The 57,671-nt window shown below is 35.4% G+C and carries 60 protein-coding genes, 3 pseudogenes and 1 riboswitch (1 of these 64 running past the window's edge); of the genes and pseudogenes, 18 read left to right on the plus strand and 45 right to left on the minus strand.

All coding sequences use genetic code 11. The features are described from left to right. Both ACLBWW_RS19520 and ACLBWW_RS19525 read right to left on the minus strand, forming a co-directional pair. A partial coding sequence (locus tag ACLBWW_RS19520) for a SpaA isopeptide-forming pilin-related protein (RefSeq protein ID WP_447614180.1) occupies window positions 1–4,134 on the minus strand: 4,134 nt, incomplete at its 3' end. 59 nt (window positions 4,135–4,193) lie between these two features. Beyond that, a riboswitch (cyclic di-GMP riboswitch) is annotated at window positions 4,194–4,286 on the minus strand. A 171-nt stretch (window positions 4,287–4,457) separates the two neighbouring features. After that, window positions 4,458–4,994, minus strand: coding sequence for a TetR/AcrR family transcriptional regulator (locus tag ACLBWW_RS19525; protein ID WP_048545361.1), 537 nt, complete (start codon window positions 4,992–4,994; stop codon window positions 4,458–4,460). A 332-nt stretch (window positions 4,995–5,326) separates the two neighbouring features. Here ACLBWW_RS19525 and ACLBWW_RS19530 point away from each other — a divergent pair, with 332 nt between their 5' ends. Continuing rightward, window positions 5,327–5,710, plus strand: coding sequence for a hypothetical protein (locus ACLBWW_RS19530; RefSeq protein WP_048545364.1), 384 nt, complete (start codon window positions 5,327–5,329; stop codon window positions 5,708–5,710). 65 nt (window positions 5,711–5,775) lie between these two features. Here ACLBWW_RS19530 and ACLBWW_RS19535 read toward each other — a convergent pair whose 3' ends face one another. From ACLBWW_RS19535 to ACLBWW_RS19560, 6 genes are all read right to left on the minus strand, one after another. Beyond that, window positions 5,776–6,045, minus strand: coding sequence for a CPCC family cysteine-rich protein (locus ACLBWW_RS19535; RefSeq protein WP_088110160.1), 270 nt, complete (start codon window positions 6,043–6,045; stop codon window positions 5,776–5,778). A 183-nt stretch (window positions 6,046–6,228) separates the two neighbouring features. Next, window positions 6,229–6,882, minus strand: coding sequence for a DUF975 family protein (locus ACLBWW_RS19540; protein ID WP_048545365.1), 654 nt, complete (start codon window positions 6,880–6,882; stop codon window positions 6,229–6,231). Between the two features lie 191 nt (window positions 6,883–7,073). Further along, on the minus strand, window positions 7,074–8,513 hold the full coding sequence (locus tag ACLBWW_RS19545; protein ID WP_048545367.1) for a PH domain-containing protein: 1,440 nt from the start codon (window positions 8,511–8,513) through the stop codon (window positions 7,074–7,076). Then, a complete protein-coding gene (locus tag ACLBWW_RS19550; RefSeq protein WP_098048946.1) occupies window positions 8,506–8,982 on the minus strand; it encodes a PH domain-containing protein in 477 nt (158 codons plus the stop codon). The genes ACLBWW_RS19545 and ACLBWW_RS19550 overlap by 8 nt, the downstream gene beginning before the upstream one ends. A gap of 79 nt (window positions 8,983–9,061) precedes the next feature. Next, window positions 9,062–9,229 (minus strand): hypothetical protein, encoded by a 168-nt coding sequence (locus ACLBWW_RS19555; RefSeq protein WP_000783808.1) that lies wholly within the window; start codon window positions 9,227–9,229, stop codon window positions 9,062–9,064. Between the two features lie 2 nt (window positions 9,230–9,231). Next, the gene (locus ACLBWW_RS19560; RefSeq protein ID WP_000164863.1) at window positions 9,232–9,813 is read right to left on the minus strand and encodes a TetR/AcrR family transcriptional regulator; all 582 of its coding nucleotides are present in this window, start codon (window positions 9,811–9,813) and stop codon (window positions 9,232–9,234) included. 156 nt (window positions 9,814–9,969) lie between these two features. On the opposite strand from ACLBWW_RS19560, the pseudogene ACLBWW_RS19565 reads away from it, so the two are divergent. Continuing rightward, window positions 9,970–10,126 (plus strand): annotated as a pseudogene (locus ACLBWW_RS19565) (sporulation protein YjcZ). A gap of 39 nt (window positions 10,127–10,165) precedes the next feature. Here ACLBWW_RS19565 and ecsC read toward each other — a convergent pair. The 3 genes from ecsC to ecsA are packed head-to-tail and all read right to left on the minus strand — an operon-like array spanning window position 10,166 to window position 12,834. Continuing rightward, on the minus strand, window positions 10,166–10,873 hold the full coding sequence (ecsC, locus tag ACLBWW_RS19570) for an ecs operon protein EcsC (RefSeq protein WP_048545373.1): 708 nt from the start codon (window positions 10,871–10,873) through the stop codon (window positions 10,166–10,168). Between the two features lie 13 nt (window positions 10,874–10,886). Further along, window positions 10,887–12,098: an ABC transporter permease EcsB gene (gene ecsB, locus ACLBWW_RS19575; RefSeq protein ID WP_048545374.1), complete on the minus strand. Its 1,212-nt coding sequence runs from the start codon at window positions 12,096–12,098 to the stop codon at window positions 10,887–10,889. After that, window positions 12,091–12,834 (minus strand): ABC transporter ATP-binding protein EcsA, encoded by a 744-nt coding sequence (gene ecsA / locus ACLBWW_RS19580; RefSeq protein ID WP_001292606.1) that lies wholly within the window; start codon window positions 12,832–12,834, stop codon window positions 12,091–12,093. The genes ecsB and ecsA overlap by 8 nt, the downstream gene beginning before the upstream one ends. A gap of 560 nt (window positions 12,835–13,394) precedes the next feature. On the opposite strand from ecsA, the gene ACLBWW_RS19585 reads away from it, so the two are divergent. The 3 genes from ACLBWW_RS19585 to ACLBWW_RS19595 all read left to right on the plus strand — a co-directional run bounded on the left by ACLBWW_RS19585 (window position 13,395) and on the right by ACLBWW_RS19595 (window position 15,233). Continuing rightward, a complete protein-coding gene (locus tag ACLBWW_RS19585) occupies window positions 13,395–13,829 on the plus strand; it encodes an HIT family protein (protein ID WP_001016839.1) in 435 nt (144 codons plus the stop codon). A gap of 185 nt (window positions 13,830–14,014) precedes the next feature. Continuing rightward, window positions 14,015–14,377: a YtxH domain-containing protein gene (locus tag ACLBWW_RS19590; protein ID WP_000030297.1), complete on the plus strand. Its 363-nt coding sequence runs from the start codon at window positions 14,015–14,017 to the stop codon at window positions 14,375–14,377. A gap of 298 nt (window positions 14,378–14,675) precedes the next feature. Continuing rightward, window positions 14,676–15,233, plus strand: coding sequence for an HTH-type transcriptional regulator Hpr (locus ACLBWW_RS19595; RefSeq protein ID WP_000834920.1), 558 nt, complete (start codon window positions 14,676–14,678; stop codon window positions 15,231–15,233). Window positions 15,234–15,238: 5 nt separating this feature from the next. Here ACLBWW_RS19595 and ACLBWW_RS19600 read toward each other — a convergent pair whose 3' ends face one another. Next, window positions 15,239–15,574, minus strand: coding sequence for a DUF1878 family protein (locus ACLBWW_RS19600; protein WP_000383652.1), 336 nt, complete (start codon window positions 15,572–15,574; stop codon window positions 15,239–15,241). Window positions 15,575–15,691: 117 nt separating this feature from the next. On the opposite strand from ACLBWW_RS19600, the gene ACLBWW_RS19605 reads away from it, so the two are divergent. Continuing rightward, window positions 15,692–15,886, plus strand: coding sequence for a hypothetical protein (locus ACLBWW_RS19605; protein ID WP_000172690.1), 195 nt, complete (start codon window positions 15,692–15,694; stop codon window positions 15,884–15,886). 30 nt (window positions 15,887–15,916) lie between these two features. Here the strand turns inward: ACLBWW_RS19605 and ACLBWW_RS19610 are convergent, their stop codons facing one another. Next, on the minus strand, window positions 15,917–16,030 hold the full coding sequence (locus ACLBWW_RS19610) for a hypothetical protein (protein WP_002007073.1): 114 nt from the start codon (window positions 16,028–16,030) through the stop codon (window positions 15,917–15,919). A gap of 280 nt (window positions 16,031–16,310) precedes the next feature. Between ACLBWW_RS19610 and prsA the strand changes: the two genes are divergently transcribed. After that, window positions 16,311–17,177 (plus strand): peptidylprolyl isomerase PrsA, encoded by an 867-nt coding sequence (gene prsA, locus ACLBWW_RS19615; RefSeq protein ID WP_048545376.1) that lies wholly within the window; start codon window positions 16,311–16,313, stop codon window positions 17,175–17,177. Window positions 17,178–17,604: 427 nt separating this feature from the next. Continuing rightward, window positions 17,605–19,941, plus strand: coding sequence for an RNA polymerase recycling motor HelD (gene helD / locus ACLBWW_RS19620; RefSeq protein ID WP_447614182.1), 2,337 nt, complete (start codon window positions 17,605–17,607; stop codon window positions 19,939–19,941). A 97-nt stretch (window positions 19,942–20,038) separates the two neighbouring features. Here the strand turns inward: helD and ACLBWW_RS19625 are convergent. The 5 genes and pseudogenes from ACLBWW_RS19625 to ACLBWW_RS19645 all read right to left on the minus strand — a co-directional run. Further along, window positions 20,039–20,872: pseudogene (locus ACLBWW_RS19625) on the minus strand (Rpn family recombination-promoting nuclease/putative transposase); the annotation flags it as partial. Window positions 20,873–20,901: 29 nt separating this feature from the next. Then, window positions 20,902–22,173 carry an FtsW/RodA/SpoVE family cell cycle protein gene (locus tag ACLBWW_RS19630; protein ID WP_447614183.1) on the minus strand — a complete coding sequence of 424 codons (1,272 nt, stop codon included), beginning with the start codon at window positions 22,171–22,173 and terminating at the stop codon, window positions 20,902–20,904. 7 nt (window positions 22,174–22,180) lie between these two features. Beyond that, window positions 22,181–22,588 carry a PadR family transcriptional regulator gene (locus ACLBWW_RS19635; protein WP_048545380.1) on the minus strand — a complete coding sequence of 136 codons (408 nt, stop codon included), beginning with the start codon at window positions 22,586–22,588 and terminating at the stop codon, window positions 22,181–22,183. A gap of 4 nt (window positions 22,589–22,592) precedes the next feature. Beyond that, window positions 22,593–23,126 (minus strand): sigma-70 family RNA polymerase sigma factor, encoded by a 534-nt coding sequence (locus tag ACLBWW_RS19640; RefSeq protein WP_447614184.1) that lies wholly within the window; start codon window positions 23,124–23,126, stop codon window positions 22,593–22,595. Window positions 23,127–23,406: 280 nt separating this feature from the next. After that, window positions 23,407–23,817: a DUF2283 domain-containing protein gene (locus ACLBWW_RS19645; RefSeq protein ID WP_048545384.1), complete on the minus strand. Its 411-nt coding sequence runs from the start codon at window positions 23,815–23,817 to the stop codon at window positions 23,407–23,409. 137 nt (window positions 23,818–23,954) lie between these two features. Here ACLBWW_RS19645 and ACLBWW_RS19650 point away from each other — a divergent pair, with 137 nt between their 5' ends. Next, window positions 23,955–24,119 (plus strand): hypothetical protein, encoded by a 165-nt coding sequence (locus tag ACLBWW_RS19650; RefSeq protein WP_000561154.1) that lies wholly within the window; start codon window positions 23,955–23,957, stop codon window positions 24,117–24,119. A 199-nt stretch (window positions 24,120–24,318) separates the two neighbouring features. On the opposite strand, the gene glpD is transcribed toward ACLBWW_RS19650, so the two are convergent. The 14 genes from glpD to ACLBWW_RS19720 form a co-directional block, all read right to left on the minus strand. Continuing rightward, window positions 24,319–26,001 (minus strand): aerobic glycerol-3-phosphate dehydrogenase, encoded by a 1,683-nt coding sequence (glpD, locus tag ACLBWW_RS19655; protein WP_048545385.1) that lies wholly within the window; start codon window positions 25,999–26,001, stop codon window positions 24,319–24,321. 133 nt (window positions 26,002–26,134) lie between these two features. Then, the gene (gene glpK / locus ACLBWW_RS19660) at window positions 26,135–27,625 is read right to left on the minus strand and encodes a glycerol kinase GlpK (protein WP_000760000.1); all 1,491 of its coding nucleotides are present in this window, start codon (window positions 27,623–27,625) and stop codon (window positions 26,135–26,137) included. 12 nt (window positions 27,626–27,637) lie between these two features. Then, entirely contained in the window at window positions 27,638–28,459 is an 822-nt protein-coding gene (gene glpF / locus ACLBWW_RS19665; RefSeq protein WP_048545386.1) for a glycerol uptake facilitator protein GlpF, read from the minus strand. 226 nt (window positions 28,460–28,685) lie between these two features. After that, complete coding sequence (gene glpP, locus ACLBWW_RS19670; RefSeq protein ID WP_000394296.1) at window positions 28,686–29,246, minus strand: glycerol uptake operon antiterminator GlpP; 561 nt, start codon at window positions 29,244–29,246, stop codon at window positions 28,686–28,688. A 78-nt stretch (window positions 29,247–29,324) separates the two neighbouring features. After that, window positions 29,325–29,774, minus strand: coding sequence for a helix-turn-helix domain-containing protein (locus ACLBWW_RS19675; RefSeq protein WP_048545388.1), 450 nt, complete (start codon window positions 29,772–29,774; stop codon window positions 29,325–29,327). Window positions 29,775–30,251: 477 nt separating this feature from the next. Continuing rightward, on the minus strand, window positions 30,252–31,325 hold the full coding sequence (locus tag ACLBWW_RS19680) for a DUF3994 domain-containing protein (protein ID WP_098633538.1): 1,074 nt from the start codon (window positions 31,323–31,325) through the stop codon (window positions 30,252–30,254). Window positions 31,326–31,353: 28 nt separating this feature from the next. Next, entirely contained in the window at window positions 31,354–32,001 is a 648-nt protein-coding gene (locus tag ACLBWW_RS19685) for a DUF7018 domain-containing (lipo)protein (RefSeq protein ID WP_098633537.1), read from the minus strand. A 289-nt stretch (window positions 32,002–32,290) separates the two neighbouring features. Then, window positions 32,291–33,142 carry a DUF2935 domain-containing protein gene (locus ACLBWW_RS19690; protein ID WP_098633536.1) on the minus strand — a complete coding sequence of 284 codons (852 nt, stop codon included), beginning with the start codon at window positions 33,140–33,142 and terminating at the stop codon, window positions 32,291–32,293. Window positions 33,143–33,313: 171 nt separating this feature from the next. Then, on the minus strand, window positions 33,314–33,514 hold the full coding sequence (locus ACLBWW_RS19695; protein WP_000449229.1) for a sporulation YhaL family protein: 201 nt from the start codon (window positions 33,512–33,514) through the stop codon (window positions 33,314–33,316). 227 nt (window positions 33,515–33,741) lie between these two features. Then, window positions 33,742–34,614, minus strand: a complete 873-nt coding sequence (locus tag ACLBWW_RS19700) for an alpha/beta fold hydrolase (protein WP_447614185.1) — start codon at window positions 34,612–34,614, stop codon at window positions 33,742–33,744. Between the two features lie 230 nt (window positions 34,615–34,844). Beyond that, window positions 34,845–34,976, minus strand: a complete 132-nt coding sequence (locus tag ACLBWW_RS19705; RefSeq protein ID WP_080492516.1) for a hypothetical protein — start codon at window positions 34,974–34,976, stop codon at window positions 34,845–34,847. Next, a complete protein-coding gene (locus ACLBWW_RS19710) occupies window positions 34,973–36,085 on the minus strand; it encodes a response regulator aspartate phosphatase (protein WP_098633534.1) in 1,113 nt (370 codons plus the stop codon). The genes ACLBWW_RS19705 and ACLBWW_RS19710 overlap by 4 nt, the downstream gene beginning before the upstream one ends. 223 nt (window positions 36,086–36,308) lie before the next feature. Further along, the gene (locus ACLBWW_RS19715; RefSeq protein ID WP_098048976.1) at window positions 36,309–37,286 is read right to left on the minus strand and encodes a ring-cleaving dioxygenase; all 978 of its coding nucleotides are present in this window, start codon (window positions 37,284–37,286) and stop codon (window positions 36,309–36,311) included. 44 nt (window positions 37,287–37,330) lie between these two features. Then, the gene (locus tag ACLBWW_RS19720) at window positions 37,331–38,275 is read right to left on the minus strand and encodes a ring-cleaving dioxygenase (protein WP_098048978.1); all 945 of its coding nucleotides are present in this window, start codon (window positions 38,273–38,275) and stop codon (window positions 37,331–37,333) included. A 428-nt stretch (window positions 38,276–38,703) separates the two neighbouring features. Here ACLBWW_RS19720 and ACLBWW_RS19725 point away from each other — a divergent pair, with 428 nt between their 5' ends. Further along, a complete protein-coding gene (locus ACLBWW_RS19725; protein WP_098641732.1) occupies window positions 38,704–39,216 on the plus strand; it encodes a hypothetical protein in 513 nt (170 codons plus the stop codon). 363 nt (window positions 39,217–39,579) lie between these two features. Here the strand turns inward: ACLBWW_RS19725 and ACLBWW_RS19730 are convergent, their stop codons facing one another. From ACLBWW_RS19730 to ACLBWW_RS19745, 4 genes are all read right to left on the minus strand, one after another. Then, on the minus strand, window positions 39,580–41,007 hold the full coding sequence (locus tag ACLBWW_RS19730; protein ID WP_098641644.1) for a serine hydrolase domain-containing protein: 1,428 nt from the start codon (window positions 41,005–41,007) through the stop codon (window positions 39,580–39,582). 413 nt (window positions 41,008–41,420) lie between these two features. After that, complete coding sequence (yhaM, locus tag ACLBWW_RS19735; RefSeq protein ID WP_000726645.1) at window positions 41,421–42,365, minus strand: 3'-5' exoribonuclease YhaM; 945 nt, start codon at window positions 42,363–42,365, stop codon at window positions 41,421–41,423. Window positions 42,366–42,406: 41 nt separating this feature from the next. Then, the gene (locus ACLBWW_RS19740; RefSeq protein ID WP_098641645.1) at window positions 42,407–45,331 is read right to left on the minus strand and encodes an ATP-binding protein; all 2,925 of its coding nucleotides are present in this window, start codon (window positions 45,329–45,331) and stop codon (window positions 42,407–42,409) included. Further along, window positions 45,328–46,569, minus strand: coding sequence for a metallophosphoesterase family protein (locus ACLBWW_RS19745; RefSeq protein WP_098124373.1), 1,242 nt, complete (start codon window positions 46,567–46,569; stop codon window positions 45,328–45,330). The genes ACLBWW_RS19740 and ACLBWW_RS19745 overlap by 4 nt, the downstream gene beginning before the upstream one ends. 208 nt (window positions 46,570–46,777) lie before the next feature. On the opposite strand from ACLBWW_RS19745, the gene ACLBWW_RS19750 reads away from it, so the two are divergent. Then, window positions 46,778–46,963 (plus strand): YhzD family protein, encoded by a 186-nt coding sequence (locus ACLBWW_RS19750; protein ID WP_447614186.1) that lies wholly within the window; start codon window positions 46,778–46,780, stop codon window positions 46,961–46,963. A 26-nt stretch (window positions 46,964–46,989) separates the two neighbouring features. Here the strand turns inward: ACLBWW_RS19750 and ACLBWW_RS19755 are convergent, their stop codons facing one another. Beyond that, window positions 46,990–47,352 carry a hypothetical protein gene (locus ACLBWW_RS19755; protein WP_016136590.1) on the minus strand — a complete coding sequence of 121 codons (363 nt, stop codon included), beginning with the start codon at window positions 47,350–47,352 and terminating at the stop codon, window positions 46,990–46,992. Window positions 47,353–47,506: 154 nt separating this feature from the next. On the opposite strand from ACLBWW_RS19755, the gene ACLBWW_RS19760 reads away from it, so the two are divergent. Beyond that, window positions 47,507–47,647, plus strand: coding sequence for a YflJ family protein (locus ACLBWW_RS19760; RefSeq protein WP_000273537.1), 141 nt, complete (start codon window positions 47,507–47,509; stop codon window positions 47,645–47,647). Window positions 47,648–47,713: 66 nt separating this feature from the next. Here ACLBWW_RS19760 and ACLBWW_RS19765 read toward each other — a convergent pair whose 3' ends face one another. From ACLBWW_RS19765 to ACLBWW_RS19780, 4 genes are all read right to left on the minus strand, one after another. Then, window positions 47,714–48,112 (minus strand): hypothetical protein, encoded by a 399-nt coding sequence (locus ACLBWW_RS19765; RefSeq protein ID WP_048545410.1) that lies wholly within the window; start codon window positions 48,110–48,112, stop codon window positions 47,714–47,716. 104 nt (window positions 48,113–48,216) lie between these two features. Then, complete coding sequence (locus ACLBWW_RS19770) at window positions 48,217–48,651, minus strand: hypothetical protein (RefSeq protein WP_098068748.1); 435 nt, start codon at window positions 48,649–48,651, stop codon at window positions 48,217–48,219. Window positions 48,652–48,810: 159 nt separating this feature from the next. Continuing rightward, on the minus strand, window positions 48,811–49,455 hold the full coding sequence (locus ACLBWW_RS19775; RefSeq protein ID WP_048545414.1) for a response regulator: 645 nt from the start codon (window positions 49,453–49,455) through the stop codon (window positions 48,811–48,813). Further along, window positions 49,445–50,662, minus strand: a complete 1,218-nt coding sequence (locus tag ACLBWW_RS19780) for a sensor histidine kinase (protein WP_098124370.1) — start codon at window positions 50,660–50,662, stop codon at window positions 49,445–49,447. The genes ACLBWW_RS19775 and ACLBWW_RS19780 overlap by 11 nt, the downstream gene beginning before the upstream one ends. A 103-nt stretch (window positions 50,663–50,765) precedes the next feature. Here ACLBWW_RS19780 and ACLBWW_RS19785 point away from each other — a divergent pair. The 4 genes and pseudogenes from ACLBWW_RS19785 to ACLBWW_RS19800 all read left to right on the plus strand — a co-directional run bounded on the left by ACLBWW_RS19785 (window position 50,766) and on the right by ACLBWW_RS19800 (window position 53,580). Beyond that, window positions 50,766–50,950: pseudogene (locus ACLBWW_RS19785) on the plus strand (hypothetical protein). A gap of 327 nt (window positions 50,951–51,277) precedes the next feature. Then, window positions 51,278–51,958 (plus strand): FadR/GntR family transcriptional regulator, encoded by a 681-nt coding sequence (locus tag ACLBWW_RS19790; RefSeq protein WP_048545418.1) that lies wholly within the window; start codon window positions 51,278–51,280, stop codon window positions 51,956–51,958. Between the two features lie 76 nt (window positions 51,959–52,034). Continuing rightward, window positions 52,035–53,219, plus strand: coding sequence for an MFS transporter (locus ACLBWW_RS19795; protein WP_447614187.1), 1,185 nt, complete (start codon window positions 52,035–52,037; stop codon window positions 53,217–53,219). A gap of 55 nt (window positions 53,220–53,274) precedes the next feature. Continuing rightward, window positions 53,275–53,580, plus strand: a complete 306-nt coding sequence (locus ACLBWW_RS19800; RefSeq protein WP_098631232.1) for a hypothetical protein — start codon at window positions 53,275–53,277, stop codon at window positions 53,578–53,580. 221 nt (window positions 53,581–53,801) lie between these two features. Here ACLBWW_RS19800 and ACLBWW_RS19805 read toward each other — a convergent pair whose 3' ends face one another. The 4 genes from ACLBWW_RS19805 to ACLBWW_RS19820 form a co-directional block, all read right to left on the minus strand. Then, the gene (locus ACLBWW_RS19805) at window positions 53,802–54,113 is read right to left on the minus strand and encodes a YbjQ family protein (RefSeq protein WP_000637510.1); all 312 of its coding nucleotides are present in this window, start codon (window positions 54,111–54,113) and stop codon (window positions 53,802–53,804) included. A 136-nt stretch (window positions 54,114–54,249) separates the two neighbouring features. Continuing rightward, complete coding sequence (locus ACLBWW_RS19810; RefSeq protein WP_048545425.1) at window positions 54,250–54,453, minus strand: DUF4028 family protein; 204 nt, start codon at window positions 54,451–54,453, stop codon at window positions 54,250–54,252. 137 nt (window positions 54,454–54,590) lie between these two features. Then, the gene (locus ACLBWW_RS19815; protein WP_001100088.1) at window positions 54,591–55,121 is read right to left on the minus strand and encodes a general stress protein; all 531 of its coding nucleotides are present in this window, start codon (window positions 55,119–55,121) and stop codon (window positions 54,591–54,593) included. 36 nt (window positions 55,122–55,157) lie between these two features. Next, window positions 55,158–55,298: a hypothetical protein gene (locus tag ACLBWW_RS19820; RefSeq protein ID WP_001004564.1), complete on the minus strand. Its 141-nt coding sequence runs from the start codon at window positions 55,296–55,298 to the stop codon at window positions 55,158–55,160. Between the two features lie 222 nt (window positions 55,299–55,520). On the opposite strand from ACLBWW_RS19820, the gene ACLBWW_RS19825 reads away from it, so the two are divergent. After that, window positions 55,521–55,772 carry a hypothetical protein gene (locus ACLBWW_RS19825; protein WP_048545427.1) on the plus strand — a complete coding sequence of 84 codons (252 nt, stop codon included), beginning with the start codon at window positions 55,521–55,523 and terminating at the stop codon, window positions 55,770–55,772. A gap of 201 nt (window positions 55,773–55,973) precedes the next feature. Continuing rightward, window positions 55,974–57,671, plus strand: the 5' portion of a protein-coding gene (locus ACLBWW_RS19830; RefSeq protein ID WP_098222841.1) for an ATP-binding protein. 993 nt of this gene lie beyond the right edge of the window; the window shows 1,698 of its 2,691 coding nt (coding positions 1–1,698); it begins with the start codon at window positions 55,974–55,976; its stop codon lies off the right edge, out of view.

A 57,671-nucleotide genomic window follows, 5' to 3' on the forward strand; every position in this document is an offset into this window, starting at 1 on the left:
TTTTTTATATCCTGGTAAGCTCTCTACCTCTACTAGCTTATATTTTCCTACTGATAAATCAGCAATTTTTGCTTTTCCTTCTTTATCTGTCGTTACTTTTGTTACTACTTTGCCGTTTTCATCTTGCACTTCAAATGTTACGCCTTCTAATAACGCGCCACTTTCTTTGTCCACTTTTGTAATTTCTGCTGAACCTTTATCTAACAGTTCGTTCTCTACTTTCAATGATAAAACTTTCGTCATACCTTTTTTGATTTCGAATGATACTGGCTCTGTTAATTGTTTGTAGCCTGGTAAGCTTTCTTTTTCTACTAATTTGTACTTTCCTACAGATAAGTCTGAGATTTTTGCTTTACCATTTTTATCTGTTTTTACTTCCGTTACTACTTTGCCGTTTTCATCTTGTACTTCGAAAACTACGCCTTCTAATGCTTTTTGACTATCTTTATCTACTTTTGTAACTTCTACATTACCCTTGTCTAACATTTCATTTTCGACTGTTAAAGCAAGAGATTTTGTCATGCCTTTTTCAATTTGGAAAACAATCGGATCTACTAATTGCTTATATCCTTTTGGTGCTTTTACTTCTACTAACTTGTATGTTCCAACTGATAAATTAGTAACTTGTACTTGTCCTTTTTTATCTGTCGTTATTTTAGCGACTACTTGTCCTGCTTCATCTTGAATCTCAAATACTGCATCAGCTAAAGCATCTTTATTTTCTTTGTCTACTTTTGTAATTTCTACATTTCCTGTATCCACTAATTCATTTTCGACTGTTAGCTTTAACGCTGTTACTCTACCCTTTTCAATTTCGAATAAAATTGGTTTTTCAAGTGGTTTGTATCCTGCTGGTGTTTCTACCTCCACCAACTCATACTTCCCAATAGATAAATTTGAAACGTTTGCTTTTCCTTCTTTATCCGTTGTTACTTTCGCAACTACTTTTCCTTTTGAATCACGTACTTCAAATACAACATTTTCTAATGGTGCTTTACTGTCTTTATCTATTTTTGTGATTTCTACATTCCCCGTATCTACCATTTCATTTTCTACTTTTAATGATAGAACTTCGGTCATGCCTTTTTTAATTTCAAATGATACTGGTTTTTCTAACTTTTTATAACCAGGTAAACTTTCTACCTCTACTAATTCATACTTTCCTACAGGTAAATCTGAAACACTTGCTTTTCCTTCTTTATCTGTCGTTACTTTTGTAACTTCATTACCCTTTTCATCTTGTACGATGAATGTTACTCCCGCTAACGGTGCTTTATTATCTTTATCTATCTTTGTTATCTCTATATTTCCCGTATCTACCATTTCATTTTCTATTTTTAATGATAAGACCTCGGTCATGCCTTTTGTAATTTCAAACGATACCGGCTCTATTAATTTCTTATAACCTGGTAAACTTTCTTTTTCTACTAATTTATACTTTCCTACTGATAAATCATCAATTGTTGCTTTTCCATCTTTATCTGTTGTTACCTCTTTGACTACTTTATCTTTTTCATCTCGTACTTCGAAGACTACGCCTTTTAATGCTTTCTGGCTGTCTTTATCTACTTTTGTGATTTCTACTGAACCTTTATCTAACTGTTCATTCTCTACTTTTAATGATAGGACTTTCGTCATACCTTTTGTAATTTCAAATGACACTGGCTCTGTTAGTTTTTTATAACCTAGTAAGCTTTTCGTCTCTACTAATTTGTATTTTCCTACTGAAAGATCTGAAACGGTTGCTTTTCCTTCTTTATCTGTTGTTACCTCTTTGACTACTTTATCTTTTTCATCTCGTACTTCGAAAACTACGCCTTTTAATGCTTTCTGGCTGTCTTTATCTACTTTTGTAATTTCTACTGAACCGTTTTCTAACTGTTCATTCTCTACTTTTAATGATAGGACTTTCGTCATACCTTTTGTAATTTCAAACGATACTGGCTCTGTTAGTTTCTTGTAACCTGGTAAGCTTTTCGTCTCTACTAATTTGTACTTTCCTACTGAAAGATCTGAAACGGTTGCCTTTCCTTCTTTATCCGTCGTTACTTTTCTTACTACTTCACCTTTCTCATTTTGGACTTCAAATTCGACATCCGCTAATGCTGAACCGTTTTCTTTGTCCACCTTTGTAATTTCTACATTACCTTTATCTGTCATTGCATTTTCTACTGTTATTGGGAATATGCCGTCCCCTGTTACATTTACTTCGAATTCTGTTTCTTTTAATTGGTATCCTTCAGGCGCTTTCGTTTCTTTTAAAATATATTTTCCTGGCGCTAACGGTTTAGAAATTGCCTTACCATCTTTATCTGTAATAATATGCTCAACTACTACACCGTCTTTTACTATATCAAACTCTGCATTTGCTAATGGTTTTTCACCATTTTCTGAATCAATTTTCTTTAATTCAATTTGACCCTTTTGCAAAGTATTTTTAATTTCAATTGCTTTTGTTTCTCCAGCTTGAAGTGTAACCTCTACTGGTTCTTTTAATTTTTGATATCCTTCTGGTGCTACTGTTTCATAAATTTTATACGTCCCAGGAGCTAAAGTTTGAGGTACTGAAAAGCCATTTTCGTCCGTTATCAGTTTTGCAACAACTTCATTTGCACTATTTCGAACTTCAAATTCGGCACCTTTTAACCCTTTGTTCGGATTCTCAGCATCTATTTTATGAATCGATACTGTACCTTCTTTTGGAGCTTCAGGCGGTGTAACAGTTACTTCTTTCGATGTTAATATTTTATCATCAAAATGTAATTCTGCCTTATTAGGAATCTTCTTATCTACGTAAGAAGATAAGTCTGCATTAGCTTTAATTTTCGCCTTAATACTAAGGTTAATTACCTGGTCTTCATATGACTTATAGTCAAAACTCTCACCGAACGTAAATGTTACTTCACTTTTTTGTTTATCTATCTTTAGTGTTCCTTTAGAAGTAATATCTTGGCCATTTTGATCATATACTTTTGCCTCTAATACTTCTAATACATCTTCTAAATCATCACTAATTACCATAGATCTGTATTTAGGAGGATCGTTTGGTATATGTGTACCAACTTGGTATTGAATAGGTTGATCCATTTGCGCTAACTGCTGATCCTCTACAAGCTTACCATTCTCATCGACTATATTTTTTTCAATACTAGGTGGATTATCGTCGCCTGAACCGGTTCCTCCCCCACCACTTACGAATACTTCTCCTACTTTTTCTTCAGTTTTAATATTTTTGCCTTCTAATTTCACTGTATTTTTATGAGGCTTTGCAGCAGGATTAGTAATCTTTGTTTTATATCTTAAAATATAACCTTTTGAACTGTCTGGAAATTCAATTGTAAATCCAGTCTTCGTTGCATTGATTTTAATTTTAGATAAATCTGCTGGCTTAATATTTGTTGGTGCATAACCATCTTCAAATACAGCCTCTTCTAATACTAAGCTATTTGTAATTAATTCATGCCCAGGTCCTAATGTGTCTGTTAATTTAAGATCTTGCATTTCTGTTCCAGTTGCATTTACATATACAAGCCAATCAGCAATGGATGGATCTTCTTGATTATAAGAACCCCATTTCAATAGATTATCTGTATTGGGATGTGGCTTCGGTCTCTCTGTCGTATTATTTACACTTACTTCTTTATTAACGATTTGACCATCAACGTTAAATTCTAATGGAATTTCTTTGACACCATCATATGCTTCTAGCCCAAAGTAGAATTCTACGAATAAAGAACCTTTAACGTTATTCTTTCCTTCTACGTAATCACCCATAGTACACGTCAATAGACCTTTTTTCATCTCACATGTACCAACTGTTTTTCCTTCAGCATCTTTTAAAGGAAAACTCATATTCATAAGATCTTTTCTAAATTCTTTTGGCATATCAATTGTGAATTGATCTCCACTTTTTATTTTTTCTTTAGCTGACCACTTCACTTCTACTTTCATGCCATCTGAGGCTTGATATGGTTCAGACGTTGTACCATCAGTACGGGATATATTAATCTCGTCCACTGGATTTTTTATCACAGCGGCTTGAATAACTGGAGCCCACACATTTAGCACTGAAAATAATACTAGAAAAACTAATGAAACCATCGAAATATGCCTCTTAGTACTTTTCATTTGCATAATTCCCTCCTATTTTTTATATTTATATAATAAAAAAAGACCGTCCGGTTGCATCAAAAATGTGCAACCAGACGATCTTAGTAACCAATATGTATTACCGTAGACTCTAAGCTTTGCGGCCTATCCTTTCGAATAGTGTGCTAAAAATATTTTTTATTCTTTTTTTGTTTCATTTTCCTCTTAAACCAAATATTACTATACCGTCTGGACGGTTATAATTCAATACTCTATAAAATTGTTCTATTTTTCTAATAAAAAAAACAATTCACCAGTGCATTAAATAAGCAATGGTGAATTGTTTTACATTATATAGTTCGTATATTCTATTTATATGAATTACAAATAAGAGCTTGAATTACTTTTTCTCTTAATTCGGGGCTTAGTCTTCCAACCCCTAAATATTCCGAATACCATAATCCATCTGCCGCTAATCTAATAATTGTGGCACAAACTGAATCTATCTCATCATTTTCTATTTTATTTTGCAGTTGCTGAAATGATTGTTGTAACGGTTCAAGTAATTCAGGTTTTAGCATTAATGCTGCCATCATACTACTCCCCAGCTCTTCTACTCTTCTCTCATTACTTAATCTTTCCTCTACAAAAGAACGTACCCACCTTCCTTTCTTCTCTAAGTCCTCCGCTACTTTACTGTGAATGGCTTCTTGATACTCCTCCGTCCCTTTGAGTATCATCCCCTCTATTAAAGCTTCTTTAGTTGAATAGTGATACAACAATCCACCTTTACTTATCCCCGCCTCTTTTGCTACCGCTTCTAAAGTTAACTTAGCAACCCCTTTACATCGCACAATTTGAGAAGCGGCTGCTAAAATTTTCTGCCTTGTTATACTTATACTCATTCCTTTTTAAAACCCCCATTTCTACTAAATTTATATAAATACGTATCTTATTTTTAATATCGCTGAGTAATAATAAATATTTTCTTTATACCACAAAGGCTTCATTACCTTTGAATTGTTCGTTACTTCTTCTATTAAAAATTTCCATATCATTCAATATGATAACATCAAATACTCACAATTGACTATACATCTATACAATTATATTCGTTGAAAATATATCCATAAACACAAAATGCATACAAATTGATCATCCTTATATATTCAATCTATAATTTAAAGAGGTTTATATGTTCATAAAAATAAAGTGAAATTTTATAAGGATGATTCCATTGAAAAAATTTTCTATTAGTTATTTAATATGCTTACTGGTTTTTTCTGTCATTGTGAACGTTTTACAGTATACACTAGTTCCAAATTATGCTGACTCCTGGGGACCGATTTGGGTATCTATTATTATGTTTTCAATTCTTGGAAGCATTCCTGTTCTTATCGGTTGTTTATTAGGTGAATTTTGTTATAGAAAAATAAAAGGAAGTCACGAATTAAAAATTGGAATCCCTTTATTTATATTGTTAGGTATTTCTTACAATCATTTACTCTTTATGTGGTTTAACAAAAGAGATTTTCTATCCTTTTATTTAGAAGCTTTTCTGGATACTGTCCTTCCTATTACTGTGTCATCCGTACTGTTTTATCTTGTCAGACGGCGTTAATTCTTTCATCATTACATAAAAAAATGTTATTACTCCTGATAAATTGAGTAATAACATTTTATTTACTAAATTTGCTTCCAACTAGCATCCTTCACATCTTCACTAGTCGGTTTTCTAACTGATCTAACAAAACATTCCTCACAAGCACCAAACGCAATGAAGTTTTTCTGTGCTTGTCTTAACGAGACTTCATTCGCCCCGCCTTCAAAGTCAGGACCGTTAAACTGAACCTCATCATTTTTTCCTATCCTATCATATAAATCAAGTGCCGTTACTGAAATAAAGAAACTTAATATAGAAAATGAATACGGAATTAAAAACTTGCTCGCTCTCATTCACCTCGCTTTTTTGTTTCACATATATTATTCATTATTTTTACATGAAAAAATAGCCCTCTAGCCTAAAACATAGAGGGCAGAATTTTTATATAAAAACCTATACCTTATCCTGAAGTGCTCCCCATAAACAGAACATCTAAACTATCTGTGCCCTATATTCTTTAGGGGGATAGGTGGTTATTAGAAAGTAGTGTCTTCTTTTTTATAATATTCTTTTGAAATCTCTTCATAAAATGCAGCTGATGTCGTGTAGAAATAAGGTACTAACCATAAGAAACCGATTCCTACAGTAAGAATACTTAAAATGAACCAACCTAAGAAACTTAAGCATAGTAAAAAGTAATCCATTTTATGCCCATTCATCATACGACGACTTTCAGTAATCGCTTGATTCGCTGTATATTCTGGATGATCATTCAAAATAAAATATGTCATAGAATAAGAAAATGATTTAATAATACCTGGAATAATAAGAAGTAATGTCCATAGAGTCAAGTATACATACATTAGTAAATATGTTAAAAACGACTTCATCAACTTACTTCCATCGCTAAACCATCTAAATATATGACCAATGCGAGCATCAGTTCCACGAATTGCATTTAAAACAAGATAATAGGCACCTATTGTTAATGGACCAATAACAAGCATTACAATAATACTTACTGTAAGTGAATCACTTGCTTCTTCCCAACCCCAAAATATCGAGAAAATACCTGTGGTTAGCATTTCAACAGCTCCAATAAGGATTCCGACTAATAAGGTTGCCCCTACCGCTAATCCCCATTTTCCTTTTAATGCATCAAGTGCTTCTCTTTTTAACTGACTTATCATATATAGCCTCCTAATACTTTTTCTATATTAGTATACCATTTATATTAAAAATTCCACAGATTTCCTTGAAATAGAAGTATACTACTTTTTCGATATATGTGTGCTGTAGCTGTAATAATATATATGGAGGAAGCCCCTCATTTTCCTATAACAAAAAAGCCTGCCTTTCATAATAGGCAAGCTTTTTCAAGTTAATTCTCACTCATTCTCTTCTTATACCAATCCTGCATTCTCTCCGCATCTTCTACTCTCGTATGCTCTAATTTATAATCCGATGATGCGTTAGAGAACTTATACGTACATAAATCCGCACGGCGCTGGAAATAGGATTGTGTCTTTTCCATTGATTGGACGTGCCTTCTTCTAACAAGCCCTGTATATTTGCCGACACTACGATATACAAGCGTAATTTGCTCTCCGTTTACACTGTAACCATTTGTTTTAAATGTTGCGTATCCAAGTATAAAGATGAGGATCGCGAGCGGAATGAATGCCCACATGATGTAATACTTTTCAAAGTATATACTTATTCCAGTAAGCGGGATTGCTAGCATAGCGAAAAAGATGAAACTATCAATGAGATAGCGGCGCAATGCTGCTTTTGGTAATGAAATAATGTTTGTATTCAGTTCATATGGTAGTTGTAAATGTGCAAGTAACTGTTGTACGCGATCTTTTCGAATGATAGGATGCAGTGTAACTTTTTCTTTCTCGTCACCCAGTCCTTTACTTTGAATCACTTCTACTTGCACAGCACAATAACCGAATGGCTGACGTAAAATACTTTCTTTTATCGTAATACCTTGAATGCGATGTAACTTTAGGACGAGTTCTTTTTTCTCAAGTAATCCTTGCGAAATGCGGACTTCATCATTTCTTCGATTCACTGTGAAATCTCCATGTTTTAGCGCATAACCGATTGTAGATATAATCCATGAAAGGACAATCAAAATAGCTATCATGAAAATCCAGCCATATATATCATGTTCCATTACATACGACTTGACGCCATTCTCTATCCATTTCGGAATGTACTCATCTACTTGGTGATACACGAAAAAGATTAATGAGAATAACAATCCAAACTGACCAGATGTAACAGACGCTAGCAAAATTTCTTTCCAAGTTAATTTATATTCAGTCGCTTGCTTTTCCTCTGTTACGATTTCTTTCTCGACTACTTCTTCTGATGTTTCTTCTACTTTCACTTCTGGAGTTGGATCATTTAGCATTGTAATAAGCTCTGTTGCTTCTTCTACTGTAATACCAGCTAAGCTTACTTCTGCATCGTCGCCTCCGCCAGCTGTTTCGATTTGAATTTTCTTTAAGCCAAGCATTTGATACAACACGTTAGAACTTGTATTAATCGTTTGAACACGTTCTTTATTTAAATAGCTCTCCTTCTTCACAAAGAGCCCTTGCTTCACATGTAATACGTTATTTTCGACCCAATATGTTGTGTAATACCATTTTTCAAATGCTGAAAAAACGGTGAGTAAGCCGAATGCAGCGGGAATTAAATACCAAAACGGGAATTTTCCATTTAAGCTAAACATGAAAATAATGAGTGGTATAAAGTCTGTTATTTTTAATTCTAATAACATCGTGATTGGATGCTGTCTCTTATACATCCTCATCACTCACTTTCGCTAATTCTGCGATTTTCGTTTTCAACATTTCTGCTTCATACATCGTTAAGCCTGGGATACTGTGAGAAGTTGCAGCTGTTGAAATGTGTAATTCTGCTAAGCCATATTTCCTCATAATCGGCCCTTGTTCAATCGTCACGTGCTGTACACGAATCATCGGTACTAATACGCGCTTTACGACGAAAAGACCGTGCTGAATTTCAAGCTCTTCTTCATTTAATTGATAACTGTAATAACGTTGACGTAGTTTCGGGAATAAAAAGTAAGAAAATGGTACGAACACAACTGTCAGCCCAATCATTACATACAAAATCCACGCCCACCAATCAAACTTTATCATGAGGAAAAGGTAAGCTAAAATGACGAGAATACCGATTCCTTCTTCAATTACAGCACGAACTTTCCACACCTTGACCATGTCAGGGTGAATTTCATTTTTCAATGGATCCATGTAACCACTCCAAATCTAGTAATCTAATATACGAATACTCTCAATCTATATTTTACATAACTTTACATAAAATTGAAATTTAATCTTCTTTCTTCTCAGGAATAAAATATCCGAACCAAAGTAGCCAAATGAAGCCAATTAACTTCATCCAACTTCCATCTGCTTGAAAAGCTTCAATCATACCTGGTATTTTATAAATCCCAATAAATCCAAGAAAACCGAGCCACCAGTTCTTTTGCATTTTCATTTTTATTCCTCCTTCATTACGTTTTTCACATTTTGAATCCAAATTTCTTTATACTTTAACTGGAATCCCATCAGCATGTAATTACTCATATTATCGATTACGAGCGCTAACGTATGAGCATTTTCTTCCGTTGCATGTTGTGACACAACGTCAAGTTCTACACCTTTCTTCAATAAATCGTGGAAACCATTTAAGAAATCTTCTTGTATTTCAAATAAGCGTTTCTGATACTTTTCATTTCGCGCCGCAGTTACGATGAATTCATTTATAACACGTAATATTCCTTCTTGCCCTTCATACTCAGAGAGCATATGTAAACCATCGGCAATTAATTTTTCTGCAAAGTTTTCTTTCGTATATTGTTCTTTATTGAAATAACTTACGAAATGATACCCAGAAAAAATTTCTTCAAATAAAAAATCAACTAACGCTTCTTTAGAAGAAAAATGATAATAAATAGCCGGTTTTGAAATACCTACCTCTTTCGCGATCATGGAAAGGCTCATTTTCTCAATGCCGTGCTCTGCCATGAGTTTAAATGATGCCTCTACAATGTTTTGCGATGTTTGTAAATTCTTTGTCATACTGTACCTCACTTATTTTTACTTACCGGTCGGTAAGTAAATTATAAAATGAAACGAAATGATTTGCAAGTTAGTTAGCGCTCCATGAGGAATTTATTGGTAAATACAGAAAAGAATAAAGTAAAAGCAACATATAACAATAAGGAGGATATTCCTATGGGACTTGGCGGTAAAGGCGGTAGTGGTGGCACTGGTGGCACTGGTGGCGGTGAAGCTGGACAAGACGGTAAGAGCGTTAATAGTGGGTATACTCATTGTGCTCTTTATCGTATTGATTGTAGTCGGAGTTGGCTATAACGGCATTAACTTCTAAAAAAAGCATCCTACATTACACATGTAGGATGCTTTCTTTCTAATTTCTATTAAGTATTCGCATACGATAACAATTCATCGTCACTTCTCCGAGCCTTTGCAGTAATTGATAGTTCGCATATGCGCCGACCGGGGCACCGATTATCGGTACGAGCTGAAGCATTTTTGCTAAATCGATATAGTCTCGGTACTCTGTTTGGAACTTTTCCCAGTCCATATGATTTTCTTCTTCTGTATCCCACGTTTCGATTGCTTTCCATATTTCTTTTCGGTGATCGTCACTTGAAAAAGCAAGTTGGAAAACGTGAAGGATAAAAAGGCGCTCTTCTTTATCGCTCGTATCAAATCCGTACAACGTTGCTGCATCGAATAAAAATTTAATTTTAATGCCGAGTAAGAGCGGAAAGTCAGCAAGGCCAAGGAGAATACCGCCAGCTCCTGTTCCAGCCCCTTCTGCCGCTGCTATTTTTTTGTACTCATCCATTTTTTTACGTACTTCGTCGTCTCTTCTTTGCAATGACCAGTTCGTCTCTTTTAATTTCGGCTTTATAAAGTTTGATCCAGCACTAATCGTTTGCACCATCATCCGAATCGTTTCCGTTAATACTTTTTGCACTTTCGCCGGAATAAGCTGTTGCACTTTCGTCTGCAATTTCTTAGAGAAGCGTGTCATCATAGAAGAATCTTTCATGAATGTAGCTTTCCACTGCTCCAATTCTTTTATAACCTTCTCTTCGTATGTAATCATAGGTTCATTCCCTTCAATTTAAACGCTCAATACGTTTCGCCCCGTATTGATAAACAAAACCGATACTAAATACTATGCTTACAACTAGTAAAATTCCCGTCATCATGAAATCTTTCGTCGCAAGGGCAAATATAACTGTAAATACAACGCTGCCAGTAAGAAGAATTGCATTTAATAAAGTAAGAAAATCTTTCTTCTTCTCTTCTCCCCCGACCGGATACAAATCAAGCCAAATCTTCATGCGGTGATGTTTCCATAAAGTTAATAGCTGATAACCGATTAAGTATAGGAAAATAAGGCTTACGATAAATCGTCCATATAAAAACGGAATAAAGTAAAGAATAACCCCTCCAAGAGCGAGCAAACGCATATATAAACCGAAATAGTTACCAGATCGTAAAAACGTTCTCGTATATAAGTATAAATATGTACGCTTCTCACCAATCATTGAAAGAATGAAATCAAGCCATTTTCTACGTGCTACTCTTTCTTTTAATGCTGGTACGTCAACGAACATGTTCGCGATGCGGTATAGCAGCATCATCTTCTTACCTTCTTCAGAAATTAAGTACTCCCAGTTTAGCGGCTTTCCCTTCACCATTTGATGCAGTACTACAAGGTATAACACCATGAGAAGGACGATTCCGCCAACAAAAATAACGGAAGTACGCTCTACAAGGAAGTACACAAATAAACCGTTTAAAATAAAACGAATGAACCAATCAGCTCTTTGTATATTTTGATCTGTTAAAAATGATTTTTCCCATGCTACGAATAAGTTCCACGCTTTTACAATGACAAACGCGAGTACAATCCATATGTAAGCCGCTCCTGTTTGCTTCATTTGCTGGAAGTATAACGGGGCAAGCGCTGCCGCTACGATTGCGATTATGTATAACTGAATCATAAACGTAAAGAGAAATGCCTTTGTGAAGTACGGTTTTAACTTTTCTTCAACTGGCAGCAAGTAAACGAGATCTGCTTCTTTTAATAACGTTTGAATAGATCCGGCCGTTAATACGAGTCCGAGCAACACTGCCATAACGAGCGCCGCCGGAAACGAAGGTGTTAACGTTTGTAACCATTGCTGGTAATAATACGCTCCTGCGCCGATGATAAATACGAAAATAAATTTCAAATGATCATTAAATACGTATTTACTATATGTACGAACTTCTTTTAGAAAGTGACGAAATCGTTCTTTCCATAATGCTGTGCTATTCATAATCTTCTTCCTTCGTTAATGCAATATAAATATCATCTAACGTTGCACCTGGCATATTAAAATCGGATTGCAGTTCAGATAATGTTCCCTTCGCTCTTACTTCGCCTTGATGCAAAATAATAAACGAATCACAATAACGCTCTGCCGTCGCTAAAATATGTGTACTCATTAAGATTCCTGCACCGCTCTTTTTCATTTGATCCATCATTTGAAGGAGTGATTGAATCGCTAACGGATCAAGCCCAACGAAAGGTTCGTCCACAATGTAAAGAGATGGTTCCACTAAAAAGGCACTCATAATCATTACTTTTTGTTTCATCCCTTTTGAGAAATGAGATGGAAACCATTTTAAACGATTTTTCATGCGAAATTCTTGTAATAGTTGTCCTACACGTTCTTCATATTGTTGTTCATCGACACCGTACGCCATCGCTGTTAATTTCAAATGTTCTTCTAGCGTTAGCTCGTCATATAATACTGGTGTTTCTGGGATGAACGAAAAACTAGAACGGTACGCTGTCATATCATCACGAATTGTTTTCCCGTTAATTGTGACAGTTCCTTTTTTCGGTTCCATTAAACCGATAATATGTTTAATTGTCGTACTCTTCCCGGCTCCATTTAAACCGATTAAGCCGACAAGTTCGCCTTTATTCACAGAGAACGAAACATCTTTTAGTACAGGTCGTTTCGTATATCCTCCTGTAACATTTTCTACACGCAATAACTCGCTCATACGACACCACTTTCTTCATTAGTATTCATTCTATATTCATCTTACCAAAAATAGCGCTGTACTACATAGTATCGATGCCCTCAAAAAAAAATTAAAATTTGTTCGCATATATTTTTACGAAAGCGGACATCATAATTAGTGAAGAAGGAACACATTGAAAAAGCAACCACCTATTGATGAGTACAACAACATAGTGAAGTCATCATGAAATGGGGTGTCCATGTTGGACAAAGAAATTTACACATAACCAGATCATTTGTTTCATTTTAGAAACGGGGTGTCTCCGAAAGAGCATATACTGTTTTAAAAAATAAACAACTTCTCTTTATAAAGATTGCAATTCATTTCACTTGAAAATGGGGTGTCTACGGCAGAAACTTTAGCCGATTTACCGTGCATTTCTTAAATAAATGAGGTGTCTGCGAAACGTAAATTACGATAATGCTTTTTCAATCCCTCTTCAGAAAACAGGAAGCTGAGTCAGCTTCCTGTTTTTCGTGTTTGTTCTCTTATATAATTATGGTAAAATACGGCTAAGGCTACTTGAAAGGATGAGATCAATGAACCATACAGCGGACAATTGTATTTTTTGTAAAATTATTGACGGGCAAATCCCTTGCTCAAAAGTATACGAAGATGAACATGTGCTTGCATTTTTAGATATTAGTCAAGTAACAAAAGGACATACTCTTGTTATTCCAAAAGTTCACAAACAAGACATTTTTGCGTTAACGCCAGAAATCGCATCACACATTTTTTCTGTCGTTCCGAAAATCGCAAATGCGATTAAAGCAGAGTTTAATCCAGTTGGCTTTAACCTACTTAACAATAACGGTGAAAAAGCTGGACAAACTGTGTTCCACTTCCACCTTCATTTAATTCCACGCTACGGTGAAAACGATGGTTTCGGTGCTGTTTGGAAATCACATCAAAATGAATACACAATGGAAAATTTACAGAACATCGCAAGTACAATTGCAAATAGTGTGGAATAGTGACACTATAATAAGAAGTAATACATAACAAGCCACTTTCCTAAAGTGATTACATATTGCACGGCTTGTTTCTTCACTCAAGATGCCAGGGACTGTGCACTGCACACTTTTCTTTCCCTTGTCTTAAAGATATGCATATTTTTTCACATCATGAATACGAACAAAAAATAAGGAGGTTTCCTTTTATGTCAAAAGCTAAATCCTTTATTACAGGTGTCATTTGCGGCGGAGCAGTTGCTGGATTAGCCGTTCTTTTCTCTACTCCTTCTTCTGGTAAAGCTATGCGCGGTAAGCTGAAAGAAAAAGGAACTGATATTAAAAAGACTTTAGCTGATATTACAGCTGATACAAAATTATTAAAACGTCAAATCGTTGAAACTGCTTCGGAAGGTAAAGAAGTGTTTCAAGAATTAAAAGAAGATATGCAAGACACGCTTTCTAACTGGAAGCAAGATATTTCTCAAAACAAACGACATATTGAGCAAGAAATTTTGGACATTCAAAAATCAATTGAGAAACTACAAGAAGCTGTTCCGGAAAAAGCGTAAACAAATTCCTGCTTAGTTTTTTGCATATAACAAATATTTTTTATATAAATTGACCTTAACACGGCATATCACATAGATATGCCGTGTTTTTATGCATTTACAATATATGTTATCACTTAACATGTAAGGACAACACATGTATTCACGACTCATAAAACGCTTCCATAGTTATGCATGATTTGTATAGAATGTCATTTTTCCGAAAAATTTTCACAATTCTCACAAAAAGACTTTATTAATTTTTACTTTACTGGCATAATAGATAGTAATGAAAAAGAATGTTAAAGTGGGTGAGTAAATGAAAAGTGGAGAAAAAGATTACTCGGTAAAAGAAGCGATGATTTTCAGCCAACGCATTGCTCAATTATCGAAAGCGTTATGGAAATGTGTAGAGAAAGATTGGCAACAGTGGATTAAGCCTTACGATTTAAACATTAATGAGCATCATATTTTGTCAATCGCTTATCATTTAAAAGGGGCTTCTATTTCTGAGATTGCTAAGTTTGGAGTTATGCACGTATCAACGGCATTTAACTTCTCGAAAAAGCTGGAAGAACGCGGCTATCTTGTATTCTCGAAAAAAGAAGATGATAAACGAAATACGTACATTGAGATTACAGACAAAGGGGAAGAATTACTACTTCGCTTAATGGAGGAGTATGATCCTGAAAATAACTCTGTATTTAATGGGGCTCTTGCACTTCGTAATTTCTATGGTAAGTTCCCAGAAAATATCGAACTTATCGCTATCTTGCGCAACATTTACGGACAAGACTTCATCGATATTTTTGAGAAATCATTAGAGAATATTGAGGAGAATTTTACGGAATCCGATCAGAAGTTAGTTAAGAAGTAATCTATTTATTGTTTCGCAATCATGCTTAAGAATTCATTCATAAGCGGCTTAAATAAACCTTGTTTTGCTAGCGCTTCCGCAGTTTCGTGTACTTCGAGCTGATGTGGAAGCGCTTTTTCAAATTGATCTAACAGCGCATCGAACAAAAGAAGCCCTTCTGCTTTCTCCACTACATATTGCTCGTTCAATATTTCACAAAGATTTAGTATACGTTCAATATCTTTTTTACGAGCTTTTTTCTTTATGATCAAAGAATAAAATGGACACTTTTCTTCATCAATCATTTTAAATAGTAGGTCTACGTAGTATTCAGCTTGTTCTAATCTTCTAACAACGTCCATTTTCTCCCTCTCTTTCTAACACAAAGTCTTCTATTTCTGAATTTTATAACACGAACAAAATATCGTATGATACAATATATAAAGTATATGTATTTTACCAAAAGGAGGTCTCGCCTCATGACACTTATAACAGTTGTTTTTGTCGCATTCGCACTTCTTGTTATATTTTACACGAATTTCATGACACATACACTGTGTGAACGAAAACAAATAGCTGCGAGCCGCCAACCCGGTGTCTTTCGGGTTATTAATGTATGTATAACAATTTTATTAATTTCTAGTTATATAGAAATTATATTTCATGGAAAGTGAGGAAGGAAGCCCCTTCCTCACTTTTTTCCTCTATAAGCAAATTATACCTACTATAACCAATAAAATAAACAGTACAAGTAATAAAATAAGTTGAGAATTCATCCCCATCCCCTCCTCTTTTCTGTATATGCGGCATGCGCCCAATATGGAACACCTTCAAAATCTGACACGTACTGGTTAAATTTTCTTTATCAATATGAAATCGAGTCGAAATATGATATATTAAATTTTGTACATATTGCTTATACTATGAAATAAATGACACGCATCTTAACTTTATCCTCAAGCCTCGGTAAGCCCTGTTAAGCGCGCTTTACCAATATACAAAGCAAAAGTATCAGTGAGACTTAATCGGGCTCTTATGAACTAAAATTCATTGGTGTAGGATAAATTAAAAATACATAATAGTAGGAGTGTTTATCGAATGAAGAAAGCTATGCTTGCCTTAGCCGCAACAAGTGTAATCGCATTATCAGCATGTGGAACAGGATCATCATCAGACAAAATCGTTACATCTAAAGCTGGTGACATTACAAAAGAAGAATTCTACAATCAAATGAAGACACAAGCTGGTAAACAAGTACTAAACAACATGGTTATGGAAAAAGTACTTATTAAAAACTACAAAGTTGAAGACAAAGAAGTAGACAAAAAGTTCGATGAAATGAAAAAACAATACGGTGATCAATTCGATACACTATTAAAACAACAAGGTATTAAAGAAGAAACTTTAAAAACTGGTGTGCGTGCTCAATTAGCGCAAGAAAAAGCTATCGAGAAAACAATCACTGATAAAGAACTAAAAGATAACTACAAGCCTGAAATTAAAGCAAGCCACATTCTTGTAAAAGATGAAGCGACTGCTAAAAAGGTTAAAGAAGAACTTGGACAAGGTAAATCTTTCGAAGAGTTAGCAAAACAATACTCTGAAGATACTGGTTCAAAAGAAAAAGGTGGCGACTTAGGGTTCTTCGGACCTGGTAAAATGGTTAAAGAATTCGAAGATGCTGCTTATAAACTGAAAAAAGATGAAGTAAGCGAGCCTGTGAAATCACAATTCGGTTACCACATCATTAAAGTAACAGACATTAAAGAACCAGAAAAATCTTTCGAACAATCTAAAGCTGACATCAAAAAAGAAATCGTTCAGAAGAAAGCACAAGACGGCGAATTCATGAACGATCTTATGATGAAAGAAATCAAAAAAGCTGACGTAAAAGTTGACGATAAAGATTTAAAAGATCTTTTCGAAGAGAAAAAAGCTGACGCTAAAAAAGACGAAAAGAAATAATGAATTGAAAAAAGCTTGGGCTTAGGCCCGAGCTTTTTTGTTTGCCCTCTTCTCGCGATACATTGCGTCTAGATTCGGTACATGAAATTATGTAGTTGATTTTCGTGAATCTAAATTATATCAGCGATTTTTCAATTATATCGACCGCAACTCTAATTATATCGGCGATTTTCAAAATATATCGACTTACCGACAAAAACTGACAATGATCGCGATCCCCTCTTCAAGAAACACAAAAAAACCTCGATTCCACCGCGCGGAACCAAGGTTTATCTTATTATCATTGATTAAATGAAAAAACTATGTTAAATTAGTACAGAAACACATTTCTAAAAATATATATAACGTATTTATCCGTATCTTAATTGTACACCAAAACACATCTTCAGTCAACCTCTATTTTTCACTTTTAAAGGAGTGCTTACGTATGAACAAAAAACTTGATTTAGAGCAAAAACGATTGGATACCGTAATAGAAACGATTACGGAGCAAATTGATAAACTGGAAAACGAAACTGGCAGACGCCGGGCAGAAGTAATCAATATTCGTAAACACTTTTGGGATGACGTGAAAGTGAATACTGATACTTTCGATGATTACCTTGAAACAGTTATCAACTTAAGACAACAAGCTCAGTCACTAGCTGTCACACAAATTACCCATAAGCACACCTTTAATCGACTTGCCGCATTAAGACGTATGCATAAAGCACCTTATTTCGGACGAATTGATTTCAAAGAAGAAGGAGAATCTGCTGCGGATCAAATTTATATCGGCGTCGCTACACTTACTGATGCAAGTGGCGAAAACTTTCTTATATATGACTGGCGCGCACCTATTTCGAGTGTGTACTACGATTATCCACCAGGACCTGCTGAATACAGTACACCAGGCGGCGTAATCCACGGTAATGTGGAGAAAAAATTACAATACATTATTCAAAATGGCGAGATTGATTCTATGTTCGATACGAGTCTTACAATTGGTGATGAAATCTTGCAACAGGCGCTCGGAAAAGGTACGAATAAACATATGCAGAGCATCGTTGCTACGATTCAGCGCGAGCAAAATGAAATTATTCGTCACGATGAAGGCCGACTCCTTATCGTGCAAGGAGCTGCTGGTAGTGGTAAAACGTCAGCTGCCCTGCAACGAATAGCCTACTTACTATATAAATATCGCGAATGGCTAAAAGCGGATCAAATTATTCTCTTCTCCCCTAACTCTATGTTCAATAGCTACGTTTCTAACGTACTACCTGAACTTGGTGAAGAAAATATGCAGCAAGTTACATTCCAAGAATATTTAAACCATAGACTCAGTAAGGCATTCGACGTTGAAGACCCTTATGAACAATTAGAATATATGTTAACTGAAACGAATAGCCCTACCTATAAAACGAGAAATGCTAGCATTCGCTTTAAAGCATCTACTCAATTTTTCGAAATGATTAGAGCGTACAGACAATCTCTTGAATCTTCAGGTATGCTATTTAGAGGAATGAAATTTAGAGGAAAGTTAATTGTTTCTGCTAAAGAAATTACAGAACAATTTTATAATACTGACTCCTCCCTCCGCTTCCATAATCGAATTGAAAAGTTAACGGATTGGCTAAATAAACAAATAGATGCAATTGAAAAAACAGAACTGAAAAAGCCTTGGGTAGAAGAAGAAATTGAATTACTTAGTAAAGATGAATACCAAAAGGCTTATAAATATTTACAGAAAAAAGGCGAGTTTGACGACAACTCCTTTCATGATTTTGAGAAAGAAACGAAAGTACTTGGACGTATGATTGTCCGTAAAAAATTGAAGCCGCTTCGTAAAGGTGTTCAAACATTGCGCTTCATCAACTTCACAGGCATATATAAACAACTCTTCACAGATGCATCATGGGTTGCTGGGGAAAAACCGAAAGAGTGGGATGATATTTGCTCCTTAACAGTAAACATGCTTGATGAAGGAAAGCTATATTACGAGGATGCGACTCCATTTTTACTGTTAAAAGAATTAATAGAAGGCTTCCAAACGAATAGATCGATTAAACATGTACTCGTAGACGAAGCACAAGATTATTCACCGTTTCAATTTGAGTTTTTAAAACGTCTCTTCCCTGCTGCAAGAATGACCGTACTCGGAGACTTTAACCAGGCGATATTTGCCCATGCGAGTGAAGCAGTGAATTTCAATACACTTACTAGCTTATACGGACCAGATGAAACGAACGGCATCAACTTAACTCGTAGCTATCGCTCAACAAAACCAATTATTGAATTTACACGTGCTCTCGTACCGGAAGGAAAGAACATTCACGCCTTTGAACGTGACGGCGAGAAACCTACAGTGACGAAAGTATCAAATGACAGCGAACTGCACGAGCATATTACTGCCAAAGTTACTGCACTACAAAAAGAGCAGCATAATACGATCGCAATTATATGTAAATCTGCCGTTGAAAGCGCCGCTGCCTACGAAGCACTTCGTCATATCGAAAATATTAAACTTGTGAAAAGTAACTCAGCCGAGTATGAGCAAGGCATTGTCGTGATTCCTGCTTACTTAGCAAAAGGTATCGAATTTGATGCTGTTATTATTTACAACGCTTCTAAAGATGTATACAGCGACGAGAGCGTTCGTAGATTGTTCTACACTGCTTGCACGCGTGCAATGCATGAATTGCAACTTTATAGCGTTGGCGAGGTTAGTCCTTTTATACTTGGGGCTGATGCGGAGAGTTTTGAGCTTGTAATGAAAACACCTTGATAATTGAAGTGAGCCCCGAAAACGGGACACATATTAAAACACCTCCCGAATTCGCATATTAAGTATGCAAATTTAATGGAGGTGTTCTTTTTATCATTTAGACTTGTAAAATGCTTCGTATTTCTTCTAAACGTAAATTTGTAAACTTTGCAATATCTTCGATTGTCATTCCATTTTTATGCATTCCACGAATTAATTGAATCTTACCTTCTTCAATCCCCTCTTTCTTTCCTTCATTACGAGCATGAGCGAACTTTGCAGCTTCATCCATCAAAGCTTTCTCTCTTGCCTCATATGCTTGTCGGAAAGAAGAATCTTGACTCATACGCTCCCATTTATTCATCGCTTTTTGTAAAATCGGATCTTGGTTCATCGCAATGTCCTCCAATGTTTGGGTTAGTTGTTCATCCTCGTTTGCCGGAAGTAATAATAACCAACGAACAAACAAATCTTCCCAAGGATTTACTTGTTCATTCCGCCACTGTTGCATAAGTTTCGAAATCTCTACAATGTGAACTTCGATATCACTACTCAACATTTTATGTTGTTGTCGATTCCATAAAACTCCTGTTGTGTGGAATGCCTCGTATTCAGGAAACATAACGAAATTTAACAAATTGATTGTAATTGTTTTATGAAGAGAGCTGTATGGCATTCCCTTTTGAAGTTGAGATGTGTATAGCCTTCCCCAATAATATAAACTGCGTTTAATCATATCATGATTATTATTGAGTTGTATTTCTACATTGACTTTTGTTCCTGTGTCTAATGTAGCTGAAATATCTAAGATAGATAACTTATCTTCTTCATGTTCCCTGTGTAAATGTGGATCTGCAAATTGTAACGAAACAATGGGTGATTCTAAAGAATCCTGTAACATCGCATTTAAAAAAGCAATTAAAATATCTTCATTTCCACTTGTGCCAAATAATGAATTTCATATACAACTTATAATAAGTATCAAGGTGTTTTTCTCATTCTAAACGACATATCTTTACGTCGATATACACTCAGCACAATCCCCATTATAAGCGCATGAAATACAGTCGGCGTTAATCCGTAGCTAATAAAAGGTAAGGATATAGCAGCATGCGGCAATAATCCTAGTATCATTCCAACATTATAAATGAACTGGAATACAAAAAGAGTCACTCCACCAACAAGTAGCAATTTACCATACCGATCATTTATTTTATAAGATATGACTACTAATCTTGCTGCAAAAAGAGAAAGAACGAAGACAAGAATGAGCGCAAGCCAATACCCATAATAGTAAGTCAAACTTGCAAACACAAAATCAGTATCCGCAGCAGGGATGAACTTTGTATCTCCAGCTGTACCAAACCAACCTGCTGACGACATTACCTCTTTTAAACGTATATACATAAACCCTGCGCCATGTGCATCACTCTCTGGATTTATATACCCTAAAAATCTCTCCAAGTAATATCTTTTTGCTGAGACCATGGAAAAGGATACCTTAATAATAAATAAACAAATGGGTACAACCGTAATAATCAATGCCTTTTTCTTTCCTAACTTACTCCACCAAAGCATAACGAATACCATCGTGATATAAATAAAAATTGTTGAAATATCTGATCCAAATAAAAATAAATACAAAGAAAATAAATATAAAGCCACAAAGTATCTAACTTTCAACCTACTATTATTGAAAAAAGAAGCCCAAGCTAGAAAAAAGAACGGCAATACCATTAAACGACCAATTGCAACGGGACCAATTTTTATTAACGGTTCTCCATTCACGTAAGCACTCGGAAAACAATTTAATATTAACAAAATAAATGCACCAATTGTATAAAATAGCCATCCTAATCTTTCTAATTTCCGATAATCAGTCAGCATCATAACTACAACTGTTGCAATACCGAGAATAACAGATATCACTTTATTCATTAGTAAATCATTCATATATCCAAAAGCTATAACCGGTAAAAACCCTAACCCCATAGCAGCCACTAATAAAATAAGTAAGAACCAATCCACCTTTGGCTTATGCAGTTTATTAAGCTCCTGCCCTAGTTTAATTGGACTTCCCATTTGTTCCACAGCTTTATTTTCAGCAACTTCCTCACTTAAACCTTTTTCTGTCCATGTGTTCTTCGCCTGTTTTAAGTGAAACTCTAGTTCAGTTGCTACAAAGCTCTTTGCTTCTTTTGATTTAATATGATTCGTAACTTCGCTTACAAAACGCTCCCCTTTTTTATTCAATTTCGCCTCACTCCTGTACTAAGCCTTTTAATATAAATTGTACCTTCGTAGCATTTTTCTCCGCCTTTCGCAGCATCTTTCTTCCTTTATCATTTAATTGATAATATTTCGCTCCTTCATGATCCCAACTTGATTGAATAAAACAATTCTGTTCTAGACGATGTAATACGGTATATAAAAAACCTTCATTTCCTTCGAATTTTCGAATCCCTCTCCCTCTTAGCAGCTGTGACAATTCGTATCCTGTTTTTTCATTACTGAGGAGTTGTAAAATAGCTAAAGAGATATCCTCTTCCTTTTCGTTTGAAGCATTGATTTTTTCGCGCACCTGCTTTCGATGTTGATCGGAAAAACTCAAATGTTTAAACGTTGTATTCTCCATTGATTTTCGCAGGCCTTTTAATCGATCCTCCATTTGATTACTCCTCCAATCCTTTCTTCAAAAGCTCCTTCGCTTTTTTCAGTCTCGTTTTTATCGTGTTTTCTTTCACGTCTATTACAATAACAATCTCTTTAATTGATAATTCTTCATAATAAAATAGATAAATAACTTCTCGATATTTTATCGGTAAATTCATTACTGCAGAAGCGAGCTCACGGTCCTCCGCATTTTGAATGACAATTTGTTCGACACTATCATTTTGAACCCCAATATAAGCAGATTCATCCTCTGCCACGATCACCTTTTTGTTATACCAACTCTTTATATAGTCCTTACATTGATTAATCGCAATTCTCCATAACCACGTTTTCACATTCGACTTCCCTTTGTATGTATGAAGAGATTTATAACATTTCACAAATATATCTTGCGTTACATCCTCAGCAACCTCTTTATTATTCACATATGAATACACAAGTTGTAAGACTTCTTGTCCATACTTGTTCATGATTTCATCGATAAGGAGTTCCTTATCTTCTATTTCAAACGCTTCTACCGTTAATTCATCCACATCATTTCCTCCTTCCCATATATTAGACGACGCACTGTATGGAAAATTTTTATAAATTCATAAAAAAATACGGATGGCAATAATATTTTTATAAAACACTTTCCAGCTACTTACATATAATAAACCGAATAGTCATTATAATACATTTACTTAAAGAGCGCCTCTCTCCCAAGGCGCTCTTTAAGTTTGTGATAAGGGTTTTGTGTTAGTTTTCTATCGTCAAAATTCCCCTCATCGCTAAATGAAAAAGAGAACCCATTTCATTGAGTCCTCTTCCCTCCTAACACTCACTTAAAGAATCTAATATTTCATGGCCATACAAAGATGGCTTAATAATATCAAAACCAATAAATTCTTCATACTTCTTATCTGCAAAATAAAATACAACGTTTTGAAATAACACTTTTTGCAAATGAGTATCTTGAGAAAGTCTAAATGAGTATATGTATTTATTATCATTTGAAGTTTTCTTCTTATATATTTTACTCCTATTTGTTAATTCTTTTAATTTATCAGCACTCTCCCCAAAAAACTCAATCCCCACTATACGATCAAATTGATCTATATCTACATTCAGTTTTGGATTTTCTTCCAACTCTTCAGTCGATTCAATCTCAATTTCTGAAGTGAATGGAATTACATACAGATATGCCATCTGAATTTCAGAATCATAAGTAATTAATTTTTTCATGCTGCACCTCATATCCGTATTCATTTGTCTTGTTCCCTATTTTAAAACATAATACAATTGAAATGTAACTTAATAAGCTATAACTAGTAGGTGTGATAATCATCTCTTCCATTTTGAAAAAGGGGGGAGGTGATAAAATGATCGCGATGTTTGTAATTAAATTAGTGTATGGTATCCTAACCGGAGCTGGCGTTGTCATCGGTAGAAGATACGTCGGTCCGTGGCTAATTTCTGTATACAAAAAAGCGAGAACCACCCTGCTTCGTGGAAAAGGTAAGGGCGGTTCTCGGCTAAAACGTTAATGTAATTGTCTTATAACCGCATCTACTACCACCACAATAGTAAGTTAGGTTACACAAGGCAGAAGTTTCTCAGGCTTCTGTCTTCTTTATTTTATGCAAAATTCATACTATATACTCTACCATCATTGTAACACATTCTAATTATTTTTAGTCAAGACAAAAAACCACCTAAAGGTTCCCCTTCAGGCGGTTTTCTATTTTACGCTAATGCAGCTGCTTGTTCTTGTTGATCTACAGGAATGACAGCGTCTGTTAATGCTTTTTCTAATTCAGCTGTGTATTTCATTTGCTCTTCTTTGCTCCAGCCTAGTTTCGCAGCCATGTAGTTGATTACTGCTTCTTTCCACTCGTATACCCAGTGGATGTTGAAGAACACAGCGCCTCTGCGGCGTACGAAGAAGTCAACTGGTTTTGCTGTCATTTCGTAATCCATTGCGTATACAAGTGGGATTAGAACGTCTAGCGGCATGTTGTATTCTTTCGCTTCGTCTTTATGTTTTTTCGCTAAGTTGAACAGTACGTCAACGTTAGAACCATAGAATTTCGCGAATTCTTCTGCTTGTGCTTTCGTTAAACCAGATTTCGTACCTTCGTCTGCTTTTTTCGCAACGAATGCTGGGAATCCGTGTGAACCACTTACATGTCCACCAGAGATTGGCATATGTTTCGTGTCGCTCTTCGGATATGCACTATGACCCTCTTTTTGTAGTAAGTTCGTTACGTAGTCTACTACCATTTCAGCCATTTTACGGTATCCTGTTAATTTACCACCAGCGATTGTAATTAAACCAGATTCAGAAGTCCAAATTTCATCTTTACGAGAAATTTCAGATGCATTCTTACCTTCTTCATAAATTAATGGACGTACACCAGCCCAGCTTGACTCCACATCTTTTTCTGTAATTTTCACACTTGGGAACATGTAGTTAATCGCATTAATGATATATGTGCGATCTTCTGTTGTCATGTGCGGTACAGCTGCGTCTTTATCATAGAACGTATCTGTTGTACCTACGTATGTTTTTCCGCCGCGAGGAATCGCGAACACCATACGTTTATCTGGTGTATCGAAGTAAATAGCTTGCCCTAATGGGAAACGTTTTTGGTCAATTACTAAATGCACACCTTTTGATAACTGAAGTACTTTCCCTTTTTTCGAGTTATCTTTTTCACGAAGTGTATCTACCCAAGGGCCAGCTGCGTTTACAATTTTCTTACCGTACACTTCATATACTTCGCCATCTAGTAAATCGATTACACGTACACCGCATACTTTTCCATCTTTATATAAGAAACTGTCTACTTTTGCGTAGTTAACAGCTTTCGCACCGTGTTCAATCGCTTCTTTCATTACTTCAATTGTAAGACGCGCATCGTCTGTACGATATTCTACGTAGTAACCGCCGCCTTTTAGTCCTTCTTTTTTTACAAGAGGCTCTTTGTTTAATGTTTCTTCACGGTTAAACATTTTTCTGCGCTCGCTTCGTTTTACGCCTGCTAAGAAGTCATATACACGAAGACCAATTGATGTACTGAATGATCCGAACGTACCGCCTGTATGGAACGGAAGTAACATCCACTCTGGTGTTGTTACATGGGGACCGTTCTCATATACGATCGCACGCTCTTTCCCCACCTCTGCTACCATTTTCACTTCAAGTTGTTTTAAATAACGTAGACCACCGTGTACAAGCTTCGTTGAACGACTTGATGTACCTGCTGCAAAGTCTTGCATTTCAAACACAATTGTTGATAACCCACGTGTTGCCCCATCTAATGCAATACCAGAACCAGTAATACCTCCACCAATTACGATCACATCTAACTCTTGTTTATTTACTCCGTTTAATACGTCTTTACGTTGTTTACTTGAAAATTTCATGGTAATTCCTCCCTTTGATAACGAAAAAAGAGACCACGAACTCCGCTATAGATTTCGCCTCTATAGCGTGTTGTGGTCTCTCCAAATCTCCTACCGAATTATTAACTTGTCACCATTATAACACTGTTTATGATTATTTGAAAGCTTTTGTTGCTTCAATCGCTTTTTTCCATCCAGCATATAGCTCTTCGCTTGTTTCCGCTTCCATCGTTGGTTCAAAGCGTTTGTCCATATGCCACTGTTCTTTAATTTCATCTTGGTTTTTCCAATATCCAACCGCAAGACCAGCTAAGTATGCTGCACCTAAAGCTGTCGTTTCATTGATTACTGGACGCTCTACAGGAACATCTAAAATATCACTTTGGAACTTCATTAAGAAGTTATTTTTAACCGCTCCGCCATCAACACGTAACGTTTTCAGTTCAATACCTGAATCTGCTTCCATTGCACATAATACATCTTTCGTTTGGTACGCTAAAGATTCTAGTGTTGCACGAATGAAATGCTCTTTCGTCGTACCGCGCGTTACACCAAACATAGCGCCGCGTACTTCACTATCCCAGTATGGTGTACCTAATCCTACGAATGCTGGTACAACGTATACACCGTCAGTTGATTCAACGCGAGAAGCATATACTTCACTCTCACTTGCATCTTTAAACATGCGCATTCCGTCACGTAACCATTGAATTGCAGAACCTGCTACGAAAATACTTCCTTCTAATGCATAGTTTACTTTACCATCTATACCCCATGCAATTGTTGTTAATAGACCATGCTCAGAAGCTACTGCTTTTTCACCTGTGTTCATTAACATGAAGCAACCAGTTCCGTATGTGTTCTTCGCCATACCTTCACCGAAACAAGCTTGTCCAAATAATGCTGCTTGTTGGTCACCAGCTACACCTGCGATCGGTACATTTTGACCGAAGAAGTGATAATCAATTGTTTCGCCATATATTTCAGATGATGGACGTACTTCTGGAAGCATGCTCTTTGGCACTGTTAACATGTCTAGAAGCTCATCATCCCACTGTAAGTCGTGAATGTTAAACATTAATGTACGTGATGCATTTGAGTAATCCGTTACGTGCGCTTTACCGCCAGACAATTTCCATACAAGCCACGTATCAATCGTTCCGAATAATAGATCGCCGTTTTCTGCTTTTTCTCTTGCACCTTCAACATTATCTAAAATCCATTTTACTTTCGTACCAGAGAAGTATGCGTCAATTAAAAGACCTGTTTTTTCGCGAACCATTTCGCTATAACCTTTTTCTTTTAGCTCATCACAAATTTCAACTGTTTGACGAGATTGCCATACGATTGCGTTGTAAATTGGTTTTCCAGTCGTTTTATCCCATACAACCGCTGTTTCACGTTGGTTCGTAATACCGATACCAGCGATTTGTTCTGGTTTTACATCTGCTTCACTTAAGCAAGTTGCGATAACTGCTAAAATAGATCCCCAAATTTCTTGTGCGTTATGCTCTACCCAGCCTGGCTTTGGAAAATGTTGTGTAAACTCTTTTTGAGCTGAATGAACAATTTCACCTTTTTTATTGAAAAGAATTGCGCGTGAGCTAGTTGTTCCTTGGTCTAAAGAAAGAATATATTTTTTCATAATGGTTTCCCCCTATGCTACTTTTCTACTATTTGTATTGCTTTCACTTTTTTTACTTGTCATATAAGAGATTGCTAGTACAATCACAGTTGCAATAATCACATAAATAAGTGCTGCATTTTGTTTTCCTTCAAATACAACTTGATGGAATAATCCTGCAAGTGATCCACCTAAAATTGGACCAACTACTGGAATCCATGCATACTTCCAGTTCGAACCGCCTTTTCCTGCAATCGGAAGGAAGAAGTGTGCGATACGCGGACCTAAATCACGAGCCGGGTTAATCGCGTATCCTGTCGTTCCACCTAATGATAAACCAATACTTACAATTAAGAAACCTACGATAAATGGATTTAATCCATCTGCAAATTTATTTGCTCCAATTGCTAATATACCAAATACTAAAACGAATGTTCCAATCATTTCACTTAAAAGGTTTGCAAATGTGTTCGGAATTGCTGGACCTGTTGCAAATACGCCTAACTTTGTTCCTGGATCTTCTGTTTCTTTCCAGTGTGGTAAGTAATGTAAATATACGATAACTGCCCCGATAATTGCCCCAATCATTTGTGCTGCGATATAACCTGGTACGTCACTCCATGGGAACGCTCCCTTAAATGCTAGTCCTATCGTTAAAGCTGGATTCAAATGTGCCCCACTAATTGATCCAACCGCGTACGCTGCTACCGCTACCGCTAAGCCCCAGCCCATTGTAATGACAATCCATCCAGAATCTTTCGCAAACGATTTCTTTAAACTTACACCAGCACAAACGCCGCCACCAAGTACGATTAACAACGCTGTCCCTATTAATTCCCCTAAAAATGCTGACATAAAATCCCTCCACAATCAATTTAAATGCGTTCAAATGTGATAGAGGTAAAATGAATGGCCATTCGTTTTTTCAAAAGAAAAAGATCCACAGCTTACATGCTTCTATATAAAAATATATAGAAACAATAAAATGTGGATCTCTTCTTTTCTCCGTCACGTTTATTAACTTGTCTATAATGTTAACCTTTCATGAAAGCGGTGTCAATAGAATTTTTTCACATTTTCGTCACTTTTTTTGGTAATGTTTCCATAGTTCTTTTTTTGATGTCGTAATTGCTGTCGCACCAGCACTTAAAGCTCTTTCAACATCTTGCACAGTACGAATGAAACCACCCGCTAAAATCGGGACACCAGTACGCTCTTTCACTTCAGCAATCACATCCGTTAGCGCACCAGGGAGCACCTCTATATAATCCGGCTTCGTCTTTTCTAGCAAATTACAGCTCTTTTCCATCGCGCTAGAATCAATTAAAAAGATGCGTTGAATTGAGACGACACCCTTTTGCTTCGCCTTCATAATCACGCTCGCCTTTGTCGACAGTAACCCGTACGGTTTATATTCTTGGCATAAAAACTCCGTCGCATGCCCATCACTTTGTAATCCATGGATTAAATCAACATGTAAAAACACCTTTTTACTATGCTGCTTCGCAAGTGACACAACACTCTTCAATTGACCAACATGAATATCTAAAATAACAATATACTCATATGAACTATGTAATAGCTTTTCCAAATCTTTAATTTGCCTCACTGCCGGCAAAATCTTCTGTTCATGAAATTCCATTCTATATCCCCTTCCTGTCTATTCTTTATAGTACACAATTTGAGTGGAAAGAACAGCTAGTGAAGGGGATTTCTTTCATTATGTATATATTTTCTTCAACTTATCAGAAGCCGTACCACCTATGACCATTAATATGAGAGGTAAAAAATTCATTACATATGGTGCATCTGCTACAAGTGTAATGCTCGCTCCGGCAAACTTATTTAGCATCCATACAACGATTTTTGTAATAAATAAAAATACGCCCATCATAAATAAACTATCGAAAAACACCTTCCATTTTGGATATGCTAACTGTTTACTATCGTTAATTACTTTTTGCGTCAACTCTTCATCACTCCTTAGCAACTCATCAATCGTAATACCAAACAGATCACTTAAATGAATAATAATTTCAATGCTCGGATAGTTCTTTCCCGTCTCCCATTTTGAAACAGACTGCCTACTTACATGAATTTTTTCAGCCAAATCATGTTGCGACCAATTTCGTTTTTCTCGTTCTTCTTTTAAACGTTCACTAAAAATCATACTGTGTTTATCACCTCTCTCCGTCTAGTATGGTCAAATAACGGATGAAGAGTAAAGCGAGTTGTCGTTGCGTAGGTGGTGCAACTTTTGCGTTACATATTGAAATGGCGCTATTTCATACTTTATATCACGCTGGTTTTATATACTTTTCTTCTATAATAATTTCCCGAACAATAATTGCGCCCCTTACTATTGTCGTTTCGTGTGATAAGTCGATATCCTATGTCGAATCGTCGATATATTTCAAGAAATAAAAAAGTGGATAACAAGACGTTATCCACTCTTCTCTAATTATAATAAAACCGAATCCTTATCACTATTCTGATTACCCTCCTTATCATTCTCCAAAAAGAAAATCGTTTTGTTGATTTCTCAACTTATACTAATATGGATAGTGCCAGGGAAATTAACGAAGAAATATAATTAGAACGAACAAAAAACCCTGTAAAATTTCTTACAGAGTTTTTTGCCAACTATTTATTGTTTTGCATATCGAATACGAACATTATCATCCATATGATAAATTTGTAATGTGTTTCCATCATAGTTTTGTAATTTATACATCATACTATCATTTGTTAACTTTACTTCTTGACCGTCTTTAACTGCTTTTGTTACTTTTAAGGATAACTGGAATGACGGAACATCTACCGCATATGTTCCTGTTAGGTAATTATCTTTATTCGGATAAGAACCATTCGCATAGGATTCAAATGTTTTATCACCTTTTAGTACTAGCGTAGTTTTTATGCCATTACCGTAATCAATACCCCAATTCCCAATAATCTCAGTACCATCTTTAATGTTCTTCTCCATGTTTCCATAACTAATTCCTAACTCTTCACTTGTACCAACTGTACCTACAAATACCCCTGTTTTAGCTTGGCTTTTATCTGTTTGAGCCTGACTATCAGTAGTTGGGTTTGTCGATGTAGAACTACTTGTTGCACTAGTAGATTTTTCTGTGGCTGTATCACCTTTTATTTCGGATCTTAACTTATCAAATGTAGGTTTCCAAATACGTTTTGCTTCCTCTAGTTTTGTATTTGCTTTATTTAAGATTTCCTTATCAGTCTCTAAGCTGAAGCCTTTATCGTTGAATAACTTCTCTATTTCACTGAATGTCTCTCTTAGTTTACCTGTCGCTCTTTCAATCTCTTTTTGATCTTCTTTATGTTTTGACGGTGCGTAAATCTTTTCTATCTTATCAAATACTTTATAGATGTCTTTAATACTATCTAATACCTCAGCTTTTGATTTACTTCCATTTCTCAAATCTCTTACAGAAGCATCATAGTAATCAAATCGTCTTAACATATCCTGTTCAATGTCTAATAAATATTGTGCATAATCTTCATCTAAAACTCGAACCTTTTGAACATCTTTACTTTCTTCTTTCGAATTAGTTGATTTTTCTTTCGTTTCAGCAGCCTTAGATTTACTTGTTTCTTCTGTCTTTTCTTCTTTATTTGCTGAATCTTTTACTGTAACACAACCACTTAATAATATGGCAACTGGAACTGCAGCAGCTATTAGTTTCTTCACTTTCATACCTCATACCCCTTTAAGTAATTTATTCTTAGTTAGTTTTGCTACCGATACTCTTAGCTGCTTCTTCAAACAGTTTTGAGCCTTCTTGTGCTTTACTTAATGATTGATGCATTTTACTCTCGTCTTCTTGGTCTAATGCATCAAAGAGAAGTTGAAAACAATCCGCATACAGTTCCATCGATTGCTTTATCTTTGCTTGTTCTCCCTGTAATTCAGGAGGCGCTTGTAGATTCTTCAGTTTCGTTGCAGTTGCCTTTGCTCCACCTAAACTCAGTTGTACTTCACTTTTCTTTTGTTTGTATGATTTTACGTCTGAATCTGCTATTCCTTCAATTAATTTCATTGTATCTTCAATTTGAGTGGCACTGTTTATAATATCTGCCTTGTACCTTTCAACATCTGAGCCAGTTACCTTACCAGTTGAAGAACTAGAAGAAGAACTTTGTTGACTACTTGATGAACTACTATTTGTACCTTCACCTTTCGCTACAGATAAGCTATCCTCTTTCTTGCTATCAGTTGACTTACTCTCTTTTTCAGCAGTCTTGCTCTCTTTCTCTACCTTTTGCGTTTCTTCTTTCTTTGGTTCGGCTTTCTTACTATCAGTTTCAATTGTAATACAACCACTCAATAACATAACTGGTAACGCTAAACTTACTAATTTCTTTGCTTTCATGATTACTAATACCCCTTTATTTGTAAAATATAGTGCAAACAAGTTAATATACTTAACTAATAAATTCTCCCAAATAATTTATCAGTATCTACTATCCATAGATTTCCTGTATATTCATAATCTTTCCATATATCATTTTACAAAGAATTACATATTTGGTCAAAGGGATTTATGTAGTCTTTACAGGGAAATTTATTAAACGAAAAGAAATTTTAATCACAAAGAAAAGAAGCTAACCATAAACTGTTAACTTCTCAGCTGAAAGTAAAATAGTATCTTTCCTTATCTTTTAATATCTAGGTGGTGATTGAATATTTGTAAGATGAGTATCAAACATATCAATGATTTCAAGAAATCTATCAGCTTCACGGAAAACATGGTCTGCTAATAATGGATGAATGATACTCTTTATTTTACATTGCTCAATTAAATCACGTGCTGTTTTCTTAAAATCCCGAAGAGATGCAACCGACACACGATTTTGATCTAAAAATTGATCTAAAAGTGGGACTGTTTGAGATTGTGGTTTCATAGATTCTAAGTCAATTGCTTGATACATCAATTCATCAAAATCATTGCTAAAATTCCGTGCTGTGTCTACAAGCTTTCTTTCCGATGGATCAAGAAGATGACCAATAAATTTAGCATGGTCTGCCATAATCCTTAAAAAGAAAACATTTTCTTTAATAATAGCATCAGGAAGAGCATCTAATTTCCCTTCATTTAATTGTATTAAACGTTTTCTAAAATAATCAGCTTCCCTACTCGTATGGTCAACTAACAATGGAAAGTTATTTTGTCCTGGCAATTTACATGTGAGAATTAACCCTAAAATTTTTCGTTTAAATCCCCAAATATTAGTTGCGGCTTGTTGTACTTCTGAATTAAATCTTTTTATTTGCTCAGGATCTGTTTCATTTGTATAGGAATGCGCTATTTGTTCGATATGTTCAAACAATCGATAAAATTGATTAGCCTCTTCGATTAGTTGAGTATCCTCACATCTAAACCCTAAGCGAAGAAAAAAAGAATGCTCCTTCATGATTCTAGACCAAAAACGAATTTCATTTAATGAACGCTCAACAAACATTACAGACGTAACACCCGTATCAGGATGTAATGATGTTTCATCCCTATGCATTGTTAATCCCCCCCGTAGATACTGCGCTAGTTCCATTCTTATGAGGAAACATATATATAAATACCATCAATAAAGGTTCATGATGAATTTCGTATACATGCTCCCCAAAAAGAAAAAAGGCTACCACCTAGATGTAAAGTTCTACTAGGTGGTAGCCTTTCAAAATTTCTATTAAAGCAATACCGAATCTTTATCACTATCCTGATTCCGTTTCTCTCGCTCTTCTTCTAAACGCTTCATATACACTTCGCCTTCTTTTTCGATAAACTCATTATCCATCTCTTGCTCTTTTTTTGAAGTATATAAAACCATGTAGCCACTTAATACGATCCCGACGATTACAAGATACACCCACCATGGTAAAGTTTCCACTGTACTTCATTCCTTTCCTTAGACAAGCCTTATTAGTTTCACTGTATGAGGAAAGAAGTGGATTTATGCTTAAAATTTATCCCGCTTTAATGGGCAGTAAGACCCCCACCTCAAAATTTAGCGAAAGCAAAGAATTTAGGTGGGGGTCCGGCTGCCCATAAAAGTCCGATTGGTGAGGGCTGATAATCAGTGGGGGATGAAGAACCCCCCCTGATTAAAGTTTCACTTTATTGCGGATTCTTCGCGAAGAACGCTTGTACATATTCCATAAACTCTATTGGTTCCTGGCGAAACGGTGCGTGGTATCCTTTTTCAATGATATGGAACGTACTATCCGTAAATAGCTGATGATACAGTTCACCATTTTTCCAAGAAACGCTCTTATCGTGTCGTCCCCATATAATTAAAGTCGGCACCTTAATTTTATCTGCTTCCATCGCGATGCGGCGCTCTCTCATTTTCGTAAGCTGATCATAATGCTCTTTATTGTCGCGACTATTTTTCACTGCATTTTTATTATAATCTGTAATCTCTGTTACAGTTTGTAAGTCCGTTGAGAGCGGCGGCACTTCATAGCTTTCTTTTTGCTGGAAAGACTCGATCCCTGTAGAATCCGCTAAAACGAGATGCGTTACTGCATCCGGATATAAATACGCTAAATTTAGAGACATCTCTCCGCCCATCGAATGACCAAGTACTGCGAATTGATCGTATCCGAGTTTCTTCATTAACTTATAATATAAATTCACTTGCGCAGGAAACGAATACTGAAAATCAACCGGCTTAGAAGAACGACCAAACCCTAAAATATCAACCGCTATAATCGTATGGTCCTTTACAAGTTCCGGATAAATATCACTAAATCCATCAGATGAACCACCAAATCCGTGCAGCATAAGTAAAGGCGGCTTCCCCTCACCAATTTGCTTAAAATAAATCGTCTGTCCATCAATTTGCGCCATACTCTCTTTCGTATTCAGCTTCATCATAAAAGTATTTTTCACTTCTCCAACTTTCGCAATCGGCTTATCAACGAAGTTACATACGATTAACAAAACGAGCACAATACCGCTAATAAAATAAAATTTAAACCGTTTCAAAATTCCCGTCTCCTTTCTCTTGTTGCTATTTAAAGTTTTTACATTATTTGGTTGTTTTATGATTAATTTTAATTGTAACTACTTTAGTTACAATTATACTAAAAAAATATTGCTTACTTCTATTAATGATGTTCGTTTTGTAACTATTATAGTTACACATTTAAAGTAAGTCAATTCTTTTATAACTAAAAAGAAAAAAGAGACCTCATTGTGAGATCCCTTTTTCTCTTTTAGCCACCATAATCCCCATGTTCAGCTTTCATTAGTGTTGGACTTTTTTGATGATCTGTTGAACTATACACCCCTAAAGTCAGTGTAAATACTGTTACAATCCCTAACAATTTGATTACTATTTTTTTCATTTTAAAGCCCCCTTATCAAAAAGTTTTTCCCTTGCTTTTTTACTAAAATAAAAATACTTACTTGCCTTTTCCCAAAGGTTTTCTGCATAAAATTTCACTGCTAATTTTTCCTGATACTCCTGAGTATAATCATATAACTCTTCTCTTTCAAAATACGTAATTCCTCTAAGAATAATACCCTCTAATTCTTCCGCTTTTACACCTTGATTTAATGCATTTAAAATTTCATAATGGTGTTGATAGCCTTCAATTTTCGAATCTCTACAAATCTTCAATCCTTTTTCTATAAGCTTATTTGCAATCTCATGCTCTTTTAACTTGTAATGCTCTTTTGCTTTTACATAAAGAGCTTTATAATGTTGAGGAGATTTTTCTACTACTTCAGTAAGATAACGAATTGCCAATGCAGATAAATTTTGCGTAGAATACATCCATCCTAAATTATGACGAACCATAATAATAAATTTTTCTTCACCAATTTTTTGGAATTGATCCATAGCAGCTGTGAAATGCTCTTCAGCTAATTCCCATTCCTTTAAGTTCATACAGGCTAAGCCTAAAATATTATCACAAAAAGCTACATTTAATTCATATCCATCATGATTTGAATACATATCCTTTGCCTTCGTTGCATGTTTAATAGATACCAAAGCTTGTTGTATATCATAATGAAATGTAGCTAACTTATAATAAAATTCAGCCTTTTCTAATTGATCAGGAACATACTTCAAAAAACTTTCAGCCTTTTCATAATGTTCTTTAGCCAGATGAAAATTTCCTAACTCACTAACATGTATTGCTTTAAAAAAGTGATAATAATAAGTTAAAAAATTATCTGTTGGTTGATCAAACGAATCTATCTTGTTAAAACTCTCTTGAGATAAGCCTAGATTATCTATTAAATAGTTATATCGAAATTCTAGCAAATAATAATAAAGTAATAGATTTTGGTCCTGCAAACCTTCTCCAGTCTCTTTTTTTAGTTTAGTAAATTTAAAATCAAGTTCTTGTTTTAGACGTTCTGCATTACTTATACGTCTTGATCTAATCTCTAGATACCATTCATTCAATAGCTGCGTCAGTTTTTCGTTTGTAGTAGATGTAATCATGAAACCCCTCCTAATCATCTGTTATGTACTCTTCTATAAATAATAACAGAAAATTCAAACATACATTTTGATCATCCTACAAATAAATATTTCTCCATAATTAACTGACAATTCATTAATTATTTTATAAAGATTATCCACTTTGATAATTACCTAAATAAAAAAACAAGCAGTTCCAGCACTCCGCTAAAACTACTTGCTCTCCTACCTATTCTCTCTATTGTTACTCTTTAATAAATTCCTTCGTGCTTCTTACTGTATCAATTGGACGAACTAATTTTTCGATTTCTTCACGTTTTGGCTCTAGGAACGGAGGTAATGATAATTTTTCGCCAAGTGTTTCGTATGGCTCATCTCCCATAAATCCTGGGCCGTCTGTTGCAAATTCAAATAAAATTTGCGGTGCTACTCTTGCGTATAATGATTCGAAGAAGTGACGATCTACATATCCAGATGACGGAAGGCCAACGCTACCGATTCTCTCAATCCATTCTTCTAATACAGCGCGGTCTTCTACGCGGAATGCAGCATGGTGCACTGTACCAAATCCTTGTTGTGCTTCAGGAAGAACCGTATTATGTTCTACAATAACAGAAGCACCGTTTCCGCCTTCGTTTACTTCAAATAAATAGAATTCTCCTTCTTGCGCAATCTCTTTAAATAATAGAACTTTTTCTAACACTTCTTTAAAGAAACTAAAGTTTGCAATGCGGATAAAGACAGGTCCTAAGCCAGTAATCGCATATTCTAATGGAACTGGACCGTTTTGCCACGGTGTACCTGATTCTATCCCTTTATCTAATTCATCTGAGATTAATTGATAGTGTTGATCATCAAAATCAACGAACGAAAGAGTTTTCTTACCAAATTGCTCTTTAATTCCTGTATGCTCCACTTCAAGACGGTCAAAACGTTTCACCCAATACGTTAATGCTTCATCAGTTGGAACGCGGAATGAAGTTTTTGAAATTTCATTTGTACCATGTACTCCTTTTGGAACACCTGGGAAGTCAAAGAATGTCATATCTGTTCCTGCACTACCTTTATCATCTGCAAAGAATAAATGGTACGTTTGAATATCATCTTGGTTTACTGTTTTTTTAACTAAACGCATTCCTAAAACGTGAGTGAAAAACTCATAGTTCTTTTCTGCACTACTTGTAATTGCTGTAACGTGGTGAATTCCTTTTAATTGGTTCATTTTATATTCCTCCAATGGTTTTAAATTGTATATTTTCTCTTCTATTACTTCTCTTCAATAGGTGCTAATTTCGCTTCAATTTCTGCTCGCTTTTCTTCTAAGAACGGCGGTAAATCCAGTTTTTCTCCTAAATGTTCTACATCTCCATCAACTGTAAATCCTGGTCCATCTGTCGCAATTTCAAATAAGATTCCGTTTGATTCGCGGAAGTATAAGCTTTTAAAGTAGAAACGGTCGATAATGCCTGAAGAATGGAAACCTTTTTGTATCACCTGTTCTTCCCAATAAGCTAGCTCTGCATCGTTCTTTACACGAATTGCTAAATGGTGAATGCTACCGCGGCCCGGCTTTTCAGTAGGACCATCTAAATATTTCACAACGATTTCTCCAAAGGCTTCTCCTTTAATAGACTGGAAAATCGCTTCTTCATCGCTTCGGCTAACTTCTGTATAACCAAATATGTCTGTTAGTGTACTCGCCAGTTTATCAAGTCTACGCACTGTCATTTCCACTGAACCCATTCCTTGAATTTGATGCTGTGCAGGAACTTCTGATTTCTCCCACGTTTCCCAGTGCTCTACTTTTTCTCCGTTTGAAACGAGTAGCACGAGGCGAAGACCTTCCGCATCCTCAAATTGCAAAGCAGGACGATTTGCATATGTTGTTATTTCACTATGTTTTACATCAAAATTCTCAAATCTTTCTTTCCAGTAATGTAAACTTTCCTCTGACGGAACGAGTAATCCAATTCGAGTAATTGCATTCGTACCACGGTATGTTTTTCCTACTAAAGGCATTTCAAAAAATGATAATTCCGTACCTGGACTTCCTGTTTTATCTCCGTAAAATAAGTGATACATAGACGGGTCATCTTGGTTTACCGTCATTTTCACACGGCGTAGACCAAGTACGTTTTTATAAAAGTGATTATTCTCACTTCCGTTTTTTGTAACCATTGAAATGTGATGATGCCCTTTAATTTCATACATTGATAATTCCTCCGTTTCATTTTACTAGTCAAGTGATACCTAAAAAATAATATGCTTCTTAGCTTTTCAATTTATTCTCATTATGTTTTTGTAGATTCATCTTAGTTTTTACTGAATAAGTTAGTTCGTTTTTTTAATCGAAAGCAATTGAGTGTATGTTTTTCATATGACTCAATCGCTTTCGTTACTATCACTTTACAACTCAAGTGATTAAAATGCAAGTAATTTATCTCGAATTCGAGATATTTTTTTATTGGATAACATTTTGAACTGGAGAATGATAAAGTGACGGCTAATAATCAGTGGGGTTTTACTGTCCATTAACGCGGGATAAAGTATTCATACGAAGAGTAGACAACTTCTCCCCTTTAAAAAGGTTTATTACATGGTGAAAAGGAATGTTATCTATAAAAGAAAGGGGTTAATTTATGAATAAAAATATATCATTACTGACCTTATCATTATTCCTATATCTATCCGCTTGTTCGACTGAGACAAACACTGGTAGTACATCTCCTACTGAACAACCAAAAGTAAAAACTGCCTCAATACAACAAGAGGAAAATCGTAAACCTATTTTCTTTCAAGGCAAGGAAATAAAGAAAATTGAGCTTATATCCACTAAGGTAAAAAATACAAAAGCAGTTATAAATCTAGAGTTTGATCAAATTATTAAATCCATGGAACATACAGGAATAGATAAGGATCGAGAAAGAGTTATTCCTCTTTTGCTAGATGATGAGGCTAAAGCAAATATTGATTATCAAATGAATGTAAATTACCAAGATCATTCCAATGAAACATATTTAATTTGGCTAGAGGATAAAAAAGTTATAATTGCTCGTCAAGATAATGAAGAACAAAAAAATCTAGAACATTACATAATAAGGGATACAGATGCTCAACAAATATTAAGTTTATTTAAGAACAATGTAGAATAACAATAAGCTGCCCATATGGACAGCTTATTGTATTTTTTCTGAACTGCTGGCGGTACTCAACTAAAAAGTCGATATACTCCCATTCTAGTGGCAAGATATGTTTTATTAGTTCTTCGTTACACCCATGCGTACTTCTTAACTATTTTATTTCATTTTCAATAAAGTGAAACTTTAATCAGTGGGGGTTTTCTTCACCCCCACTGATTATCAGCCCTCACCAATCGGACTTTAATGGGCAGCCGGACCCCCACCTAAATTCTTTGCTTTCGCTGAATTTTGAGTTGGGGGTCTTACTGCCCATTAAAGCGGGATAAATTGAAATTTAATGACTTAACATTATGCTTATCTTAGGAGCGAGGTATTTTATCGGTGAGTGTATACAAACCATGTAATGCTTGCTGTTAATAATGCTGACGAAATCAAAGCTGTAAGAACACTATATGTTTGCCACATAAGTATTGTTGACCAATCGAAAGCACAGCACAGTATAACCAGGGCAATCGTAGCGGTCAGGAAAATAACTGTTACGGTTATTCTCTTTTTTGTCATTGGCTGCCGCTCATTCGTTCTCCTTCTGCGTAATCCTAAGAGAAATAGCAAAACAGCCAATAGGAAAAGAATAATTGTGATAGACGACAAAATGATATCCAAAAGCTGTGTGCCGCTTATTTCATATGACTGAGTTAGATTGCCTTCTAATATATCTTTAACTTTTAGTACCATGTTTGTATTGGTATTTGCACCGTTGCTCAGCAAGGAGACGGCTGTTCGTTCATTTAGCAGTATGGCTACTTCGGTTCTGAAATTTGGATTGCCCCCAGTGTGTTCTATAATCGTTTGTTCGGCGTTTACGGACCAGCCTGCCGCATAATACATACCGTTGACAGCCGAAACAGACATATCACCCCTATGTGATTTTTCGATAACCGTGTGAAATATTTCGGGTATGTCCTGCACGATCCCCATCTGTATGCCCATCCAACGCGCCATATCTTTTGTATTAGAAATGATGTAGCCTGCGGGTTTATTCCCAGCATAATCCGGAGCTTTAAATGGAGTTGTCATAAAAAAGGAAGAACGGTAGCCCTGTGCCAACTGTCCAGTGGCTTGAGCAGCTTCTTTATAAACATACGTCTGGTGAAGACCTAACGGCTGAAATACCTGTTCCTTCATAAAGTCTTCATAGCTTTGTCGCGACACAATCTCAATAACCAAACCCAATACGTCATAATTAACGGTTCCATAGTTATACTGTTCACCGGGAGGGAACGCCAATTCAGCATCCACGAGCATTTCCACAGTCTTTTGCAACATATCCGGTGTATTGCCTTGTGGAATATTTTGAAGATGCCTAATATTTGTTAGACCACTGGTATGGTGAAGAAAGTTATTTAGTGTAAGACTTTGCATATCAACAGGTTTCCCTTGATACTTTAATGTAAACCAAGGTAAATATTTTTGGACAGGGTCAGTCATTGAGAGCAGCCCTTGCTCTTCCAATAGCATAATACCCATACCGGTAAAAGCTTTACTGACCGAGGCTAACTCATAGAGTGTATTTTCACTTGCAGACACCCCCTTTTCACGGTCTGCATACCCTGAAGAAAAGTAGAACACTTCATCATCAGCAAGTATTGAGATTGACATTCCCGGCACACCTGATATACGACAGGCATCATCTAGCAACGCTTGTATTGCTGCAGATTGCGAATCTGACAACGCATAACTTTGTGTTGCGAATCCTGAGAATAATATAAATATCGTTAATACAAAAACAATAATCTTTTTCATAAACCCTCCTTTTTGGAAAATTATAAGAGAATAATATAAAGTGAACCTATAATCAGCCCTCACCAATCGGACGTTTACGGGCAGCCCGACCCCCACCTAACTTCTTTGCTCCAGCCAAATTTTGAGGTGGGAGTTTTACTGCCCGTTAATGTCGGATAAATAACCTCCTTTTACAACTACGAAACTAAATTTTAATATATCTTTCTATTCACCTGTATAATATCAAAAAATTACGAATAGTTACACTCAAACGGACAGATGGATGTAATTTGAAACAACTTTAAAGAGCCTTGCTACGTAGAATGTAGTAAGGCTCTTAGCTTTTAATAATCAAAATTCAATAACTTTATTATCATTATACAACAGCCCCACTAAGCTTATTAACACTTAATGAGGCCACTTTATTCACACTATTAATTATGGAACGTCGGTTTATAGAACGAACGATTATCAAGAGCAAAGACACGCTCTGTGTATTCACCTGGTTTTGTGCGTCCTAATGCGCGGTCCATCATGTTCATTTTTGCATCTAAGTTATCGATGTAGTGCAGAATTTCTGCTTCTTTTACTAACGGTGGTTTTGGGCTACCCCATTCTGCTTTTCCGTGGTGAGAAAGAACAATGTGTTGAAGAATTAATACTTCTTCTGCATCGATTTGTAGCTCGTCTGCTGCTTTCCCAATTTCGTTCACCATAATAGAAATGTGGCCTAGTAAATTTCCTTCTAACGTATACGTTGTAGAAATTGGGCCAGATAATTCGATTACTTTACCAAGGTCATGTAAAATAACGCCTGCATATAGTAAGTCTTTATCTAAAGATGGGTATAAAGCCGCAATAGCTTTCGCTAAATCAAGCATCGATACGACGTGATAAGCTAGTCCAGATACGAACTCATGATGGTTCTTTGTCGCTGCTGGATATTCTAAAAATTCGTTTTGATGCTTATTTAATAAATGTCTTGTTAGACGTTGAATGTTCGGATTTCTCATTTCGAATATGTATTGCGTAATTTTTTCAACCATATCTTCTTTTTTCACTGGCGCTTTTTCTACGAAGTCTGAGATGTCCGTTACTTCATTTTCATTCGCAACTCGGATTTGTTTCACACGTAATTGAATACGTCCTTTGTAGTTTAGAATGTCACCAGCTACTTTAACGATTGTTTCCGCTACATATTGTTTCTCAACTTCTGGTGATACGTCCCATAGCTTCGCTTCAATATCTCCACTTGGATCTTGTAAGATTACTGTTAAAAACGGCTTTCCATTGCTTGCTAGACCTTTTGTCGCTGTTTTAATTAACAAGAAAACATCGACTTGTTCACCAACTTCATATTCTGCAATTTTCTTTTTCATTCGAATTCCTCCACCATATCAATTACTTTTAGTATAGCACACTACAACTCATTTTCTTTACGCTTACGCACTAATTTTATAATCTGTTTTTCTGTAAAATACGTTAGTAAATGCGCATGACATGTAAAGAAGATGACTTGTCTATCTTTCGCAATTTCCTTTATTAGTTCAATCGTACGATTCGTCCTTACCGCATCAAAATGTACAAAACTATCATCAATAATAAATGGATAATCATGCTCAAACGTTTTCGCTAACGCAAATCGTAACGATAAATATAACTGCTCTGCTGTCGCTTGACTTAGTTCATGACTGTAAAAACGCATACCGTCATTACGCTCAACAATGAACGGTTCTGCCTCTGACGGTGAAAAGATTTTACTATATCGTCCGCCTGTTAAATAGACGAAATACTCTTCTGATTTTTGTAAAATACGAGGAAGATGTACTTCATGATAATATTGCTTCGTTTTCGTTAATACTGTCTTTGCGGCCGCATAAGCAGCCCACTTCTTCACTTGTTCACGCACTTGCGCTTTTTTCATTTCCCATTCGTGCAGTAAATCACCGTACGTACTACCTTCTTCTAAATTCGCGATTTCCATACGATGTTTCGCAATACGCTCTGTCAGTTCTTTCTCTTTCATAAGACAATTTTGCGCAGCTGTCATTTCTTGCTTTAATTTTTCATCATAACCGTCAGCCTCATAATGTTCAGCTAATGATAAACTCGTTAAACGTTGTTCTAACAGATCAATTTGCGGTAATAAACGCCCGATTTGCTGCTCAGCATCTTCACGTTTTTCTGCCAGTTTACCTGCTTTTAAAAACATCTCTTCATCTGTAGAATGTGCGATATGCCATAAACTATCTCGTTCTACTAACAGTTGTTTTAATTGCTCTTGCATGAACTCATATTCTTCTTGCCATTCAGCTAATTTCTCTTTTCGCTGCTTACAAGTTTGTCGCTTCTCTTTCTCATTTTGCATACGGCTTTGTGCCTCGTGCAGTTTACTATACTCCGCACTACCGATAACAGTTTCTAGTTTATGTTCAAATTGCGAAATCATTTCATATAATGAAGATTTCCGCTCACTTTGTTTCTCTAACTCGCGATATAATTGCTGCATTTTTTCCATACGCTCAAACGCCGGCAATATGTGTGCATACGTATAAAATTCAGGGAACATATAGCGCACTTTATACACATTTACTTGTTCGCTAATGCGGAACGTTTCTCTCTCCCATTCCTCATACGATGAAACGACTTTATCATAAGCTCGCTCTATTTGCTGTAACTTATACGACTCACGCTCAAATAATTTACGTATCTCTTCATCTTTTTCTAATTGATAACGAACTGACATTGCTTCTTCACTTTGTCTCCCACCAGCACTTTGCTGAAGAGTAAGAAGCTCTTCTTGTAATCCACTTGACGGATCTTTATATAAAACGAGGGCAAGAACAATCCCTACAAAAATAATAACACTAATAAATAAGAGTAGGCGGTTGTCTATAAATAAGCTTGTGAATAAAACGACTGTGTTAATAAGAAGTAACAGAAGACAAACTCTTTGCCACTGTTTTTTCTTTTGCACTGCCGCTCCTGCCTTCTCTTCATACTTGCGCTTCATTCTCTCTGCGCTCATACTGATAAACGCCGCATCTTGGAATGACTTTTCTTTCTCAACTAGCGTATTTCGTTCTTCATCCGCTAACATTTGTTGCTTAACCTGTTTTATGTTTCCTTCTTGTTCTTCTAATTGCTCCTGCGCTACTTTAAAACGCTCATCGAGCTGCGCTTTTTGCGTTTCTAGTTCGCGCGCCTTTTGCACCGTTTGCGTAATTAACTCTTTCGTTGCCAAACTCATATCAAACGAAAGAACTGTTTCTTTTTCAAAAGTAGCACCGATTTGTTGCTCTAGTTCTGCCAGTTCTTCTTTTATATTCGTAATTGTTCCTATCATGTCACGCATTTCTTGGCGTGCATTTTCGTAAGACATATGCTGCATACGAAGTTCTTCTACATAACTTTCTTTTTGCAAAAACTCTTCATCTATTTGAATCGATTCAATTTCCGTTTGCACAGTCTCTATTTTTTTATGGAGTGAATCCACTTGTAATTGAAGCGGCTCCATCTTCGCCTTAATCGCTTCATAGCGTGCCATCCCGTTTACAGGAAACTGCCCGCTCTCGTTTTCTAACACTTTCTCATGCGCACGCTTTTCAATAACGAGAGGCTCTAGCACTGCTAATATTTCATAATCTTGCTTTCGCTTTTCTGCACTCTCTTTTTCCGCACGAACAGAAGCAAGTTTCTCTTCACTTTCTTTTAACTGCTCCACTTGCTTTTCATACGTGCCAATTTTCCCTTGCCACTCTTTCATCTTCTCTTCAAGCTTCTTCATTTCTTGCAGTGACACGTTAATTTCAGGTTTACGCCCGCTCGGCTTAAAGCGCTGATCCATTTCCTTTTCTAGCTTTTTATCTAGTTGTAATAACGCATCGCTTCCGACTGCGCTTGCTGAAAATAAATAATTTCCGATATCCGTTTCGCCGAGCTGATGAATATTTTGAAGGCCGTGCATATCAAATGAAAAGACAGATTCAAATAAACTTTCATTCATCCCGCTTAATATATCGTTTAAAATTTCTTCGCCGCCCGTTTTCCCGTCTTCAAAGTAAACGGTCACCTCGCCAGCTGCCGTCTTTGGCAACCGTTCAATTTTCAAACGGCCGTACTTCTCTGTTTGCACAGTCATCGCACCGCCATACTTGCCGCCTTCTTTCGGCTCATAACGGCGCTGTCCTCTCGTCGGAAAACCGAATAAAATACTTTTCATAAATGAGCGAATTGTCGATTTTCCCGCTTCATTTTCACCGTATAACACTGTCAGCATTGATAGATCCATTTCCACATTTTCTAATTTTCCGTACCCATAAATATGGAGTTTTTCAATTCTCATTTCTTATCCCTCTCTTGCTGGAATAATTGCTCTAAAATAATATTTTCTGCTTCCTTTTGAATCTCTTTCTTCTCTTCTTCTGTAAAAGATTCAATACTATTACGCGCTACAGGAGATGTCCAAATACTGCGCAATACGCCGTCCATATTGGTGAAAGCTTCTAACTCTTTCAGCACACTACCGACGAAATGATTTTCCTCTTTCAAACGCTCGATTTCCGCAAAAGAAACCGTCTCATTTTTCCACTTCATCGCATATACGAAGTCTTTTCGCTCTTCGCCAGCTGCTAAAATATGAAAGATCTCTTCCACACGCTTTTCATCACGTAAATAAGGAGAAAGTGGGCCTTGTCCTGTAAATACGACCGTAAGTAGCGTCCCTTCCTCTTCTCTTCGGCATTCATTCATCGCACTCGATACGCTCGTCATAAGTTCATCAACAGTTTCAAGTCCATCAATATTCACTTCTATCTCATCCCACACAACATCCGCCGTATGGAAAAATGAACAGTGCGACCCTTGTTTCGTGAGTTCAATCAGGTATGCACCCTTCTCTCCTGTTTCCTTACGATGACGCCCTTGTATATTACCTGGATAAATAATGCACGGCTCTTCTGATAAAATTTCACGTTTATGTATATGGCCAAGAGCCCAATAATCAAACTGCTTTTCTTTCAGCTCACGAATTTGAAACGGCGCATAGCGATTATGCTCTGCATCTCCTTCCACACTACCGTGAAGCATACCAATATGAAAAGGCGCATCACTCATTTTCGTATACTGCGCTGTCATATTATCCGTTACCGCTTGCTGCAAATAACTAAAACCGTAAATAGAAGCTAACAACTCACCATTTTTATAAAATGATTTCTCTTCTACGTAAGGCTCCGTAAACACGTGAACATTTTCCGGAAACTCAATTGCTGCCCAGCTTCCTCCTAAATGATCGTGGTTACCGTGAATAATAAAAACAGGGATATCATACTGCGACAGTCTCTTCATTTGCTCGCGCACAAACACTTGCGCTCTCAAACTTCTCGTCTCCGCATCATACAAATCCCCGGCTAGTAATACGAAATCAACGCGCTCTTGAATCGCTTTATCAACAATACGCTCAAACGATTCAAACGTACTTTGCTTCATTCTTTCCCAAACAGACTGCGGTACATTCATCTCCATTCCTTTAAACGGACTATCCAAATGCAAATCAGCCGCATGTATAAACTTCACTTGTTTCACAAATAACGATCCTTTCTATCTTTCAAAAGTTTCATTTTATCAATATTAAAATTGCTGAAAACTTTAATAAGTAGGCATGAATAGACTCCCCACTAGTTAAAGTTTCACCTTATTGTAACACGCAATGTCATATATTTCTTTGCATATTCTAGTGATTTATGCCAAAATAGTTATAAGATTCTGATTTTTATTATTGGAGGGAATTTTCATGGGAGTATACGTTCTAACAGTCTTTGAAAAAGATGGTTCAAAAGCATTAGACGAATCATTCGAGGCGGCAACTAAAAAAGAAGCGAAAGCAAAAGGTGAATCTATTTTAAAAGAAAAAGGATTGTATGAAAAAACACATCGCTGCACATCTACTGCAGGTAAGCTCGTTTTATTCCAGCGCTAAAAAAAGAAGCGTCATCCGCTTCTTTTTCACTCTACTATATCTTCGTCACACCACGTAAACACCACATCTAGAATGCGATTACCGATACGTACGCGCTTATTCCATTTTCCTGTTTGGATCTGATGTTGCAATTCTGCTTTCATCTTTTCCGTCCAGTCGTGAATCGTTTCACTACCGTCGTACGGATATACGCTCGGAAACTCTTCCTGCAGTAGATGCAAGCTCTCTGCATCAAAATGAAAATGGAAGAAGTAGTTTGCTGTAAGCGATGGTTCTTGCAATCGTAAAAAATGATCATCAACTTGCTTTCTATTTCTATAGAAAGTAAAGATATTCACTTTACCGCTCGTAATTTGGTCAATTTGAATTTCGTGCTTCTCTATAATCACGTCTTGCCCACCTCGTTATATACTATCCTTAGTATATATGTCTTTTGCAACAAAGTTAACCATTTTCGCGCGAAATTCATTTCCTTCATTATATTACCTGTACCTCCATATGCAATCAGAACAACTAAAAACAAAGTTGAAGGGGAGCGATCACATGTATTTCGGAAGCAAAGGTTGGTATGTAAAAGAACTTAAAAAATTAGGTATCCGTACTTATGAAGGTAAAAAACTAGAATCGTATCGTACGCATGTGTTATCTAGTTTACTTGAAAGAATGAAGAGAGCTTCGGCTTAATTGATGTAGGAAGCGACTACGGTTGCTTCCTTTTTATATAGTGGAAAAAAAAGAAATAATCCTATCTTAACGTTCTATCTTTACCGTTATACTCTCTTGATAAAAACCACCCATTATCAACTGCATCTCTATTACCAAATGCTCTTCCAGATAATCATTCGTATATATTTTAAATTCTCCATACTTATTAACCCGTCCACTTCCAACAAACGTATCGCCACTTGTTATGACAATTATTGAATGCGGTTCCGCACAGCCCGATACATAATTAGCACCACATTTTACAAAATCTATATTTATTTCCTTATGAATTTTAGTAACCGAATCTATATATTTCTTGTTACGCAAATTATCATCTTGCTCTTCAGCCCTCAAAAGCGTTTGATTTTTGCTAACTTTTTCTGAAGAGAAAGCAACATTCCCCAGCCAATTAAACCTATCAAATATAGTAATAGGTAAAAACATCTAAGTTAACTCCCCCCATTCTTCCAATACGTTCTTCTCATTTTTATGAACTTATAACAATACGTTCAAGGTTGTAATAAAAGAAAACAGCTTTGCTTTTCCATTCAATTTCGCACTGTTAATTTGTATTGAATACATAGAATACTGTTTTTCACCCCAGATACAATGGCAACGCTACACAAAATAATCCACGATCCATTAAATGTAAATCCACCTTCAAATGTGTTAATAATAATTATGTTGCCGATTATTAAAAGAATCCATGAAATGGAATACTGTTTTCCATTTGTAATATATAAAATTCCATCCTCATTACAAACTGTAATTCCTCCACCTTGCCAAACACCAATAGCGAAAGAAAAAAGCGTAACTGCCAATAACTCTGCTTGTAAATCTCTAGTCACTGGTTGCGGCGCCGTATAAGTAATAATCCCTATCATCATGAGAAAAGTAATAATGTGTATCCAGTTTAATTTTGTTTGTTTACTTTGCAGCCAAATAAAGAAAATTACTACAGAAATTAAAAACAAAGTTGCCATTTAATTATTCTTCTTCCTTTCCCACATTAAAAACGTCTGTGTAATGCAATTAGAGCGTTCTTAAATCTCTCATACTTTCTAAAGCATAACATGAGAAAGAAATAAAAAAATCGTACAAAAGGGCAAGCCTATAATGTACGATTGGGCATATATAATGTTTTAAAAATGAATTAATTTCCTTTCAATAGATACAGCTACTGCTTCTGACCTTGAATTAACACCTAATTTATTGTATATATTTGTTAAATACGCTTTTACCGTTCGCTCAGCTATTCCCATATCGAATGCAATTTCTTTATTCTTATTTCCACGCGCAATAGCTTTCAACACAAACAATTCTTTTTCTGTTAAATTATTTTCTTCAACCATATTAGCATGTATTTCTTTCCTTTTATAATTCACTATCTTTTCCATAATATTAGGTTGTAGTAATATCTCACCTCGAATAGCCGCTTCCAATGTTCGAAACAAATTCTCACGATCCGTATCTTTTAGCAAATATCCTTTTGCTCCTAACTCAATTCCCTTTAACATTAATTCGTCTTCGTTATAAGTAGTTAATATAATAATCGGCGTATGATTTTGTTTTTTATTTAAAGCTTCAATTGTTTCTAGACCACTCATTTTAGGCATATTTAAATCCATTAAAATAACATCAGGTTTCTTTTTTTCTATGAAAGAAAGGGCTTCTTCTCCGTTTGCGGCCTCACCTATAATTTGAAATGAATCACTCGTTTCTATTATTAATTTCAGACCTTCTCTTACAACGAAATGATCATCCACAATTAATACGTTATACTTCATGTTTATCTCCTTCATTATTGATAGGTACTTGAATACACACTTTCGTACCCTTCATCTTTTCACTCAATATATGTATTTCTCCATTAATCAATCGAACTCGCTCATTTAAGCCAATTAATCCATAATGCCCAGGATTCTTACCGATAGATCCAGTGTCAAAGCCCATTCCATTATCTTCAACTTCAATAGTAAGTTTTTCAAGGTTATCGATATATTCAACTTTTAAATTTACATCTGTTGCCTGCGAATGTTTTGCGATATTCGTTAAACATTCACTAATTACATATAAACAATGTTCCTTTACTAAGCTTGAAATATGCGGAGGGCTTTGAATAGTAAATCTCACTTGTATAGACGTAGCCTCAGAAAAACGTTGAACTTCTTCCTCTACTGCTTTATTAAATGAATTGGTAGTATGACGCAAATCATCAATAACCAACCTTGCATCATGTAAAGTTTGTCTCGCTCTTATCATAGTTTGTTTCATAATCTCTTGAGATCGTCCTATATTCCCTTTTTGCATATGGGCGTCTATTGCTTCCAATTGCATAATTAAGCTCGCTACACCTTGCGCTAACGTATCATGTAAATCCCTTGCCATTCGCTGCCTTTCATTAGCTAATGTCAATTCTTCTACTCTCATATATGCAGACTCTAGCTCTTGAATGTAGCTCTGTATACGATTACGTGCATCATATTGCTGCTTATTAATATAAGAAAAAGGAATAATAATTGCTAGTACTAAAAGGAACATAGAGATAAGAATAGCTACTTTATTCACACCATAATTCATACTAATCGCAGTACAAAATATGGCATACATGAGAGTAAAAACTGCCATTACTTTAAATATATTGTTATAAACATATAAACTTTGAGCAATTAAAATAGGGGTTAATCCAACAAAAATAGCTATTGAACCATTTGGTACAATAAATGCAGCAAGAAACACAATGAAGAGTTGTATAAAAAAGAAATACAACAATTGCCTATTTTTTAATGAACTCGCATACCAATGAAAAATAGTATGAATAACAATCACTATTGTAAAAAAGAAACTATCTATTGAGAGAATATTATTACGAAATTCTAAAAGCATTGAAGCTATATATACGAGTGTAATCCATAAAACAATAAACCTTCTTGGAATAAATACCGCTTCCAATACATTTGTATCCACATCTATATTTGAATTCATTTTTTTCATATTCGACCTCCATCATTATATTATACAAGATGCAGCTTACATTTTGATAAAGTGAAACTTTAATTAGTTGGGCTTTTTTCCATCCCCATTACAGAATGTAAATATGAAATATTGCATATCAAAATGCATTGATAAAATTGTAAGCGCTTACTATAATAAGCGTATAAAGATTTATTGCATCTTACCATTAAAAAAGGAGGCACTCATATGGAAATCGCAATGGCAGTTTTAAAATTTGTAGGTGGAGTAATTCCATTAGTTCAAGAACTTTTAAAAGCATTCATGTAAGGTTATCATTCAGCAATTATCTATAATAATTATCATACAAATGATCTGTATATCAAAAATAAATTGATACACAGATCATTTGTGTGAGAAAACTTTATATGAGAACTATGTAACCTAGTAGAACAATAATAATGCATCTATCTCAAGTTAGAAAAAGACGCTCACAAGGGCGTCTTTTTCTTATATTACTATGTATTCAGGAGAAATCGATTTTTTTATGTCTTATAAACCCTATTTTAGTATCCCATTTCAACTACCTAAAAAATAACATTGTCAACCAAACTTAAATTGGTTATCATAAAAACGAATATAACAGGAGATGAGCAGATGAATATGAACGAAAAGAAATCTTTTTCAAAAGTTTCTCGGCGGAAATTAGTCGATGAAGTGTTGGAACGTCTACAGGAGAAAATCTTTTCTGGCGAGTATGAAGTTGGTGATCGCCTCCCTACAGAGCCGCAATTAATGGAAGAGTTAGGCGTTGGACGATCAACATTGCGAGAGAGCATAAAGATATTAGTACATGCTGGCATATTAGAAGTTCGCCAAGGACAAGGTACTCGTATTGTTTCACTCAATACAACGCAAGATTCATTTGAAAAACGACTGCAAGCAGCTAATATACATCATGTGTATGAAGCACGAAATATGTTAGATAAAGAAGTAGCGATGTTAGCAGCACAGCGCCGAACCGACGAGGATCTTTTATACTTAAAAGGACATTTGAGTAAAAGAAAAAATGCCCTTCAAGAAGGAAATTATGTAGCATACATAGAGGCAGACATTCAGTTTCATCTAGCCATTGCAAAGGCGAGCAAAAACGAAGTTCTACTTGATTTGTATCAATCTTTCGTACCTGCCCTTCGTCACATTTTAAGCCAATTCATATTACATACAGCGAACTATGAAGATAACTCAGACATTCATGAAAAGTTATTCCAAGCTATTTTAAAACAAAATGCCGCAGAGGCACAAACATACGCCATTCAAAATTTGGAGCTGAAATAAGCTCCTTATCTATTACACTCAAACATCAGATGATATACTGAATAACATCTGATGTTTATGAGAGGAGAAAGTAAAATTGAAACATCCAGAACGAACTTATCTGTATATACTAGCACTATTTTTTGTTTCCATTAATTTACGCATCGGAATTACATCTGTTTCACCTGTATTAGAAACAATCCGACAAGACTTACATATAAGTAATTTTTCCGTTAGTTTTTTAACAGCTATTCCTGTTTTTTGTATGGGGACATTCGCCTTACTGACTGGGAAGGTAATAAAAAAATACGGGGCAGAAAAAGCAATTATGGCTTGTCTTATTCTAATTGGGTTTGCAACATGCATGAGGGCCTTTACCTTTTCCATTTCCACATTATTCGCGAGTTCTTTATTTATCGGTATTGGCATTGCACTTGCAGGTCCGTTACTATCAGGTTTTATTAAAGAAAAATTTCCTACGAAAATCGGCTTAATGATTGGCATATATTCAGTAGGTATGGGAACTGGCGCTTCTTTAAGTGCAGGGTTAACGATTCCTTTACAACATGTATTAAAAGGATCTTGGAATATGGCACTCGCTTTTTGGGGTGTACTTACTATTATCGCCATTATATTTTGGTATCCTGTTATGAAACGAAAAAAGAATACGAGTACACAAAATAAAAAGAATAATAGCTTGCCTTTAAGAAATAAAAAAGCGTGGTTATTCACAATCTTTTTCGGGCTACAATCAGGAATCTTTTATTCTATTACGACTTGGCTTGCGCCGGCAAATCAAAGTATGGGTGTGAGTAGCGAACAAGCGGGGACTCTTATAACTGTTTTTACATTCATTCAAATGATATGTAGCTTTTTCATTCCAACGTTAGCGGATATTTATAAAAACAGGGCACTTTGGTTATTAGGGAGTATATGTTTTGTACTCATAGGTTTATTGCTTATGATTTTCCCATTAACTACACCATGGATCCCTTCTATCCTACTAGGTATCGGGCTCGGCGGCGTATTTCCACTCGCTCTCATGCTACCGCTATATGAAACAAAAACTTCAGAAGATGCGAGTGCTTGGACTGCTATGATGCAATCAGGAGGATATATTATGGGCGGATTCATTCCTGTCCTAGCAGGAATCGCTCGTGACTATTTTAATAGTTATACGCAAGTTTTTATTATAATGACACTTTTAAGCTTCATTTTATTCCTATTAACTTTAATCATGAATAAAAGGAAAAGAAATGCAGAAGATCTTGTCTCCGCTTAAATTAAAAATGTTAATATATGGTATAATTTAATTAAAAACGAAAGGAGCTTCTAACATGTGGTTCATTTCGGCAATTTGGCCTGTTATACTAGTCGGGGGAATTGTAGTATTTGTAATAAAAAAATTGGAACATAAATATAAGAACGGAAAATTAGGTAAGAAAAAATCCCAAAAAGCTCAAAATTTATTAGATAGTCTCATACCTATGGGAATGCTTGTCGGCTGTATGATCGGTTTGATTTTCGGTATGTTTTTCCCGGACTTCTCACTGCTTTCCATTAGTTTAGGGTCTGGAATAGGCTATTTATTTGGTTATTTCGCCTATGAAATTTATAGCAAGACAGGAAACAACTTTTCCTAATCCAAAAAGAATAAGCGGGTACGTCTGCTTATTATCTAAATTCCCGTGCAATACCCCCTCACGAAATGCTAGGAGCAATCCTAGCATTTTTTACAATAACGTTTTGCTTATTTTTTGTACTTACAATACGCCATCAACTCTTCTTCATTTTAACTTTAATCATGAAACAAAAAAATCCCCTCAAAGCATGAACTTCAAGGGGGAGCCTGTTTTTTATTTACTTATATACGTACAGCTGTACCACTTACAGCAACCATTAACATTCCATCACGAACAACTTCGTAATCTACGTCAATACCAACGATAGCGTTCGCACCTTTTTGTTTTGCAAGTTCTTTCATTTCATCCATTGCGATATCACGAGCTTCTTTTAGCTTGCTTTCGTAAGAACCAGCACGACCACCGACAACATCACGAACGGAAGCGAATAAGTCGCGGACAATATTTGCACCCATAATAGCTTCACCATTTACAATATCGATATACTCAATAATTTCTTTACCTTGAATTCCAGACGTTGTTGTTACAATCATGACTGACACTCTCCTAATAAGTTGTAGTTTTTTAATGCGCTTTCTTATGTCTTTATTATGACACAGAAAAAATATCTAATCTATTGAATTACCTTACAGGAGTGTGACAATTTTGTAAGAATGAAACGGCTATTATTTAATAAAGCGCTTTTACGTTAGGATACATAAACGATTTTCTATTTTCTTTCCAATCCTTTTCCACTTCTTTAAAGGTTGGTCGCCCTAACTCTTCCTTGTTTTCATGTTTACTAAACCATTTCTTCACATACTTCTCTCCATTTTGATTTTGAACTGTACAAAGGAAACTATTACTACTATCCTTTAATATTTTTACAATCACGAAAAGACACCTCTTCCCTTTTAAACTTGATCTTTTACTATAAGCCCTTCCTCTCTTATAGTCATACGACTCCTCGGCCGCGCCAAAGTTGTAAGATCAAAAACGATATTCACTATGTTTAATATGTGACGTACATATTATTTAAAGAAATCGGAGTTATAAGCATTATGCTTATCAAATATTTTATAGATTTCTAACTTATCATCTAATTTTGCATCTACTAAAATTAATATATTTCCATCGTAAATGTATTCTTCATATTTTTTAGCATGTTCTTCGGGAATTCCTAATCCGATAAATGCTCCTATTAAACTTCCAGCTCCTCCGCCAATACCGGCTCCTCCAATAGCTGCCGCGATAGGTCCCGCTGCTACGATTGGGCCCATTCCAGAAACGGCAAGTATACCAAGACCTGTTAATAAACCACCGAGTCCGCCTGCTACTCCTCCTGCCACAAGCCCTGTCGCTGAAAAGATATCCGCTTTATGTGCAGTTTCATGATTCACTTTTTCACCCGATTTTTCTTCCAGATGTTCAATTTCCTTTTGATCCTTCGCAATAGCTGAAATATTATCCGCCGAGTATCCTTTATCATTTAATTCATTAATAACGAGTGCCGCATCATCAATTGTTCTAAAAACACCTACTATTTTTCTATCTACATTCATAACTATTAACCTCCTAAAGTTTTATATAATGTATCTTTATCTTTCTTCATTTCTGTATACACTAATCTTCTTATTAACATAACCATTTACGAAAAAAGCGAATAGTAAAAGGATTACAAGCGAACTACTTAACAAGTAAATTAAATCAAATGTAATATCAATCATCATTTCATTCATGTATACCAGACTCCTTTTTATTTAAAGTAAAAGTATATTTTTATAGACTAGAACTCTTATAATTCATCTTCAGTCAATCTCTTTCTAGTATATGTATACCCTTCGTAACCCTTTCTAAACCTAAAATACTATAATTATATTTTTTCTTATTTATATGTTTAACATTTTTTAAAACGGGTATGTTTATATTGTTATGCTTATTATATGGAAAGGAATATTTCGATGAATGCAATCCAATCTACTACTATTCTTTATAATGAAACACCTACAATAACGCAGATTCATCATTTTTATGCTTTAATGACAACATTTCAAGCGAATTTATTTATAAGTAAACATGGAACACTTACTTCTATTAAAAACTTAAGCACATTAGTATCCTTTTTCCTTACTGTAAAAAAGAGAGAGCTTGTATTATTTATCTTTGAAGGAATAGATGCAAAAAAAGCTTTAAGAACACTCTTTCCTTCTTAAAAGTTATATGATCCCCCTATTCCCTCGATCGTTACTTTTCATATATGTTTTTTTCAAAATGATTTCCTCTATTAAAAAAGAACCCCCTAATACAATAGGGGGATTTCTAGTTTGGCCTTATGAAAACTGATATAATATATATTACGTTTTTCATTCTTTACAATTGAACACTTTGAATAACCTTGAAGGTAGGAATTTTTAATGAAATCGAAAGCAAAATTTAGTATTCGCTTCAAAATTATGGCTGGTTATTTAGTTATCATTTTGTTCTTACTTATCTCTTTCATTATGTTAAACAATGAGATTTCTAATTTACAAAAATCTCGTAATTTTATTATTGATCACGATTTTAAAGTTCTTAATTTGACGAATCAAGTGGAGAAAGAATTGCTAACAATTGAAAATAAAGCGAAAGGATTTATCACTTCTAATAATGCAAATTACGTTCAATCTCTTAACGCTGCGGAAAAGGATTACGAAAAACATTATCAAGATCTTTTGGCTCTATTAGAGGATAACCCCTCTCAGCAAGAAAAATTAAAACAGATTAATGAAAACATTAATAATTGGATTAATAAAGAGATTCACCCATTCATTACAAATCATAATAGTAATAACGTACAAGCAATCGATACGACTCAAATTCAGTCATTACAATCGCAGATAACTAACTTCCGTGGTGTAGAGGAGCAACTAACGAAAAAAAGAGCTGCACAATTAGATACTGAAAATAATAAATTAGAGATTTGGTTATACAGTTTATTGTTCTTACTTTCTTGTATTTCTATTATCATTTCACTCTATATTTCGAATTCCATTACAAAAACGATTAAAAATGTAATTCAAGCTATTAAATCTATTTCTTCTAAAGAAAAAATTACGGAAAGAATTCATGTAAACACACATGATGAAATAAAAGATCTTGCTCATACAACGAACCATCTACTAGACGAAATATCGAAAAGAGAGTGGTTACAAACCGAGCTTGCAGAATTAATTTTAATGTATCAAGGTGTACCTTCTATTGAGATGTTAGGTAACAAAATTCTTAGTGGAATTATACAAAAAACGCAAACTTCTTGCGGTGCATTTTATGTACGTGAAGAAATTGAAGACACTGTCTACTATGTGAAGAAAGCTTCTTTCGCCGAGCAAGGTTCTGATATTGGAAAACACTCCATTAAAATGGGTGAAGGCTTAATTGGGCAATCAGCTTTTGAAAAGAAAAGTTTTATTCTCACGGACATACCTGAAGAGTTTCGTTACGTTACTACTGGATTATTAGAAATACGCCCTAAAAATCTACTAGTCATCCCTATCTTATTTGAAGATAAAGTGATTGCAGTAATGGAATTAGTAAGTGTAACTGAGATTTCAGACTTGCATCAAGATTTAATTCAACAAACTGTTGATAATCTAGGTTTAACAATCCATAGTATTATGGGACGTATGCGAATTCAAACTCTTTTACATGAATCACAAGCAATGACAGAAGAGTTGCAAGTTCAATCAGAAGAATTGCAAACGCAAGCTGAAGAACTACAAATGCAAGCCGAAGAATTAAGAACAACGAATGAACAACTAGAGTCTAGAACGGAAGAGGCGGAGCAAAAGACAGCTGACTTACAAATTACTAAATCAGAATTAGAGGAAAAAGCAAGTGAGTTATTACGTAGCTCAAAATACAAATCAGAATTTCTAGCAAATATGTCACATGAATTACGCACACCGTTAAATAGTATTTTACTATTATCTGAAATGTTAAAAGAAAATCATGATAATCATTTATCCGACGATGAAATTGAATTAGCAACCGTTATTCATTCATCAGGGAAAGATTTACTTACTTTAATTAATGACATACTAGATTTATCTAAAGTAGAAGCTGGAAAACTGGAT

The sequence above is a fragment of the Bacillus sp. M5A3_1b genome (assembly GCF_053345335.1).

Bases quoted from the DNA above. Each gene is read 5' to 3' on its own strand.
- ACLBWW_RS19525 (WP_048545361.1), bottom strand. From the start codon at position 4,994: ATGAGTATAAGTATAACAAGGCAGAAAATTTTAGCAGCCGCTTCTCAA.
- ACLBWW_RS19535 (WP_088110160.1), bottom strand. From the start codon at position 6,045: ATGAGAGCGAGCAAGTTTTTAATTCCGTATTCATTTTCTATATTAAGT.
- ACLBWW_RS19540 (WP_048545365.1), bottom strand. From the start codon at position 6,882: ATGATAAGTCAGTTAAAAAGAGAAGCACTTGATGCATTAAAAGGAAAA.
- ACLBWW_RS19545 (WP_048545367.1), bottom strand. From the start codon at position 8,513: ATGTATAAGAGACAGCATCCAATCACGATGTTATTAGAATTAAAAATA.
- ACLBWW_RS19550 (WP_098048946.1), bottom strand. From the start codon at position 8,982: ATGGATCCATTGAAAAATGAAATTCACCCTGACATGGTCAAGGTGTGG.
- ACLBWW_RS19555 (WP_000783808.1), bottom strand. From the start codon at position 9,229: ATGAAAATGCAAAAGAACTGGTGGCTCGGTTTTCTTGGATTTATTGGG.
- ACLBWW_RS19560 (WP_000164863.1), bottom strand. From the start codon at position 9,813: ATGACAAAGAATTTACAAACATCGCAAAACATTGTAGAGGCATCATTT.
- ecsC (WP_048545373.1), bottom strand. From the start codon at position 10,873: ATGATTACATACGAAGAGAAGGTTATAAAAGAATTGGAGCAGTGGAAA.
- ecsB (WP_048545374.1), bottom strand. From the start codon at position 12,098: ATGAATAGCACAGCATTATGGAAAGAACGATTTCGTCACTTTCTAAAA.
- ecsA (WP_001292606.1), bottom strand. From the start codon at position 12,834: ATGAGCGAGTTATTGCGTGTAGAAAATGTTACAGGAGGATATACGAAA.
- ACLBWW_RS19585 (WP_001016839.1), top strand. From the start codon at position 13,395: ATGAACCATACAGCGGACAATTGTATTTTTTGTAAAATTATTGACGGG.
- ACLBWW_RS19590 (WP_000030297.1), top strand. From the start codon at position 14,015: ATGTCAAAAGCTAAATCCTTTATTACAGGTGTCATTTGCGGCGGAGCA.
- ACLBWW_RS19595 (WP_000834920.1), top strand. From the start codon at position 14,676: ATGAAAAGTGGAGAAAAAGATTACTCGGTAAAAGAAGCGATGATTTTC.
- ACLBWW_RS19600 (WP_000383652.1), bottom strand. From the start codon at position 15,574: ATGGACGTTGTTAGAAGATTAGAACAAGCTGAATACTACGTAGACCTA.
- ACLBWW_RS19605 (WP_000172690.1), top strand. From the start codon at position 15,692: ATGACACTTATAACAGTTGTTTTTGTCGCATTCGCACTTCTTGTTATA.
- prsA (WP_048545376.1), top strand. From the start codon at position 16,311: ATGAAGAAAGCTATGCTTGCCTTAGCCGCAACAAGTGTAATCGCATTA.
- helD (WP_447614182.1), top strand. From the start codon at position 17,605: ATGAACAAAAAACTTGATTTAGAGCAAAAACGATTGGATACCGTAATA.
- ACLBWW_RS19635 (WP_048545380.1), bottom strand. From the start codon at position 22,588: ATGGAGGATCGATTAAAAGGCCTGCGAAAATCAATGGAGAATACAACG.
- ACLBWW_RS19645 (WP_048545384.1), bottom strand. From the start codon at position 23,817: ATGAAAAAATTAATTACTTATGATTCTGAAATTCAGATGGCATATCTG.
- ACLBWW_RS19650 (WP_000561154.1), top strand. From the start codon at position 23,955: ATGATCGCGATGTTTGTAATTAAATTAGTGTATGGTATCCTAACCGGA.
- glpD (WP_048545385.1), bottom strand. From the start codon at position 26,001: ATGAAATTTTCAAGTAAACAACGTAAAGACGTATTAAACGGAGTAAAT.
- glpK (WP_000760000.1), bottom strand. From the start codon at position 27,625: ATGAAAAAATATATTCTTTCTTTAGACCAAGGAACAACTAGCTCACGC.
- glpF (WP_048545386.1), bottom strand. From the start codon at position 28,459: ATGTCAGCATTTTTAGGGGAATTAATAGGGACAGCGTTGTTAATCGTA.
- glpP (WP_000394296.1), bottom strand. From the start codon at position 29,246: ATGGAATTTCATGAACAGAAGATTTTGCCGGCAGTGAGGCAAATTAAA.
- ACLBWW_RS19675 (WP_048545388.1), bottom strand. From the start codon at position 29,774: ATGATTTTTAGTGAACGTTTAAAAGAAGAACGAGAAAAACGAAATTGG.
- ACLBWW_RS19680 (WP_098633538.1), bottom strand. From the start codon at position 31,325: ATGAAAGTGAAGAAACTAATAGCTGCTGCAGTTCCAGTTGCCATATTA.
- ACLBWW_RS19685 (WP_098633537.1), bottom strand. From the start codon at position 32,001: ATGAAAGCAAAGAAATTAGTAAGTTTAGCGTTACCAGTTATGTTATTG.
- ACLBWW_RS19690 (WP_098633536.1), bottom strand. From the start codon at position 33,142: ATGCATAGGGATGAAACATCATTACATCCTGATACGGGTGTTACGTCT.
- ACLBWW_RS19705 (WP_080492516.1), bottom strand. From the start codon at position 34,976: ATGAAAAAAATAGTAATCAAATTGTTAGGGATTGTAACAGTATTTACA.
- ACLBWW_RS19710 (WP_098633534.1), bottom strand. From the start codon at position 36,085: ATGATTACATCTACTACAAACGAAAAACTGACGCAGCTATTGAATGAA.
- ACLBWW_RS19715 (WP_098048976.1), bottom strand. From the start codon at position 37,286: ATGAACCAATTAAAAGGAATTCACCACGTTACAGCAATTACAAGTAGT.
- ACLBWW_RS19720 (WP_098048978.1), bottom strand. From the start codon at position 38,275: ATGTATGAAATTAAAGGGCATCATCACATTTCAATGGTTACAAAAAAC.
- ACLBWW_RS19725 (WP_098641732.1), top strand. From the start codon at position 38,704: ATGAATAAAAATATATCATTACTGACCTTATCATTATTCCTATATCTA.
- ACLBWW_RS19730 (WP_098641644.1), bottom strand. From the start codon at position 41,007: ATGAAAAAGATTATTGTTTTTGTATTAACGATATTTATATTATTCTCA.
- yhaM (WP_000726645.1), bottom strand. From the start codon at position 42,365: ATGAAAAAGAAAATTGCAGAATATGAAGTTGGTGAACAAGTCGATGTT.
- ACLBWW_RS19740 (WP_098641645.1), bottom strand. From the start codon at position 45,331: ATGAGAATTGAAAAACTCCATATTTATGGGTACGGAAAATTAGAAAAT.
- ACLBWW_RS19750 (WP_447614186.1), top strand. From the start codon at position 46,778: ATGGGAGTATACGTTCTAACAGTCTTTGAAAAAGATGGTTCAAAAGCA.
- ACLBWW_RS19760 (WP_000273537.1), top strand. From the start codon at position 47,507: ATGTATTTCGGAAGCAAAGGTTGGTATGTAAAAGAACTTAAAAAATTA.
- ACLBWW_RS19765 (WP_048545410.1), bottom strand. From the start codon at position 48,112: ATGTTTTTACCTATTACTATATTTGATAGGTTTAATTGGCTGGGGAAT.
- ACLBWW_RS19770 (WP_098068748.1), bottom strand. From the start codon at position 48,651: ATGGCAACTTTGTTTTTAATTTCTGTAGTAATTTTCTTTATTTGGCTG.
- ACLBWW_RS19775 (WP_048545414.1), bottom strand. From the start codon at position 49,455: ATGAAGTATAACGTATTAATTGTGGATGATCATTTCGTTGTAAGAGAA.
- ACLBWW_RS19780 (WP_098124370.1), bottom strand. From the start codon at position 50,662: ATGAAAAAAATGAATTCAAATATAGATGTGGATACAAATGTATTGGAA.
- ACLBWW_RS19790 (WP_048545418.1), top strand. From the start codon at position 51,278: ATGAATATGAACGAAAAGAAATCTTTTTCAAAAGTTTCTCGGCGGAAA.
- ACLBWW_RS19800 (WP_098631232.1), top strand. From the start codon at position 53,275: ATGTGGTTCATTTCGGCAATTTGGCCTGTTATACTAGTCGGGGGAATT.
- ACLBWW_RS19805 (WP_000637510.1), bottom strand. From the start codon at position 54,113: ATGATTGTAACAACAACGTCTGGAATTCAAGGTAAAGAAATTATTGAG.
- ACLBWW_RS19815 (WP_001100088.1), bottom strand. From the start codon at position 55,121: ATGAATGTAGATAGAAAAATAGTAGGTGTTTTTAGAACAATTGATGAT.
- ACLBWW_RS19820 (WP_001004564.1), bottom strand. From the start codon at position 55,298: ATGAATGAAATGATGATTGATATTACATTTGATTTAATTTACTTGTTA.
- ACLBWW_RS19825 (WP_048545427.1), top strand. From the start codon at position 55,521: ATGAATGCAATCCAATCTACTACTATTCTTTATAATGAAACACCTACA.